The organism is Gordonibacter sp. An230, assembly GCF_002159915.1.
GTDB lineage: Bacteria > Actinomycetota > Coriobacteriia > Coriobacteriales > Eggerthellaceae > Rubneribacter.
The window spans coordinates 1-56847 of the sequence record NZ_NFJP01000022.1 but is presented as its reverse complement, the minus strand read 5'-3'; the positions used below and the strand labels follow the sequence as shown (position 1 = coordinate 56847).

General features: G+C 61.6%; 55 protein-coding genes and 2 pseudogenes (1 of these 57 only partly in view). 38 read left to right on the top strand and 19 right to left on the bottom strand.

What is annotated here, in order from left to right:
* From B5F40_RS11435 to B5F40_RS11335, 21 genes are all read left to right on the top strand, one after another.
* On the top strand, window positions 1–395 hold the 3' portion of the coding sequence (locus B5F40_RS11435; RefSeq protein WP_013978977.1) for an MptD family putative ECF transporter S component. 187 nt of this gene lie to the left of the window's left edge; the window shows 395 of its 582 coding nt (coding positions 188–582); its start codon lies off the left edge, out of view; it ends in the stop codon at window positions 393–395.
* The gene (locus B5F40_RS11430; RefSeq protein ID WP_087190379.1) at window positions 395–1090 is read left to right on the top strand and encodes an energy-coupling factor transporter transmembrane component T family protein; all 696 of its coding nucleotides are present in this window, start codon (window positions 395–397) and stop codon (window positions 1088–1090) included. The genes B5F40_RS11435 and B5F40_RS11430 overlap by 1 nt, the downstream gene beginning before the upstream one ends.
* A gap of 59 nt (window positions 1091–1149) precedes the next feature.
* The gene (locus tag B5F40_RS11425; RefSeq protein ID WP_239443030.1) at window positions 1150–2529 is read left to right on the top strand and encodes an ABC transporter ATP-binding protein; all 1380 of its coding nucleotides are present in this window, start codon (window positions 1150–1152) and stop codon (window positions 2527–2529) included.
* Between the two features lie 266 nt (window positions 2530–2795).
* Window positions 2796–3212: a metal-dependent transcriptional regulator gene (locus B5F40_RS11420; protein ID WP_087190381.1), complete on the top strand. Its 417-nt coding sequence runs from the start codon at window positions 2796–2798 to the stop codon at window positions 3210–3212.
* Between the two features lie 446 nt (window positions 3213–3658).
* Window positions 3659–3883 carry a helix-turn-helix domain-containing protein gene (locus B5F40_RS11415; protein ID WP_013978973.1) on the top strand — a complete coding sequence of 75 codons (225 nt, stop codon included), beginning with the start codon at window positions 3659–3661 and terminating at the stop codon, window positions 3881–3883.
* A 63-nt stretch (window positions 3884–3946) separates the two neighbouring features.
* The gene (locus tag B5F40_RS11410; protein ID WP_015760595.1) at window positions 3947–4180 is read left to right on the top strand and encodes a helix-turn-helix domain-containing protein; all 234 of its coding nucleotides are present in this window, start codon (window positions 3947–3949) and stop codon (window positions 4178–4180) included.
* Window positions 4181–4200: 20 nt separating this feature from the next.
* The gene (locus tag B5F40_RS11405) at window positions 4201–4662 is read left to right on the top strand and encodes a transcriptional regulator (protein WP_013978971.1); all 462 of its coding nucleotides are present in this window, start codon (window positions 4201–4203) and stop codon (window positions 4660–4662) included.
* Between the two features lie 167 nt (window positions 4663–4829).
* A complete protein-coding gene (locus B5F40_RS11400) occupies window positions 4830–5414 on the top strand; it encodes an ATP-binding protein (RefSeq protein WP_239443028.1) in 585 nt (194 codons plus the stop codon).
* 133 nt (window positions 5415–5547) lie between these two features.
* Complete coding sequence (locus B5F40_RS11395; RefSeq protein WP_015760597.1) at window positions 5548–6066, top strand: hypothetical protein; 519 nt, start codon at window positions 5548–5550, stop codon at window positions 6064–6066.
* A 91-nt stretch (window positions 6067–6157) separates the two neighbouring features.
* Window positions 6158–6706: a hypothetical protein gene (locus B5F40_RS11390; RefSeq protein ID WP_087190383.1), complete on the top strand. Its 549-nt coding sequence runs from the start codon at window positions 6158–6160 to the stop codon at window positions 6704–6706.
* Entirely contained in the window at window positions 6703–8535 is a 1833-nt protein-coding gene (locus B5F40_RS11385; RefSeq protein ID WP_087190384.1) for a VirD4-like conjugal transfer protein, CD1115 family, read from the top strand. The genes B5F40_RS11390 and B5F40_RS11385 overlap by 4 nt, the downstream gene beginning before the upstream one ends.
* 192 nt (window positions 8536–8727) lie before the next feature.
* The gene (locus B5F40_RS11380) at window positions 8728–8943 is read left to right on the top strand and encodes a hypothetical protein (RefSeq protein ID WP_013978966.1); all 216 of its coding nucleotides are present in this window, start codon (window positions 8728–8730) and stop codon (window positions 8941–8943) included.
* A gap of 18 nt (window positions 8944–8961) precedes the next feature.
* Window positions 8962–9369 carry a PrgI family protein gene (locus B5F40_RS11375; RefSeq protein ID WP_013978965.1) on the top strand — a complete coding sequence of 136 codons (408 nt, stop codon included), beginning with the start codon at window positions 8962–8964 and terminating at the stop codon, window positions 9367–9369.
* The gene (locus tag B5F40_RS11370) at window positions 9353–11863 is read left to right on the top strand and encodes a VirB4-like conjugal transfer ATPase, CD1110 family (protein ID WP_087190385.1); all 2511 of its coding nucleotides are present in this window, start codon (window positions 9353–9355) and stop codon (window positions 11861–11863) included. Before B5F40_RS11375 ends, B5F40_RS11370 begins: the two co-directional genes overlap by 17 nt.
* Window positions 11856–13430 carry a C40 family peptidase gene (locus B5F40_RS11365; RefSeq protein ID WP_087190386.1) on the top strand — a complete coding sequence of 525 codons (1575 nt, stop codon included), beginning with the start codon at window positions 11856–11858 and terminating at the stop codon, window positions 13428–13430. Before B5F40_RS11370 ends, B5F40_RS11365 begins: the two co-directional genes overlap by 8 nt.
* Window positions 13431–13445: 15 nt before the next feature.
* Window positions 13446–14153 (top strand): hypothetical protein, encoded by a 708-nt coding sequence (locus tag B5F40_RS11360; RefSeq protein ID WP_087190387.1) that lies wholly within the window; start codon window positions 13446–13448, stop codon window positions 14151–14153.
* Window positions 14150–15154 (top strand): conjugal transfer protein TrbL, encoded by a 1005-nt coding sequence (locus B5F40_RS11355; RefSeq protein WP_446718596.1) that lies wholly within the window; start codon window positions 14150–14152, stop codon window positions 15152–15154. The genes B5F40_RS11360 and B5F40_RS11355 overlap by 4 nt, the downstream gene beginning before the upstream one ends.
* 125 nt (window positions 15155–15279) lie before the next feature.
* Window positions 15280–15756, top strand: coding sequence for a DNA gyrase (locus B5F40_RS11350; protein ID WP_087190389.1), 477 nt, complete (start codon window positions 15280–15282; stop codon window positions 15754–15756).
* Between the two features lie 31 nt (window positions 15757–15787).
* Window positions 15788–18841: a VaFE repeat-containing surface-anchored protein gene (locus tag B5F40_RS11345; RefSeq protein WP_239441041.1), complete on the top strand. Its 3054-nt coding sequence runs from the start codon at window positions 15788–15790 to the stop codon at window positions 18839–18841.
* A gap of 69 nt (window positions 18842–18910) precedes the next feature.
* The gene (locus B5F40_RS11340) at window positions 18911–19651 is read left to right on the top strand and encodes a class B sortase (protein ID WP_087190391.1); all 741 of its coding nucleotides are present in this window, start codon (window positions 18911–18913) and stop codon (window positions 19649–19651) included.
* The gene (locus tag B5F40_RS11335) at window positions 19648–19809 is read left to right on the top strand and encodes a DNA-binding protein (protein ID WP_224768096.1); all 162 of its coding nucleotides are present in this window, start codon (window positions 19648–19650) and stop codon (window positions 19807–19809) included. The genes B5F40_RS11340 and B5F40_RS11335 overlap by 4 nt, the downstream gene beginning before the upstream one ends.
* A gap of 215 nt (window positions 19810–20024) precedes the next feature.
* Here the strand turns inward: B5F40_RS11335 and B5F40_RS11330 are convergent, their stop codons facing one another.
* From B5F40_RS11330 to B5F40_RS11265, 14 genes are all read right to left on the bottom strand, one after another.
* Window positions 20025–20660: a hypothetical protein gene (locus B5F40_RS11330; protein WP_087190392.1), complete on the bottom strand. Its 636-nt coding sequence runs from the start codon at window positions 20658–20660 to the stop codon at window positions 20025–20027.
* Window positions 20657–21730, bottom strand: coding sequence for a hypothetical protein (locus tag B5F40_RS11325; protein WP_087190393.1), 1074 nt, complete (start codon window positions 21728–21730; stop codon window positions 20657–20659). Before B5F40_RS11325 ends, B5F40_RS11330 begins: the two co-directional genes overlap by 4 nt.
* Window positions 21731–21745: 15 nt before the next feature.
* A complete protein-coding gene (locus tag B5F40_RS11320; RefSeq protein WP_013979916.1) occupies window positions 21746–22204 on the bottom strand; it encodes a hypothetical protein in 459 nt (152 codons plus the stop codon).
* 1 nt (window position 22205) lies between these two features.
* Complete coding sequence (locus B5F40_RS11315; RefSeq protein WP_013979915.1) at window positions 22206–22517, bottom strand: type II toxin-antitoxin system RelE/ParE family toxin; 312 nt, start codon at window positions 22515–22517, stop codon at window positions 22206–22208.
* Window positions 22507–22776, bottom strand: coding sequence for a polyribonucleotide nucleotidyltransferase (locus B5F40_RS11310; RefSeq protein ID WP_087190394.1), 270 nt, complete (start codon window positions 22774–22776; stop codon window positions 22507–22509). The genes B5F40_RS11315 and B5F40_RS11310 overlap by 11 nt, the downstream gene beginning before the upstream one ends.
* Window positions 22777–22933: 157 nt before the next feature.
* Window positions 22934–23506 (bottom strand): hypothetical protein, encoded by a 573-nt coding sequence (locus B5F40_RS11305; protein ID WP_087190395.1) that lies wholly within the window; start codon window positions 23504–23506, stop codon window positions 22934–22936.
* Window positions 23503–24753: a relaxase/mobilization nuclease domain-containing protein gene (locus tag B5F40_RS11300; protein WP_087190396.1), complete on the bottom strand. Its 1251-nt coding sequence runs from the start codon at window positions 24751–24753 to the stop codon at window positions 23503–23505. The genes B5F40_RS11305 and B5F40_RS11300 overlap by 4 nt, the downstream gene beginning before the upstream one ends.
* A 2-nt stretch (window positions 24754–24755) precedes the next feature.
* The gene (locus tag B5F40_RS11295) at window positions 24756–25175 is read right to left on the bottom strand and encodes a DNA-binding protein (protein WP_087190397.1); all 420 of its coding nucleotides are present in this window, start codon (window positions 25173–25175) and stop codon (window positions 24756–24758) included.
* 274 nt (window positions 25176–25449) lie between these two features.
* On the bottom strand, window positions 25450–26364 hold the full coding sequence (locus B5F40_RS11290) for a ParB/RepB/Spo0J family partition protein (protein WP_087194421.1): 915 nt from the start codon (window positions 26362–26364) through the stop codon (window positions 25450–25452).
* Window positions 26357–27118 carry a ParA family protein gene (locus tag B5F40_RS11285; protein WP_087190399.1) on the bottom strand — a complete coding sequence of 254 codons (762 nt, stop codon included), beginning with the start codon at window positions 27116–27118 and terminating at the stop codon, window positions 26357–26359. Before B5F40_RS11285 ends, B5F40_RS11290 begins: the two co-directional genes overlap by 8 nt.
* Before the next feature lie 190 nt (window positions 27119–27308).
* On the bottom strand, window positions 27309–27680 hold the full coding sequence (locus B5F40_RS11280) for a YraN family protein (RefSeq protein WP_087190400.1): 372 nt from the start codon (window positions 27678–27680) through the stop codon (window positions 27309–27311).
* Between the two features lie 384 nt (window positions 27681–28064).
* On the bottom strand, window positions 28065–28451 hold the full coding sequence (locus tag B5F40_RS11275) for a plasmid mobilization protein (RefSeq protein WP_087190401.1): 387 nt from the start codon (window positions 28449–28451) through the stop codon (window positions 28065–28067).
* Entirely contained in the window at window positions 28451–29524 is a 1074-nt protein-coding gene (locus B5F40_RS11270; RefSeq protein ID WP_087190402.1) for a site-specific integrase, read from the bottom strand. Before B5F40_RS11270 ends, B5F40_RS11275 begins: the two co-directional genes overlap by 1 nt.
* On the bottom strand, window positions 29524–29736 hold the full coding sequence (locus tag B5F40_RS11265; RefSeq protein WP_087190403.1) for a hypothetical protein: 213 nt from the start codon (window positions 29734–29736) through the stop codon (window positions 29524–29526). Before B5F40_RS11265 ends, B5F40_RS11270 begins: the two co-directional genes overlap by 1 nt.
* Before the next feature lie 142 nt (window positions 29737–29878).
* Here B5F40_RS11265 and B5F40_RS11260 point away from each other — a divergent pair, with 142 nt between their 5' ends.
* Entirely contained in the window at window positions 29879–30313 is a 435-nt protein-coding gene (locus B5F40_RS11260) for a helix-turn-helix domain-containing protein (protein ID WP_087190404.1), read from the top strand.
* A 121-nt stretch (window positions 30314–30434) separates the two neighbouring features.
* On the top strand, window positions 30435–31625 hold the full coding sequence (locus B5F40_RS11255) for a hypothetical protein (protein WP_140396495.1): 1191 nt from the start codon (window positions 30435–30437) through the stop codon (window positions 31623–31625).
* 1100 nt (window positions 31626–32725) lie between these two features.
* Here the strand turns inward: B5F40_RS11255 and B5F40_RS11250 are convergent.
* Window positions 32726–33607, bottom strand: a complete 882-nt coding sequence (locus B5F40_RS11250; RefSeq protein WP_087190336.1) for an acyl-CoA thioester hydrolase/BAAT C-terminal domain-containing protein — start codon at window positions 33605–33607, stop codon at window positions 32726–32728.
* Window positions 33608–33625: 18 nt separating this feature from the next.
* A complete protein-coding gene (locus B5F40_RS11245) occupies window positions 33626–34258 on the bottom strand; it encodes a DUF6796 family protein (protein WP_087190337.1) in 633 nt (210 codons plus the stop codon).
* 235 nt (window positions 34259–34493) lie between these two features.
* On the opposite strand from B5F40_RS11245, the gene B5F40_RS11240 reads away from it, so the two are divergent.
* The 4 genes from B5F40_RS11240 (at window position 34494) to B5F40_RS11225 (ending at window position 38553) form a co-directional block, all read left to right on the top strand.
* Complete coding sequence (locus B5F40_RS11240) at window positions 34494–35090, top strand: VaFE repeat-containing surface-anchored protein (protein WP_162610967.1); 597 nt, start codon at window positions 34494–34496, stop codon at window positions 35088–35090.
* A 101-nt stretch (window positions 35091–35191) separates the two neighbouring features.
* Entirely contained in the window at window positions 35192–35878 is a 687-nt protein-coding gene (locus B5F40_RS11235; RefSeq protein ID WP_087190339.1) for a class B sortase, read from the top strand.
* Window positions 35879–35950: 72 nt separating this feature from the next.
* The gene (locus B5F40_RS11230; protein WP_087194420.1) at window positions 35951–37099 is read left to right on the top strand and encodes a hypothetical protein; all 1149 of its coding nucleotides are present in this window, start codon (window positions 35951–35953) and stop codon (window positions 37097–37099) included.
* The gene (locus tag B5F40_RS11225; RefSeq protein ID WP_087190341.1) at window positions 37099–38553 is read left to right on the top strand and encodes a hypothetical protein; all 1455 of its coding nucleotides are present in this window, start codon (window positions 37099–37101) and stop codon (window positions 38551–38553) included. Before B5F40_RS11230 ends, B5F40_RS11225 begins: the two co-directional genes overlap by 1 nt.
* Before the next feature lie 59 nt (window positions 38554–38612).
* Here the strand turns inward: B5F40_RS11225 and B5F40_RS11220 are convergent, their stop codons facing one another.
* Window positions 38613–39440, bottom strand: coding sequence for an EbhA (locus tag B5F40_RS11220; RefSeq protein WP_204217388.1), 828 nt, complete (start codon window positions 39438–39440; stop codon window positions 38613–38615).
* Between the two features lie 306 nt (window positions 39441–39746).
* Between B5F40_RS11220 and B5F40_RS11215 the strand changes: the two genes are divergently transcribed.
* The 10 genes from B5F40_RS11215 to B5F40_RS11170 all read left to right on the top strand — a co-directional run bounded on the left by B5F40_RS11215 (window position 39747) and on the right by B5F40_RS11170 (window position 55053).
* The gene (locus B5F40_RS11215; protein ID WP_204217386.1) at window positions 39747–40169 is read left to right on the top strand and encodes a hypothetical protein; all 423 of its coding nucleotides are present in this window, start codon (window positions 39747–39749) and stop codon (window positions 40167–40169) included.
* A gap of 573 nt (window positions 40170–40742) precedes the next feature.
* Window positions 40743–41165: a BREX-3 system P-loop-containing protein BrxF gene (gene brxF / locus B5F40_RS11210; RefSeq protein ID WP_087187057.1), complete on the top strand. Its 423-nt coding sequence runs from the start codon at window positions 40743–40745 to the stop codon at window positions 41163–41165.
* A gap of 13 nt (window positions 41166–41178) precedes the next feature.
* A complete protein-coding gene (locus B5F40_RS11205; RefSeq protein WP_087190343.1) occupies window positions 41179–44856 on the top strand; it encodes a DUF6079 family protein in 3678 nt (1225 codons plus the stop codon).
* A gap of 17 nt (window positions 44857–44873) precedes the next feature.
* Window positions 44874–47408 (top strand): DNA methyltransferase, encoded by a 2535-nt coding sequence (locus B5F40_RS11200; protein WP_087194419.1) that lies wholly within the window; start codon window positions 44874–44876, stop codon window positions 47406–47408.
* Window positions 47409–47418: 10 nt separating this feature from the next.
* Window positions 47419–50091 (top strand): DEAD/DEAH box helicase, encoded by a 2673-nt coding sequence (locus B5F40_RS11195; protein ID WP_087190345.1) that lies wholly within the window; start codon window positions 47419–47421, stop codon window positions 50089–50091.
* The gene (locus B5F40_RS11190) at window positions 50091–51551 is read left to right on the top strand and encodes a PglZ domain-containing protein (RefSeq protein ID WP_087190346.1); all 1461 of its coding nucleotides are present in this window, start codon (window positions 50091–50093) and stop codon (window positions 51549–51551) included. The genes B5F40_RS11195 and B5F40_RS11190 overlap by 1 nt, the downstream gene beginning before the upstream one ends.
* Complete coding sequence (locus B5F40_RS11185) at window positions 51544–52254, top strand: hypothetical protein (protein ID WP_140396494.1); 711 nt, start codon at window positions 51544–51546, stop codon at window positions 52252–52254. The genes B5F40_RS11190 and B5F40_RS11185 overlap by 8 nt, the downstream gene beginning before the upstream one ends.
* Window positions 52255–52281: 27 nt before the next feature.
* A complete protein-coding gene (locus B5F40_RS11180) occupies window positions 52282–53979 on the top strand; it encodes a DUF262 domain-containing protein (protein ID WP_087190348.1) in 1698 nt (565 codons plus the stop codon).
* Window positions 53980–54105: 126 nt separating this feature from the next.
* Window positions 54106–54603, top strand: coding sequence for a hypothetical protein (locus tag B5F40_RS11175; RefSeq protein ID WP_087190349.1), 498 nt, complete (start codon window positions 54106–54108; stop codon window positions 54601–54603).
* A gap of 12 nt (window positions 54604–54615) precedes the next feature.
* Window positions 54616–55053, top strand: coding sequence for a hypothetical protein (locus B5F40_RS11170; RefSeq protein WP_087190350.1), 438 nt, complete (start codon window positions 54616–54618; stop codon window positions 55051–55053).
* 6 nt (window positions 55054–55059) lie between these two features.
* Here B5F40_RS11170 and B5F40_RS11165 read toward each other — a convergent pair whose 3' ends face one another.
* Both B5F40_RS11165 and B5F40_RS16700 read right to left on the bottom strand, forming a co-directional pair.
* Window positions 55060–56127, bottom strand: coding sequence for an IS3 family transposase (locus B5F40_RS11165; RefSeq protein WP_239441046.1), 1068 nt, complete (start codon window positions 56125–56127; stop codon window positions 55060–55062).
* Window positions 56028–56255 (bottom strand): annotated as a pseudogene (locus B5F40_RS16700) (transposase); the annotation flags it as partial. The pseudogene B5F40_RS16700 and the gene B5F40_RS11165, both read right to left, overlap by 100 nt.
* Window positions 56256–56342: 87 nt before the next feature.
* Between B5F40_RS16700 and B5F40_RS11155 the strand changes: the two are divergent.
* Window positions 56343–56708 (top strand): annotated as a pseudogene (locus B5F40_RS11155) (ATP-binding cassette domain-containing protein); the annotation flags it as partial.
* Between the last annotated feature and the right edge of the window lie 139 nt (window positions 56709–56847).

Below are 56847 nucleotides of genomic sequence, written 5' to 3'. Positions count from 1 at the left end.
CCTTCTGCTTCTGGTTGATCTACGGCGTGCTCTACGCGATCATGGGCTTCGCCGTCGCGACGCCCCTGTGCCTGATCGCGGGCATCGTCGCAGAGATCATCGCCGGCGACTACGGAAACAAGAAGAGGGTGTGGCTGTCGTTTTCGGCATCGATGTTCATCTACTCGATGCACATGATAGTGTTCGTGCTCGTTCTGGGATCCGATGGGCTGGCGACTTTCGTCGAGAGCATCTCGCTTGAACAGGCGCAGCAGATGGTGGCGATGTACACGGTCGATATGATGGTCATCTGCGTGCTGATCAATATTGTGACCGAGCTTCTGGCCGGGCGTTTCGGAATGTTCATTAACGACAAGTTCTTCGAAAAGGGCGCGAAGGAAAGCAGGCTGGGTTGATGGGGCGAACGGGTCTGCTCGACAGCGGGCGCGAGGGGCATCTGCACCCGCTGACGCTCTTCGCGCTGACGCTTCTGGCGCTCATCCAAGCGTTTCTCGCCAATCAGCTGGTATATGCCCTCGTTCTGGCGCTGTCGTTTCTCGTCCTTTTGGACGTCTCGCCGGCATCCTTCTTGAGGCAGCTCGCGCTCTTTGCGGTGGCATGCGGGGTCGTGCAGCTGATCCTGCATGTCGACATCGGCTATGTCACGAGCATCTTCCTGGGCGTGGCGGTTTTGGTGGTGAGGGTCTTCCCCGTCGTCAACATCGGTTGTGCCCTCATGATGACGAGCTCCTCGAAGCTTCTGGCGAGCATGCGCAAGCTGCACGTTCCGAACAGAGCCGCAGTCGGCGCAGTCATAGGGTTGCGCTTCCTCGACGAGATGGGCGGCCGCGTGAAGGAGATAAAGCGCGGGATGCGGGTTCGCGGGCTGCGCCCGAGCCCGCTTCGTCCCGTGCACGCCTTCGAGCTCTACTTCGTTCCCCTTGTGTACAAGTGCCTGCACGTGAGCGAGACGCTCGTCTCCTCCGTGATTTCGAAAGGAATCGAAGCGAATTGCGAAAAGACGAGCTACCGAAGTCTCTCCTTCGGTCTGCTTGACGGAGCCGCCTTGGGCGTCGGAGTCGTTCTTTTGGGGGTCGCGGTATGGATGTGATTGACGTCGACATTCGGTCTTTCTCATACAAGGGAGAAGGTCTCGCGGCATTGAAGAACGTGCGGTTTTCGGTGGAGCGCGGCGAGCTCGTCGTACTCACCGGCAACTCCGGGTGCGGGAAGACCACTCTCATGCGCGCCATGAACGGCTTGATTCCCGATCAGTACGAAGGCGAGCTCGATGGGAGAATCGAGCTTCTCGGGAAAAGCCTGGGAGAGTTCTCCTCCGGCGAGCTCGCCCGCACGATCGGCAACGTGTTCCAGAATCCGACCGACCAGTTCTTCACCCGCAAGGCGGCCGACGAGGTGGCCCTCGTCGGCGAGAATCTGGGCATGCCTCGCGAGGAGCTGATCGAAAGGGTCGAGTCGGCTTTCGAGAGCATGAAAATCGCGCATCTGGCGGGCAAGGACCTCATAGGCCTCTCGGGAGGAGAGAAGCAGCGCGTCGCCATAGCCTCGACGCTCGTCTACGACACCCAGGTGATTTTCTTCGACGAGCCGTCCGCTAGCCTCGACCACGAAGGGATAGAGGACTTTCGCCGAATCCTCGCCGATTTGAAGGCTCTCGGCAAGACCGTCGTCATCGCCGAGCACAGGCTTTACTTTCTGGCGGATCTCTACGACAGGCTCCACGTCATGGCGGGCGGCCAAATCGTCGATTCGTTCGCAGCGGGTCGGCTTCGTGCTGAGGATTGCGCGCGCTATGGGCTTCGTGCACTTGATTTGCACGGCTTGAATCCGGAAAACCACCGTCAGCTTGGGGCAGAGACTGCCTCAATGAAGGGCGTTTCGGTCTCCGCAGGCGGGCGAGCCCTGATCGGGCCCTTGACGCTCTCTTTGCGAGAGGGCGAGGTTATGGGCGTCCTTGGGGCAAACGGAGTCGGAAAGAGTACGCTCGCCCGGGCGATGTGCGGCCTTGCCGGCGGTCGACAGGCCTTCTCGTGGGGAGTTCGGCCTCGGCAGAGGCTTCGCCGCTCGTACTACATGATGCAAGACGTCGATTACCAGTTGTTCTTCGACACGGTGGAAAACGAAATCCTGACCGACCAGAAGAACATCGACAACGGCCGTCTCGATGAGGTGGCGCGTATCGTCAGGGCCATCGACCTATGGGACAAGAGGACCGAGCATCCGCAAAACCTATCAGGGGGCCAGAAGCAGCGTTTGGCGCTGGCTTGCGCCTTTCTGAGCAGCAAGGAGATCGTCGTTCTGGATGAGCCGACATCGGGCCTCGACTTCATGCACATGGCGAGGATTGCCGGGCTCATCGAGGAGCTTGCCGAAGGCCGTCCCGTAGCTGTTATCACCCATGACCTTGAGTTCTTGTTCAAGGTCTGTACTTCGGCTCTGATGGTGGGGCGAGACGGCTGCGAGAAGGTCGACCTGCGGGCGCCCGGATCCAGCAAAAGCGTCCTTAGGTTCATGGGGTGCGTTCGTTAGTTGTCTTCACTCGACGTAGCGGAAGCCGATTCCACGTCCCTTCCCGGATGGCAGAAGAGGCGTGCCGCATGGAGCAGTGCATCTACGGATTCTTTCGAGAACCCCTCCTCCTGCCTGGAGCGGATCGAGGATTCTCTTCGATGAGGGATCGGCATCGCCAATCGGCCGGCCCCATCGTCTTAGCCGATGCGGGGTCGGCTCGTGCGGCGGACTGTTCGCGAAGCCGTGTCGCCTGCAGGGACTAGGCGAACGAGAGGATGATTTGAATGAGGGATGAAGCCGATGCGAGCTGCGGCTCACGGAGCAGGGCGACAACCAAGTCGTCCGAAGACTACCTCGAGGCCATCCTCGTGATCCGCCGCCTGCGCGGGTCGTGCCGCAACGTGGACATCGCCGAGCGCCTGGGCTTCTCGAAGGCGAGCGTCACCAAGGCGCTCGGCAACCTGGCTCGTAAGGGCCGTGTCGAGGTGGTCGATCACGACGTTCGCTTGACCGCAGCTGGAAAGCACCTTGCCGAGGAGACGCTATCTAAACACCGCTTCTTCGAGCGTCTGCTCGCCAACGCCGGGGTGAATGCGGAAGTTGCCTCCAAAGAGGCATGCCGCATGGAGCACTGCATCTCCACGGATTCTTTCGAGAAGCTCTCCTCCCACCTAGGGCGGATTCAGGATTCCCTTCGATAAGGGATCAGCATCACCAAGCGACCGGCCTCATCGCCTTTGACAATGCTGTGCCGGCTCATATTCCAAAATAGCCACGATTCGTCTGGCGAGTTCCCCTACCAGCAAAGCGGCCCTCCGAATTGGACGGGGCCGCTTTGCTATGCCGTTCTCTTCTTCCTTGTCAGGTCCCCACCTCATCATCTCGATTATCTGCGGCCAAGGCCTTCAAGTTGCAGGACGCATCCCGAAAATCAAGGCACATAAAGCAAAACTACTACCTGGGTGGCGCTTGCGGCGGATTGCGCAGATTTCGTCAACGAATGACATGCAGGGACTTAGCGGGACAAGCCCGCTTTTACCGTTTTGACCCCATTCGACTCCGGCTCGAACATGACCGAAAGGACTTTATTGGAGCTATCGGTGCTCGAAACGCTTTAAGAGCGCCTTGTGGAGACGAAAGGAAACCCATGGACGTATCGGAAGACGGCATCAGAGGCCTTCGGCGATTCGGAGGATCGAGCCGATCGCTGTCCGACCTCGTTGATGCGGAGGAAGTGTCCCGGCATCTCGGAATAACGCCCAGAAGGGTGCTGTCGATGGCCCGCAAGGGCTCGATTCCCTGCGTGAGGCTCAGCGCGAAGACCATTCGCTTCGATATCGAAGCTGTCGACCGGGCCCTTGGAAGGCGGTAGGCATGCTGACGGCGCTCTTGCGCGCGCTGCCGCGTTCCGCCGCCTTCGGAAGGAGCACTCGACATGATTTCTGATAGAAAAACATCTGGCGTCTTCGTCAAGACGCCCGTCCTTGTCCAGGACACGTATTCGGTCGAGGAGATTGCAATTCTGTTCCGCGTAAGCCGAAACAGCGTCTACGAGTGGCACAAGCGCGAGGACGACCCCCTGCCTTTGAGGCGCATGAACGGCAAGAAGCGCGGGTTCTTCGCCTATCGCGACGAGCTCCTCGAGTGGAGCAAGCGCAATGCGGTCTAGGGACGCGGGGAACGACCGGCATGGCGGAGCGTAGCGACGAGGCTTTCATCATCGTAAGGGAGTTCATGACGAGGGGGCTCGGCCTCACAGGCCTCCCCCTCCTTGTGTACGCCCGGATCTACGGCTTCTGCGAAAGCGGATCCCCCTACTTCGAGAGCAAGGCGCATCTGGGCAAGATTCTCGGAGTCGACACGCGAAGCGTTGTCCGAGCGGTGAGGAAGCTCGAGGAGGCGGGCCTTGTGTTCGAGGTAGGCCGCCAAGAGCTTTCCAAAGGGAGGGAGACGAAGGTCTACCGCATAGACTTCGAGGCGGCCCGAAGGGCGAAGGGGGCAATCGAGGGGGCCGGCCAGTCGACGCATGGCGAAATGCCATCGGATGACCGCGGGCCGCGCCCGTGCCGCCTTCTGCATGACCAGACGCCATGCCGACCCCTGACGCCTTGCCAGCTAATAACAAAGACGGAAAACAAAGATTACAGATAGGACGTGCCATGGGCGAATCGAAGCCGACGCATTCGGAGGCTTGCTGCGAATACTGCGGTCGCCCCCTCGCTCCATGCGTGGTCGAGTTCGGCGCCAGGCGGATCGTCGCGGGGTTCCGCGAATGCGACTGCGAGGGCGCACGCGGGCAAAGGGCGCGAGCCGAGAGGATGGAAGCCGCGAAGAGGGAAGCGCGCCTGGCCGAGCGCCGCAAGCGCGCGGGGATCCCGAAGCGGTTCCTCGGCGCGACCGTCCAGCACCAGGACCTCATCGACTACCTCGAGTCGTTCGAAGGCAGCGCAGGGCGAGGCCTCTACATATACGGCTCGGTCGGAAGGGGGAAAAGCTATTCAGCCGCAGCCTTGGCGAACGCCTTCGTGGACGCCGGCTACCGCACGGTGTTCACAACGGCATCGGCGATGCTCGAGAGGATCAAGGCGAGCTTCTCGGGGAACGGGGAGACTGATTCGGTCATTTCCAGATACGCTGCATGCGACGTCCTCGTCCTCGACGACCTCGGCAAAGAGGATGCCAAGGAGTGGTCCTCGAACATGATGTTCCTTGTGATAAACGCCCGATACGAAAACATGAGGCCGACCATCTTCACCTCGAACTACTCGCCCCAGGCGCTATCGAAAAGGCTTGGAAGGAAGGGAGAGACGGAGACCGCCGAGGCTATCGCGAGCCGGCTCTCGGAGACCACCATCCCCATCCACCTCACGGGGCCGGATATGAGGATTGCGTCAAGGATGTGACCGACGGGACTTGCCGGGACGACGGCGCCTTCTCCCGCCGACGCCATCGGCGAGTCTGTGAGTAAATCGCGACAAGAATCGAGGGCAGTCGGCGTGCGGATGGCAGCCGACTCCGGAAGGCGATGGAGGAACGATGACGGGCAGGTTGAAGGAAGCCGACGAGAGAACCAAGCGGGAGCTCGCCGACAAATGCCAGGAGAACGGCTGGCTCAGGCGGGGCGGATACCCCTGGCAAGACGACCCCTACCTCGAGGAATACCCCTACGAGTTCGCGAAGGCCGGCAGCGTGGAAGAGCTGCGCGGCTTCTTCGCGCACGGAAACTGGGCGCTGCGCCAGGGGATCGTGTACGAGGATCTCGCCTTCGTGCAGCAGGTCGACGGCGGCGACGAGTGGTGGACGCTGAAGCGCACCGACTCCGGCTGGCTCGCCTTCGAGAGTTGGTCCTTCGGCCGCATCGTGCAGGAGCCCGAGAGGTTCTCACATGCGATAGAGTGCATGCATCGCGCAACTCCAGAGCAGTGCAAGCGCCTCGAGTACATGGAGGCGGTTCCGAGCATCGAGGATGCCGCCAGACGCGCACGCGATTCCATCCAGCAACTGAACAAAACGGCGATGACGCCCACGCGCGGCGCGCGGGCGGAGCTTCGCTGAACACACTTACGAAGGCGGGTTCACCCCGCCTTCTCTGTTTTCGGAAAGCGACTGGGACAGTCTGTCCCACCAAGAGGAAGGGACAAGAAGCATGACAAACGACTTCGGCGACGACTCCGGCGAGAAGCTCGTCGACTGGATGATCCGCATAGGCCAGGATGCCGGCGAGGCGGCCATGATGGCCAGCGGCGAGCGGCTCGCATCGGCGTTCAGGCGCGCCCGCAGCGAAGACGCAATCGAAGGCGGGGCCGAACCTGGCCGCAGCGTGGCCGAGTGGGCAAAGCTCGACCTGTCCGAATTCACAGCGCTTCCCGAGTACGAGACCATCCGCCAGGTCATCGACAAGAAACTCTCGCGCGAGGGCATCCGACACGAGTTCGCGCCCATGCCGGAGGGCGAGCATCTCGTCTTCATGGTCGAGGACGCGCCTGCGGTCAACGACGCCTTCAAGGACCTCGAGAAGACCACGCGCGCATCCGCCCAGCGCGCGGGAAAGGAACTCTCGCAGATGCGCGAGCGTATCAAGGGCGAACCCATCGCGGAGAAGGCGGCGCGCGCCAGGGAGGCGTCATCCCGACTGGAGGCCGCCAAGGGAAAGTCGCGCGAGATGTCGCGCGGCGTCGAGACGAGGGCGAAATGAGGCCGCTTGCGCAGGCGCTCGCGGCGGGTGCCGCAAGCGCCGCCTGCTTCTGCGCCGGAGACGCGCTCGCGGCTGCGGCCGCCGCGTCGGGGTTCCCCGCATGCGACGCCCCAGTCCTGCTGTCGGCGATTCCCGAAACGGGGCTCGCGGCGGAGCCCATGGCGCTTGCCGTGGGCCTCATGGCCGCATGCATACCCTGGGCGGTCTGGGCGCGCAGCCTCGTGCGCGCGGGCACGTACCGCCAGGGCGAGGAGCACGGCTCCGCCCGCTGGGGAACCCTCAAGGAGGGACGAGCGTTCATGGACAGGAAAGACAAGGCGAACAACATCCTGCTCTCGAGGGACTTCGCGCTCGCGCTCAAGCCGAAGCGCTTCGACCTCAAGCACGACCGCAACCGCAACGTCTGCGTGCTCGGCGGCCCCGGATCGGGCAAGACGCGCTACTACGTCAAGCCCAACCTCATGCAGGCAAACGCCGACTTCCTCGTCACCGATCCCAAGGGAACCCTCCTCGGCGATGTCGGCTGGATGCTCGAGGACGCCGGATACGACATACGCACCTTCGACACGACCGACTTCTCCCGCTCGATGCACTACAACCCGCTTTCATACGTGAAGGACCAGGCCGACATCCTCGTCTTCGTGGAGTGCCTGATCAAGAACACCACGCCCGACGACCGCAAGGGGTCGGATCCCTTCTGGGAGAACTCCGAGCGCCTGCTCTACACGGCGCTGGTGGCCTACCTCGTCTACCACGCGCGACCCGAGGAGAGGGACCTCAACTCCCTCATGCTGCTACTGAGCCTCGCGGAGGCGCGCGAGGAGGACGAGTCCTACATGAGCCCGCTCGACCTCATATTCGAGGAGCTCGAGACGGGCATGCGCTTCATGGAGCGCGGGCGCGGGCGCGAGGCGCGGGAAGAGCGCCCCTTCGACGACGGGGGCGACTGGGGCTGGGTCCGCATCGCCGAGCCCCGCGACCCGGAGGAGGACTTCGCGCTGTCGAACTACCGCGCCTTCAAGGTGGCGGCCGGGAAGACCCTGAAGTCGATCATCATTAGCTGCAACGTGCGCTTGAAGCCCCTTTCGGTCGATGCGGTCTCCGATCTCGTCGCATACGACGAGATGGCGCTCGACTCTCTCGGCTCGGGAGAGGGCAGCCACGCCATCTTCGCGAGCATGTCGGACTCGGACTCGACCTTCGACTTCCTCTTCGCGCTCCTCATGTGGCAGGCGACGAGCGTCCTGTACAAGACGGCTCTCGCTCGCTTCGGGGGCTCGCTCAAGCGCCCCGTGCACTTCCTGCTCGACGAGTTCGGCAACATCGGCACGGTGCCCGATTTCGAGAGGGTCATCGCCACGGCCCGCTCGCGCAACGTGGGCTTCAGCATCATCCTGCAGTCGGCCAGCCAGCTCGAGCGCGCCTACAAGAAGGAGGGCGCGAAGACCATCCTGGACTGCTGCGACACCGTGGTGTTTCTCGGCGGCAAGTCGACCGAGACCAACGAGATGATCTCCAAGATGGTCGGCAAGCAGACCGTGAAGGTGCTCACGGAAAGCGACTCGAGGGGCGCGAACCGCTCCACCACCCAGAACTACAACGTGATCGAACGCGACCTCATGACGCCCGACGAGGTGGGAAGGCTCCCGCGCGACGAGTCGATCGTGCTCATCAGCGGGACCTACCCCCTGAAGGGCGCGAAGTACCGCATCGAGGAGCATCCCTCCTATCCCGAGGTGGACCCCGGGCATGCGGGCGCGAGGCACGAGGAGCGTTTCGACTTCAAGGAGTACCGGGAAAGGAGAGGCGGTGATGCGCCCATGAGATGAGAGATGGGACGGCGGGAGCCGACACTCCCTTGACAAGCGCGGCGCGGCCAGCTTCCACACAAGCCCGCCGCGCGCCGTCCCGGATGCAAAGGGGCGCGAGATGCGCTCCGCAACCAATTGTACCAACTGGGGCGGCCGCCTCAAACCCAACCGTTGCGGCCGCCCACAAGCAAGACATGCAAAGGAGCCAAGATGCTCTCAAACATCATCGGACTCGTCTCCGGCTGCGTCACGTTCCTCGGCGGCTTCCTGGTCGTCTGGGGCGCGGTCTCTCTCGGGCTCGCCATCCGAGAGCAGCAGGGAGGCGCCCAGATCGCCAGCGCGATCTCGACCATCGCTGGCGGGGCGATCATCATCGCCGCCGCCATCTACTTCGGCCAGCTCGACACGTCCTGGCTCCCCGCCTAAGGGAAGGAGGATGTGCAAATGCTATCCGTAAGGGTCCAGAAGGACATCGGCGAGTACACCGAGAAGATCGTGGGCAAGCTCTCCGCGCGCACGCTCGCGTGCCTCGCAGGCGGACTCGCCTCCGCCGTCGGAGCCGCGGCGCTCTGCCAGTTCGCCCTCGGCATCGAGGTGCGCGACGCCGCCCTGCCGGTCATGTGCGCGTCGCTGCCGTTCTGGCTCGCGGGGTTCTGGCGGCCCCATCACATGAAATTCGAGAAGTTCGTCCCGCTCTGGCTCGACTTCAAGCTCGAGGACCAGAGGATCCTCTACCGCTCCACCCCCGTGCTCGAGGGCGCGCAGACCTCTCCCGTGCCGGGACGCCCTTCGCGAAAGGCCAAGCGCAAGGCGAAGAGGAAGGGGGCGGAGGCGAATGCTGCTGTTCGATAAGACCAATAAGAAACCCAAGGAAAAGGAGGCGGCGGCACGCAAGGGCAGGCTGCCCGTGTGCGGCGCGCATGCCCGCACGACGGGGCTCGAGGAAGAGGAGAAGAAAGTCGAGCAGGCGGCGCGCCGCAAGAGGCGCGCGCGAGCCGAGGCCAAAGACGTCCTTTCCGCAATCGGCTACGACGCCATGTACGCCGACGGGACCGCGCAGGTCGAGGAGGGCCTCTTCAGCCAGACCATCGAGTTCGGGGACATCAGCTACCAGTCCGCGCGCGAGGAGAACCAGCAGTCGGTGTTCGCGGCGATGAGCGAGCTCTACGACTACTTCGGCTCGGAGACCTCCGTGCAGCTCACCATAACCAACACTCCCATACCCGAGCGCGAGATCGGGCGCAAGCGCTTCTTCGAGAAGAGCGACCCGCGCGTCGACGAGTACGTCGAGGAGTACAACCGCATCCTCAACGACAAGATGCGCGAGGGGGTCTCCAACCTCGTGCGCCACCGCTATCTCACCTTCCTCGTGGGGGCAGACGACCTCGACGCCGCCGCGCCCAGGCTCGCCCGAGCCCGCGGCGACTGCATGCAGACGCTCGCCCGCATCCGCTGCGAGGCGCGCATGCTCGACGGGGCAGAGCGCCTCGAGCTCGTCCAGTCACAGCTGCGGCCGAAAGCGGAGTTCACCTTCTCGTGGGACAAACTGTCCCAGCTAAGCGGGCTTCGCACCAAGGACCTCATCGCGCCCTCGGTGCTCGACTTCAAGCCGGACGGGCGCGCCGACTGCTACCGGGCGGACGGCACCTGGTGCCGCGTGCTGGTCTTCCGCGGATTCGGCAGCGATCTCGAGGACGACTGCATCGCCAACGTCGTAGACCTGCCGATGCCGCTCAACGTCACGCTCCACATCCATCCCATGGGCAAGGCCGCCGCGGTGGCCTACGTGAAGAAGCGCATCGCCTGGATGGACAAGGAGGTCATCGACGAGCAGATGAGCGCGGTCAAGAAGGGCTACGACTTCTCCATCCTGCCTCCCGAGCTCTCGCACTCCAAGGAGGAGGCCGAAGAGCTCCTCGACCAGCTCCAGAACAAGAACCAGCGACTGTTCACCTACACGGGGCTCGTGTTCACCTACGCGGACACGGCAGAGGCCCTCGACCACCAGACCCGCCAGATTATGGCGGCGGCGCGCCAGCGCTCCATCGAGGTGGAGCCGCTTTCGTACCGCCAGCGCCAGGGCATGAACTCGATCCTGCCTTTGGGGCTCAACCACGTGGAGGTTTCGCGCTACATGACGACCGCGCAGATCGCCATACAGATGCCCTTCGCCTCCCAGGAGCTCAACCAGGAAGGCGGCGGCTACTACGGCCAGTCCAAGCAGTCGGGCAACCTCGTCATCTGCAACCGCAAGAAGCTCGCGAGCCCCATGGGGTTCGTCTGCGGCAAGCCGGGCTCGGGCAAGAGCTTCAGCGTCAAGCGCGAGATCATGAACACTATCCTGGCCTATCCCGACGACGAGGTAATCGTCTTCGACCCGGCGGGCGAGTACGCGCCGGTCGTGGAGCCCGCGGGCGGCACCTGCATACGCTTCTCGCCGGACACCGACACGTTCATGAACCCCTTCGACCTCTCCGACGTCGCCGACAAGGCCAACCAGGCGCAGCTCGCCTTCAAGATCGACGCGATACTGGCGCTCTCGAGCGCGACCATGGCAGAGGGGCGCGAGGGGCTGCCCGAGGCAGACAAGTCGATCATCAGCCGCTGCGTGGAGCTTGCCTACATGCGCTGCGAGGACAAGGGCCGCCTGCCGATCCTCGGCGACTTCTACGAGCTGCTGCTCGACCAGGAAGAGCCCGAGGCGCGCGACATCGCGCTGCGCTACGAGCGCTACGTGAAGGGCGCGCTGTCGTTCTTCAACCACCAGAGCAACGTCGGCTTCGAGAACCGCATCACCAACGTCGACTTCAAGGACCTCTCGCAGAACATGAGGGTCTTCGGCATGCTCACGGCGCTGGAGGCGGTGCGCAACCGCATGTACGCGAACTTCGAGCGCGGCGTGACCACCTGGCTCTACATCGACGAGGTGCAGAGCCTCTTCGGGCACCCTGCGATCATCAGCTACTTCTCTAAGTTCTGGGCGGAGGGCCGCAAGTTCAACCTCATCTGCACGGGCATCACGCAGAACTCGACCTACATGCTCGAGCACGAGGACGCCCGCAACATGGTGCTCAACTCGGACTTCGTGCTGCTCCACAAGCAAAGCCATCTGGATCGGAAAAGCTGGGTGGACCTGCTGGCCCTCTCGGCGCAGGAGGAGGGATACATCGACGACTCCATCAAGGCAGGCGAGGGGCTTCTGGTGGCGGGAGGCGTGCGCGTGCCCCTCAAGGACGACTTCCCGAAGGGCGCGCTCTACGACCTGTTCAACACCAAGCCCGAGGAGATCGCCCAGATAAAGCGCGCCCAGGCGTTCGCGCGGGCCCGGGAGGGCGGCGATGCCTGAGAGCGTTGCGAAATACTCGACCGACTCCGAACGCCTCGAGGCGACAAGCCGCGAGCAGGCGCGTGCGCTCGGGATGGACGACCGGCCAGACGCCATCTCGGCAGGGATCGTGAAAGGATCGACCGAGCGCGCGGGCGAGGCGCTCTCATCGAGGGGCAAATCTCCGGGGCGGGGCAGGGCGGACCTCGCCGAACCCTCCCCTGCCGGTGCGGGCAGGCCGAAGGCGAAATCCCGCCTCGCCGCCCAGGCCAGGGGGAACCTCAAGCGCGCGATCGCCGATGCCGCCGCGTCCGAGGCAGACGACTCCGAGGAGCTCTCCGGCATCGGACAGGCGAGCAGCACCTTCCGCGGCGCACGCTCCGTCATCGCACGGCATTCCGCCTCCAAGAAGGCCACTGCCGCCTCGAAGCCTAAAGGCCCGCTGAAAGGGGCCGCAAAGCATGCCAAGGCGGGGGCCTTCGGTCAAGGCGCTGCCGCGAAGGCCCGGCATGCGGCCGTCAGCCAGGCATCTGCCGGGGCCGCGAAGGCGGCTGCATCCGCCGGCGGCAAGGGCGCGGTCGTGAGCGCGGTCTCGTCGGTCGCCGTCCCCGTGGCAGGCGTGCTCGCAGCGGTCGTGGCGTTCCTGCTCGCCGTGCTCGCAATCTCCCAGATCGTGAGCGCCCTCTTCGGCTTCTGGGAAAACGAGGCGTCCAAAGCCTCCCTCGAGGGGCTGCCGCCCTACATCACCTACGAGATGGTCGAGGAGGCGCTCGCGTGCCAGGAGGAGTACGGGCACCCCGCAGGATGCACGATCGCGCAGATCATCGTCGAGTCGGGGCAGGGCGACCACCTCTCGGGGCTCGCCACGCAGGACCACAACCTGTTCGGCATGAAGTGGTCGAGCGCCTACGCGCTGTGCGAGGAGGTCGCGGGGAAGAGCTCGTGGAGGACCGGCGAGGAGTACGGCGGCGAGCAGGTCACCGTCACGGCGGATTTCATCAGCTTCGTCGGCGACGCGGAGTGCATCCGCTTCCGCAGCCGCGTCTTCCTGCAGGCCGATCGCTACGCGTCAAACGCGCTCATACGCGAGGCGATTGCGAACCACGACTCGGACAAGATGGCCGAAGGGCTCAAGGATGCGGGATGGGCGACGAGCTCGAGCTACGTCGAGAGCCTGAAATCCGCCATGGAGACCTACGGCCTCTACCGTTTCGACGGCATGAGCCTGGAGGACTTCAGGTCCGGGGCGGTCTCGGCAGACGCGATCGTCTCCGCCGCCTACAGCCAGCTCGGTGTCCCCTACGTGTGGGGCGGGACGACCCCGGGCGTCGGCCTGGACTGCAGCGGCCTCACCCAGTATTGCTACAAGCAGGCCGGCATCTCGATACCGCGCAACACCGAGGCCCAGTACGCGCAGGGAAAGAAGATCGCGCTCTCGGAGGCGCAGCCCGGCGACATCCTCTACCGCATGGGGCATGTCGGCATCTACATAGGGGGCGACCGCTACATCCACGCGCCCCATCGGGGCGAGGTCGTGAAGATCGCGAGCGGGATCTCGAGCTTCACCTGCGCCCTGTCGTATCGATAGACAAGGAGCAAGAAGATGGACAAGAAGACGAAACTGATGGCCATATGCGCCGCAGGCGCTGCGGCGATCCTTATAGGGGCAGGGCTCGCGCGCTGTGCGATCGCGCCCAGCGATCCCGATCCCGTCGTTCCCGTGGAGGAGCAAAGCCGACAGGCAGAGCAGGCGGGCGAATCCCTTGCCGGCTATGCGGGCACCACCTGGGAGAGCGAGGACGGTACGTGCACGCTCACGCTCTCCGATTCGACGATCGTGGAGTCTGGAGAGGCGGGAGTCCAGGTGATGTACTACGAGGTGCTCTCCGAGGAACCCGACGATGATGGCCTCTCGGCGCAGATCTCCTTCACGCGATCTGCCGGCGAGGCCGCCTCCCAGACGCTGCTCTCCATAAGCGACGCGGGAGGCTGGAAGAGCATCTCGTGCGACGCGTTCGCGCTGTCGAAGAGCTACCTCATCGCCGAGGGCTCCGAGGCCGGGATCGAGCTCTCCGCCCACTCGCCGGAGCTCAACGAGCTCCTCGATGCCGAAGACGCCGAGATCGCCTCCGCCATAGCGCAGAAGGCATCCTCGGCGTCCCCGACGGCAACGCTCGCCACCTGGGACGGCGAGGTCTACATCGACTGCAACGAGGACGTCCTCACGACCTCCTTCCACCTGAACGACGCGGCCTCGACTATCGTGCAGCTCTCCCTCGACCGCGGATCCGGGGAGATGAGCGCGCTATGAGGCGGGCGGCGTCGATGATCTCAGGCAGGCGCTTTCTCCTCGCGTTCGCCTCCACCTTGCTCTTCGCGACGCTCATGCTCGTCCCGGCGTCTCCCGCCTACGCGAGCATCGCCGACGACGTGAACGCATGGCTCGCCGGGCTTCTGAGGGACGCGTGCAACTGGATGTTCACCAACCAGGTGGCGGTTCTCTCGAGCATCGGCTACGAGGGCATCATCGGCGCGGACTTCTCGCAGATGCTCACGACCGCAGGAGATGTCTCCATGTACGACATCGCGCGAGGGGTCTGGGACGCCGCGGTGCTTCCCATCGGATGCGGGGTGCTCGGGCTGGTGTTCACGGTGAAGCTCATCCAGATAAGCCAGCGCATGGACGGCAACGCCTCCTTCCCCGGCGTGAAGGAGGTCGTCTTCCTGCTGGTCTTCTTCGCCGTGTTCCTGTTCCTCATACAGAACAGCTTCGAGCTCATGGAGGCCATCTACGCGGTCGTGGGACTCGCCATCGACCGCACGATGTCGCTGTTCGGCTCGGGCGGCGCGATCGACCTTACCGCCGTGAACGTGGTGACCGAAGACGACGACGTCCCGGCGCTCATAGCGCTCCTCTTGGTATCGGTCATCAGCTGGGTCGTGGTGCTCGGAGCCTACATCGTGGCGCTCGTGGTCTGCTGGGCGCGCGCCATCCAGCTCTACATCATGGCCGCGTTCAGCCCGATCCCGCTCTCCCTCATGGCGTTAGACGACACCCGCCAGATAGGAATCGGATACCTGAAGAACTTCACGGCGGTGTGCCTGGCGGGGCTGATCATCCTGATTCTGCTCATAGCCTTTCCGCTCATCTTGGGAGGCCTCACCGGGGCGAGCACCTCGACGGGCACCCCCATCGACGGCATAGCGACGGGGCTCACCTACGCGCTGCAGTACCTGGCGATGTGCGTGCTGCTCATCCTCTCGCTCGTCAAGAGCGGCGCATGGGCGCGCGACATCGTCTCGGGAATCTGATCTGGGAACTGACGTTTTGAAAGGGGGTGGTCGCCTTGGATGGCTGACCGAAACCGAAGGCAAGGCAATCAGGCGGGGCTTCCACAACTACGCCCGCCTAAAGGATGCAAAGAAAGGGGCATGAAATGCCTGAGAAGAAGAACACCTATCTCACGCTCCACAAGAACTTCGTGCGCACCGACATCGAGTACACCGACCGCGTGACGGGAGAGGTGCGCACGTTCAACTCGGTGACGCTGCCCAAGGGGACGGTGATCGACGGGGTGGACGTGAGCTACTACCAGTTCAGCCCGATGTTCGTCAACGAATCCCGCTACCGCGGCGAGAACTACCGCGACATCCCTCTTCTGACGGACCGGGAGGTGTGGCTGAAGAAGAGCGTGCTCGACGAGAACGGCCAGCCGGTGCTCAACGGGGACGGCAAGCCGGCCAAGGACGTCGTGCGCGTCATGCCGGCTCAGATAAAGGAGGCGCTCGACCGCAGCCGCAGCGAGTACCTGCAGAGCCTCTCCGAGAAGGCCCGCGGCGCGCGCGAGGGATCCGAGCGCCTGGGAAACGGCGATTCACGCGCCGCGCATAGCCGCGAGAACCTGGCGATGTAAGGGAGGTCGGGAGAAGATGAAAGAGAAAGCGATGGAGAGGATAACCTCCTCGAAAATCGTGCGGGTCGCCATGGCGATGGCGCTCGCGCTGTCCGTCGCCATCGTCCCGACCAAGGCATATGCCTCCGGGAACGTGAACGTCTCGATCGGCAAGAGCATCCCCTATGCCGGATACGAGACGACCCAGATGAGCGCCAACGGCAACGACGCCTACTGCATCGAGCCGTCGCGCTCCACGCCCGATGCGGGAACCTATCCGACGAGCGAGGCGGGAGATCTGGCGGCGGCCATGTGGTTCTCCTACGGCGCACCCGGCTTCGACGCGTCCATGTGGCCTGGCTCCTGGTACGACGGAAGCGGCATGGACGAGGACAAGTACCGCGTGGCGAGCCACATCCTGCTCTCGTACGCCAACCTGGGATCTGCCGCCGAGGCGACCTACGGCACGAGCGCCGAGTTCGCCTCCTGGGCGGAGCGCGAGATCGCGGGCGACGTGTGGAGCCAGGTCAACGCGCGCGCGAACGAGGTCTCCACGGGATTCTCGGCCATCAGGATCCATGCGGGATCAGACGCCCAGACGCTCGCCAGCTTCACGTGGGAGCGCGGCGGCGTGAAGATCGCCAAGGTCGATGCGCAAGCCGGCGCAGGCGAGCAGGGCGACGCCTCGCTCGAGGGCGCCGAGTTCGCCATCGTCAACGCATCGGGGACGAACTCATTCGTGAACGGCCACAGCTACGCAGACGGCGAGACGGTCATGACCATCTCCACCTCCTGGGACGGCTCGGCCTACACCGCGCAGACCGCGAGCGACGCGCTGCCGTGCGGCACCTACCGCATCGTTGAGGCGAACGCTCCGGAAGGCTACCTTCCCTGGGAAGGCGAGCTCGGGTTCGCCATCGAGGGCGACGGCCAGGTCGTCGACCTTTCCGGCGACCCCGTGCATGACGACGCGATACGCGGCGGCGTGCAGGTGACCAAGGCCGACGCGGAGCTCGACGAGTCCGAGGCGGTCGGCGGGAACGGGCATGCAGCAGAAGGCGTCGGCACGACGCTCTCCGGCATCGAGTTCGCCATAACGAACGCCTCCGAGAACAAGGTCCTCGTAGGCGACGTCTGGTACGAGCCGGGCGAAGTCGTCGCTACCGTCGAGACCGCATGGGACGAGGAAATCGGCTCCTACATCGCCAAGACCGCGCCCGAGGCGCTACCCTACGGCACCTACACCATCCAGGAGACCGCGACCAACGACTCCTACCTGCTCACCGACGGCGAGCCGAAGACCTTCGAGATCCGGACCGACGGCCTTGTCGTGACGGCGGACGCGGAAGGCGGCGAGCTCACCTTCTACAACCAGGTCGTCCGCAACGACCTCAAGCTCTCCAAGAAGGCCGAGGACACCAACGCGAGCCTGCAGGTCCCCTTCGCCATCTCCAACGTGGCGACCGGCGAGACGCACGTGCTGGTCACCGACCGCAACGGCCAGGCCTCGACCGAGGCGGGCTGGAACAAGCACACCCACAACACCAATGCCAACGACCACCTGCTCGAGGCCGAGGCCATCGCCTCCGACATGATGGACCCTGAGGCGGGCATCTGGTTCGGGCTGGGCGAGGACGGCTCGTCCGCTCCTGCCGATGACGCCCTCGGCGCGCTGCCGTACGGCCAGTACACCTTGGAGGAGCTTCCCTGCGAGGCCAATGAGGGCTACGAGCTCATCACCAAGGCCTTCTGGATCGAGCGCGACTCCGGCGTGGCGGAGGCCGTCTGGATGACGCTCGACGACCAGGAGGGGCCGAGGATCGGAACGCGGGCAACCGAAGTGGCCGACGGTGACCAGATCGCCCAGGCAAACGAGCAGACGACGATTGTGGATACCGTCTACTACGAGAACCTCGAGTTCGGCGGCACCTATACCCTCACCGGCACGCTCATGGTCAAGTCCACCGGCGAGCCGCTGCTCGACGCCGAGGGCAATCCCGTGACCGCCACCAAGGAGTTCACGGCGAACAACACGAACGGGTCGGTGGACATCGAGTTCACCTTCGACGCGAGCCTGCTCGCGGGCGAGGACGTCGTGGCCTTCGAGAGCCTCGTGAAGGATAGCATCGAGGTAGCAGTCCACGCAGATATCGAGGACGAGGGCCAGACGGTCCATTTCGTCGACATCGGCACCACGGCGGCCGACGCCGCCGACGGCGACAAGCTCGTGACGGGCTCCGAGGTCGTCATCGCCGACGAGGTGGCCTTCGAGGGTCTGACCCCTGGAGGCTCTTATACGCTCGAGGCGACGCTGATGGACGCCGAGACGGGCGAGCCGCTGAAAAGCGGCGAGGGGCTTCTCGCGACTGACGTGGCCGCGACCGTCGAGTTCACGCCCGATGCCGCTGAGGGCACCCAGACGGTAGAGCTCTCATTCGATTCCTCCGGCCTCGGCGGTCACCGCCTGGTGGTGTTCGAGAAGCTGCTCGACGCCGAAGGCACCGTCCTCGCGGTGCACGAGGATATCGAGGACGAGGGCCAGTCCGTCACGGTCGTCGAGATCGGCACCACGCTCGTCGACGCCGCCGACGGCGACCACATGGTCGAGAACGGGACGGTCAGCGTCGTGGACACCGTCGAGTATGAGGGGTTCGTCGCTGGCGAGACCTATACCGCCCACGGCACCATCATGGACAAGAGCACCGGCCTTGCCCTCGAGGACTCCGAGGGCAACCCTGTGACCTCTACCGCCGAGTTCGTGGCAGAAGGCTCGAATGGAACCGTCGAGGTGACCTTCGAGTTCGATGCTTCCCAGCTCGAGGAGGGCGCCTCCCTCGTGGCGTTCGAGGAGGTGCTCGACGTGAACGGGAACGTCATCGCGGTACATCAGGACCTCGAGGACGAGGGGCAGACCGTGGTCGTCGACAACCCCGAGACTCTCGGCACCCCCTACGACAAGACGGGAGGCGACCTGCTTCCCGTATGGGTTCTGATCAGCGCCTTGATCCTCTGCGGCGGCGCTGCGGGCGCATACGCGCTTCGCGGCCGCATCCGTCGAAACGCATCAGTTGGCGAGGGATCCACTGACGAGGGTCCCGAGAAGTAGCCGGGTCCCGGTCGATCGAAGAGGGCGGGGCGGCGATGAGCCTCCCCGCCCGTCTTCCTGGAGGTTCAAGTGAGCACAAATATCAAGCAGCGATTCGCGATCATGGTGGCGGTGACGGCGCTGGTCGGTGCTGCGGCGCTGGGGCTGTGGCTCTTCAGCGTCCATGACAGGGCGGCGGATGTAGACCCCTCTCCTATCTCGGCAGATGCTTCGGGAAGCGATGCGGCATCCGATGGCGTCCCGACGGTCGACTGGGACTACTGGCTGTCCGTGAATCCCGACATCGTGGCCTGGGTGAGCGTCCCGGGAACCGAGATCGACTATCCGGTGGTGCAGGCGAGCGCAGATGACCCGACCTTCTACCTCGACCACGACGTCTACCGCGGCTGGAACCCCTACGGATGCCCCTATCTCGACGCCGCCTGCGCGGGACGGGGGATCGACAGCCCGCTCGCGCTCATGTTCGCCCACCACATGAACGACGGCAGCATGTTCTCCGCGTTCGCAAGCTATTCAGATGCCGGATTCGCCGCCGAGCATGACGAGATCCTCCTGCAGACGCCCGAAGGAAACGCGCGCCTGCGCGTCGTCGCGGTAGACGTCGTCGACTCGAACGTCGAGCACAAGCGGCTCGACTTCGCCACAGATGAAGAGCTCTCGTCTTGGCTCGATGAGCTGCTCGGCAGGGCGGACGTAGCCCTCGTCGACGGTGCCCGGACAGATAGCGTCAAGGCGTTCTGCACCTGCAGCTACGGCAGGTGGAACGGGCATGAGAGGACGATAGTGTACGCGCAAGAGGAGGTGGGATGATGTTGTCGACCGCATGCTTCTTCATCGGCATGGCCATGGCGGCTTGCGCGATGGCGGGATACTGCTGCATTCATGCTGGGGCAATGAGCGAGCATGAGGAGATGCAAGCCAACGACAACAGAAAAGCTATCGATGGCCAACGTGTTCGACGAAAGTGACCAGAGTATCTTTCGTACGTGCGACTTCAGCTTCTCGACGAAACTGAAGTCGCAGCTTATGCCGCTGGCTAATGAACCCTCTGCTGTTGCAGGCTAGAATCGATTCCAGACGGGGCAGGGTGTGCGGCCAGCTGGACTACCTGCTCTGCTGCTGATTTATGTGTCTGAGGTAGAGGCGTAGAGGCGTAGAGGCGAAGCCATAGCGGGAATTGGCGCTACTTGTCCGGGTGCTCTTCTTCGGACTCTTTTTTCCATGGGAGCGGAATCTCGACCTTTGGAATCTCGAATTTCGGAAGGTCGATTTGCGGAAGATGGAAAAAGCGCTCCTTCTTCCCGTCTTCGAAATTGCGTATCCTCTCGATGGGCTCAGATGCGTCGCAAGGCGTCATCGCCTCAATCTGCGCGCTGTGCGTTGCTTCGACGTATGATTTGACGCTCTCCATTTGGTCGGCGTCCAGTTCCTTTCCATCCAGCATTTTCGAGAAGGCGGCGTAGAACGCTGTCTCGGCCTCGTTGAAGTCCCGTCCGGTCTCCAGGCGGTCCACCATAAGGGAGAAATAGTCGTTCATCGCGTATTGGAAGACGAGGCTTTCCTCGATCTGCTTGCGCAGGTCGTGCTTCTGGATGACCTGCCAGACCTGCAGAGCCCGATAACGCGTGATGAGGGCGGATATCTCGTCGTTTTGCTTCCGGACGGTCTCCTTGAGCTCGTCGGCTTTCTTCTGGAGTTTAGCGACCTGCCGGTGCAGCTCGTTTATCTCGGGTTGCCGGATGATGAGACCCACGCCTATGCCGAAGCATCCTGCTAACACACCGACGATGGGGGCCAATAGCTGCTGTGGTATTTTCATCTTCCCTCCAGATATCCGATGAGGCTGCTTATCGATGCGGAGGCTTCATCGTCGGAAACGGGGGTCTGGACGATTGCTGCGACTTCTTCGGAAATCCGGTCGTGCCTCATGATCTGTCTGTCCGCGGCGGTGCAGAGCCTTTCCGTCCTCTCTTCAAGGCGCTTCGTGCGCTTCGCGCTTGCAGCAAGAAGGCCGCCGTAGGCCTTCACGAGCTGAGGCGCCATCGCATTGTTGATGTAAGGGACGCCTTTCTGGCGCACTGCGCCGAGCGCCGCCTGGCCGAAAAAGGCGACGCCCGTGCCGACCAGCTCTATCTGCGCCTTGCGAACGGGATCCTCTATCGCGCGGGACTTGGCATAGCATCCGACAAGGAAGGCGACGAGGCCGCCTGCAGCGATGTCCTGGGCTCGGATCGTGAACATGTGGGAGTAGATCTCCTGGGTCATCTTCTTGTCGCCGCCCGCCTCGATGGAAAGCCCTTGAACCCAGTCGATGATCCGGTTCCAAGGCCTGCCGCCTTCCCGCTCGGTGTCGAGGTACGAGCTTCCAGGCACGGGCAACCCTTGCTTGGACATCGTGTCGGCGAGCAGGTGACGGACTGCTTGCACGATGCCTATGAGGCCTTTCTGCTGGTACATCAGCTCGAAGGGGTTGTAGGGCATGAGCCCCCTGCCCGTCGCAAGCACATCGTGGCCGAACAGCAGCCTATGGAACATCACGTATGCCCTTTCGCCGTTGCGGGCGATGAAACCTTCTTCCGGTGCGTAGACGTCCAAGGCGTCCCCTTTGTGGAAAAGCAGGGAGCCGAGCATCTGCTGGACGACCCCGCAATCGCCGGGATTGCCCGACGCTGCATCATGGACTTTCTCGAGCCACTTCGCGACATCGTCGTTCGTCGCGACGAACACGCCGACCAATCCCGATGCCATCGAGAAGCAAACGTCGAGCATGTCCAGGTCGGCCTGGGGCAGTTCTGCCTCTACGTCGGCATCGGCGAAAACACTCTCGATCCTCGACTCCATGTTCGCGAGGTCTCGCTCGTATGTGGCGATTTCATCCATGTTGGTCATTTCTCCGGCATTCCATCAGCGGGGCAGAGCTTCCACGACCCCGCTGGTTATTCCGCTGCATGTAGCCTTCCAGAACTCCAAGAAGTCTTTCTTCGATCTGGATTCGATTGCGTCCAATCCAAGTTGGGAGATTGCGTATCCCGTGTTCCATTTTCCGTCGCAGGGGGTGCTCGACATGATGATGAACCCCTTGTCCAGCAGATCGTTTGCCAGATCCACGAAGTCCGCCTTCTGGCAGAGGAGCACCTTCTCGTCGACGTAACGCCGCTCTTTCAACGCCTTGAGCAGATCCCATCGGTTGTCGTCTTGTGTGCGGTTCTTTTTCTTCCTCGGCTCGTATCTCGCCCTCGCGTCTTCTGGGATGTCCCAAATGCCGCCGCACTTTTCGGCGCCTTCCATGAGCCCCCTTTTCAGCCAGCCTCTCAGTGTGCTCTCTGCGATGCCGTATCTGGCGCAGTATTGTGCGGGGCTCATGTCACTCTCCGTTCAAGACGATGCTCGCGTAGTCTTGGCTCTGATGGAAGAGGTGGGCGATGACGACGTCTTCCCCCTCCTTGAAGTAGAGGGCTATGTAGCCTTTCACTAGGACGGTGTGATAACCAAGCTTCGCGAGCGGCTCGAAACGCGAGAGGCGGTGCTCCACCGATCCGTCCTTCAAGCACTCGATGACGTTCTCCCATTCGTCCAGGAACGCCGACGCGGTGTTGGGCCCGAAGCCGAGCAGGTACTCGACCGTGCCCTCGAGTTCGCGAAGCGCGGTTGGCTGTATCCGCACCCTACAGGCCATGCTTCTCCCTCAAGGATTTGGTCGCCTCGAAAGCGTCGACGCTCTTTCCTTCGGCGCGCTCGCGCTCGGAGACCATGATGCGCTCGAGCAAACGGGCACGTGCCTCCGCCTGCTCCCATCGGCTGAAATCCGAGCTCTTCACGCACACGAAGCGGTCGTAGCCGTTCTTTGTCACGATGACCGGGGTGGGGCTCGTCGAGACCATCTCGTCGAATGCGGCTGTATCGCGGAGGTCTTTGATGGGTACGCACAACGACATTGGTTCTCCTTCCTATTGCATCTTAATGTACATTATTATGTCACATTTCATATTTTGTTTCCAGTGGTTGGCGGGAGCGCGATCGCAAGCTCACATGAAGCGGAACACGGCTTTGAACAGCCAGCGCACGAATGATCCGATTCCCCTGAATATCGCTCTAATCATCTCCGTATCCTTCCATCCAGTCGCTCTCGTCGTCGTCCGCGGGCTCCATCTGGGCGGCCTCGGCTGCTATGGCGCACTCGAGCACGTCGGGTGCGACGCCTATCGCCTCCGCCATGAGGACGGAGCTCGCCGCGAGCCTCTCGTCCGCGTTCGAGAGGTAATCGTTCAGCCGCGCTATGCGGCTTGCGACCGAGCCTCCGGGTCCGGCGAAGAGGGCAGAGGCGCGGTCGAGCTTCATCACGTCTACTAATTCGCCGAACATTCTCGCGAGCACCGTCTCGCCGTCCATCGTGACGCTCTCGAGCTCGCCGGCCTCTTTGGGGCTTGCCAGCTGGAACCTCCAGCCCTTCTCGCGCCGTGCCTCGGGAACATCCTCGCCGTCGGTTCGGTAGCCTTCGTTCGCGGCGTAGCAGTGGGCCGTGAGCCAGAGGCCGTTCTTCTCGGCAGCCTCGTATTCGAGCGTGAAGTCGGCGAGCATGCTCCTTCCCGAGAACGGCTGCGCCTCGGTGAAACGGTCGGTGTCGAACACCTCGACGCGCCGCTCGTAGGCGATCTCCACCCTCATCGCTCCTCCCTCCTATCTCGCTGCCAGGTCTGCCGCGCCGGAGTTTCCCGGCTCCGACGCTCCTCGCCCTTGCGCTTCACGGGTGTCTCGCCGGACTTCTCCTCCTTCGGGCGCCTCGTTTGGACCGTCTTGGGCAGGAGCCTGTTCTGCGCCACGTACTCGCGCACCTCGCGCAAGGAGCTCGCGCGCTCGCGGGAATCGCCCTCGCCATGGCTCTCGAGCCTCGCGATCCTCCTGTCCAAATCCGCGATGCTGTGGGCGTTCACCGCCATGCACGTCTCGATGGCGGCGGACAGCCGCCCTAGCTCCGCGAGATCGTTGAGGCCGATCGCCTCGGCTGCATGGGAGAGGACCTCGCGCGAGGCGGCCGGGGTGGGGCGCCATGCGGCAATCCTCCCGAAGCGCCGCCTGAGCGCCTCCTGTCCGAACGAGAGGCCGAGCTTCTCGCCCCCTATGCGCCAGGTGGGGTGGTCGGCGAGCGAGTAGATCCAGTCTCGCCTCCATGACTTCTCGGAGTTCTGCGAGACGTCCACCTCGAGCGTCGCGAGCACCGCCATGAACTCGTCCTCGTTGCGGGCGAGCGCCTTTGCCACCGTCACGCGGTTGCGTATGTCGGCGACCCAGGAGTACCCGCCCTCTTTCGCGATCTCCCTCTCGGCGCGGCGCTCATACACGCGCTGCATCGTCGACGGGGTCGCTTTCCGAGCCGGTCCTTCGTCGGATTCCCTCACGACCTCGTCGCGCATGAAGCGGTACCCGCGCTCCTCGGCCAGCTCCTGGAGGCTGCGGTTGAGCTCCAGCGGGTCGGGGGTCTGCAGGCGCCGCTCGGTGACGAGGTCGGTGTTGTTGACCACGATGTGGGCGTGGGGGATCCTGCCCTCGTTGTCGTCATGCAGGACTATCGCCACCTCGAAGTCCGCGAAATGTCTCTTCGCCCATGCCTGCGCGAGCTCGGCCACCTGCTCCGTCGAGAGGCCGTCATGCGGGTCGGGGGACATGACGAAGTGCTTGAAGGTGCGGGCCGGCTTGCCGCGGTACGTCGTGTCGTTCCCGCACGCGTGCCGCGTCGCGTCCATAGCGGCGGCCCAGTCGAAGCCCTCGGGTGCCTCCGAGACCGCCTCGAAGGTGTGCTCCTCCTGCCAGGCGAAGTTCATAACGTGCACGCCCAGTGCGCGGCCTCCCTTCTCGAGGTACCGCTTTATCCCGGCGCACCCGGTGTGCCCGGCGATGGGCTTCAGCAGCGGCATCGTCAGTCGCCCCCGACTATCGCGTGCTGCGCGAGCCCCGAGATCTTCCGGGAGAGCTCGCCGCGCCCGTCCTCGACCTGTGCGAGCAGCAGCGCGCATTCGTCGAGCTTGCCGGACACCCATTCCAGGTCGCCTCGTCCGTGGTCGAGCGCGAACTTGATGGAGTTCAGCGCGTGGACGCCCTGGTTGTAGTGGTGACCCCATTTGACGAGCTCGCGCGAGAGCTTGCGCATGGAGAGGCCGTCGAGCAGCACCCCGCCGCGCTTCGCGTTCTCGGGATCGTCGGCGACCATGCGCACGACGTAGCGCAGATATTCCGAGCGCGTGAGCCCTTCGTCGTCCGCGCGCTCGCATACCGCGCGGAAGTCCGCGTCGCTCACGCGGGCGGCGAGGACGTTGTCGTATTTCAAGACCTTCGTCATCGTCTCTTCCTTCGCATCCTTCGCCGCCTCGATGTGTGGAAGCTTCGGCGGCGTTTCTGTGTTGGAGGGGCGCGGGGCATCCCCCGCATGGCGGCGTCCGGCGCGGTCTCGTGCCGAGATGCGCCCGGCGGCACCGCCCCTCCCCTTGTGCTTGCGGCGGCGGGGCGGGGCAACGGGACGCCGGAAGGCGCCCCGGCCGCCATCTATCTCGTGTATACGAGATAGGCTACTTGCTGGAAACGGTGCAGGAGCCCCGTCGGGGCACCTGCATGGCCTATCTGCCCCCGAGGAGCCTCCCGGCCGCCTCGGCGATTTCTTCCAGCGCCCGCTTGTCCGGTTCGCTCGGCGGGTTCTTCGCCTTGGACTCGTAGCGCCCGAGCGCTCGCAGTGCGCTCGCGAGCGGGGCAGATGGCCTCGGGGTGGGGTCTTTCGGCGTTTGCCTCGTCTCGGGTCTGCCGGTCTCCCTCTTCAGGAACTCGGTCGTCTCCCTCTTGCCCAGCGCCCGCTTCTCCCATGCGACGTAGAGGCGCTCCTGCTCTTCGGGACCCTGCTTCGCCAGGGCGTCCACGGCGTCCGCCGACAGAGCGTCGGACAGAGCCGCCTCGCGCCATTCGGGCACGAGCCTCTCCTCGATCTTGCGGGCCAGGGACTCCTGTCGCTGGATGGTCTTTCCCGACACCTTGCGCCCCGTCTGCTCCGAGATGATCGCCGCCTTGATGTCCTCGGTGCGCACGCCCGCAAGCTCCGGGTTCTCTGCCCTCATGCGTTCGACCTCCACGCCCAGAGCGCGGCTTGCCGCTGCGCGCTCTGATACGGTGAGGCTGCGAACGAAGTAGTTGGCGGCGTGCAGCAGCATGACCGACTGCTCGTCGGTGATGTCTCGGATGACGCGGCAGGGTATCTGGGAGTACCTCTCGTCCTCTTTGGCGAGCAGGGCGTAGGCCGCCTTGCGGCGGTGCCCGCTCACCATCTGCCAGCTCCCGTCGCCGAGCTTGCGCACGAGCGGCAGGTCGGTGAGCCCCTCCTCCTTTATGCTCCTTGCCAGCTGGGCTATGCCCGCGTCGTCCATCGAGTAGGCGGCGTTGGCGGGGTGGTCGGCTATCTCCTCGACGGGGTAGTCGTTGCGGGTCGACGCGTTCCTGTCGAGCAGGCCCGAGATGGTGAAGCCGGGTGCGACCGATTTAGCCATGGAGCGCCTCCTCGGCCAGCTTCTCGTAGTCCTTCGCGGGGCGGCTGTCGGGCTTGAAGGTCGCCACGGGCTGCCACTGCCAGCTTCCCTCGCACACCTTGGAGCTCGCGTGTATGACGGTCTCGAACTGGTTGTCGGGGAAGTAGGAGTCCAGCACCTCGGCTCCCGTCGCCTCGGCGTTGGTCATGAGGCCGGGCACGCAGGTGCGTAGGATGCGCCATGCGGGCGTGGGCACGCGCAGCGCGTCCGATATGGACTCGATGGCGCTGACCGTGAGGGCGGTGCCTCGCATGACGGTGGAGTCGAGCTTCACCGGCACGACGACCATTCCGTCTCCCGCCGCGGCCAGGTAGGCATTGAAGGCGAGGCGCTTCATGGTCGGGCTGCAGTCGACGATGCAGATGTCGTAGCCTCCCGCGCAGTCGTCGAGCGCGAAACGCAGGCGCTGCTCTCTGAGCAGCAGCTCGTTCTGGTCGACGAGCTCTATGGTCGAGGGCACGACGGAGAGCCCCTCCGTCTCGGTTTCGAACGCCACCTCTTCGACGGGCGCATTTCCGTAGAGGAGCTCGACGGCCCCCCGATGCTCGGCCGCCGCGCGCTCGTAGAGCCCGAAGAAGTCGGTGGTGGATGCCTGCGGGTCCAGGTCGACCAGCAGGGTCCTCAGCCCCCGCCTGGCGTAGATGGCCGCGAGGTTGACCGCGGTCGTGGTCTTGCCGACCCCGCCCTTGTAGTTCGATATGGCGAGAGTCCTCATGTTTCCTTCGTCCTTTCTGCCTGTCGCCGGAGATGGCGCATACTGCGAGTATACAGAACGAAAACGTTCTGTTAAGGCCGACCGTTTGCCACGGGATGGCGTCTCGCCATGGGGCGGGCGGATCGCGGCGACCCTTCGGCTGGCGGCCCCCTCCGTCCGGAGGGGGCCTGCCCGAGCGGGCCCGGAGGTCCTAGGCCTCGCCGAAGGCGTTGATGTGGTGTCTGAGCAGCGCTCGGTCCTCGCCGACGACGACCAGGCCGATCTTGTCGAACCTCACGCCGACCGACTCCCCGAATCCGCTCTCGGCGAGCCAGGAGACGGCGAGCGCCTCCATCGACTTGCGGTCGTTCCTCCAGCCGCCGAACCCCTCGCCGGGATGCTTGCGCGCGGCGACGTCGACGAACACGAGCTCGTCCGATTCGGGGTCGCGGGCGACCAGATCGATGGCTCCTTTCGCCTCGTGCGGCCTCCATTCGGTCGCGAGCATCTCGTAGCCCCTGATCCGAAGGAAGCGTGCCGCCGCCTCGACCGCCTTTTCCTGAAGAGTGAGCTTGCCGTCCATGGTGACCTCCGTTCGTCGGGGCGGAGCCCCTTGCCCCGCCTTGTGGCATCGGAGCCGCACCGCCGCCTGCGCCCCGCAAGGGAGGAAGCGAAGGCCCCCTCTTCTCCGTATCGGGCCGGTGGTTTTCCGAAGCCCGGAGGGCGCTTTGTTTTGCCGCTTTCGCCTTTTCTCTCGGGCGGCAAAAGAAATCGGAAAAGCATCGCGGCCCTTGCGGGAGTGTCGGGCGGCTGTGCGAGTCTTCGACGCCCAAGGAGGAGGCGAGGCGATCCGCTCAGGCGGAGCGGCTCCTGGCGCGAAAGCTCGCCCGAAGGCTGTCGGGGAGCGGGCTTTCGGGAGGGCGGCGTTGCGCGACGGCGGGCTCTCCGCGGGCCACGATCCGCGGTGCTATCCCCGCGCCATCCTAAACACCGCCGCGTCCTGCTGGGCTATATCGTCGTCGGCGGGCCCGAGCTCGTCGGCTCCGAGGTCGACGAACACGCGCGTCAACACCTGCATGAGCTCGATGAGCCGCTCGTCGATGTCGTCGGCGTTCCTCAGCCTCCTGAGCTCGACGTAGACGGATCTCATCTGGTCGCGCAGCATCTTGTAGACCCTCACGTTCGGCCTGACGGTTATGTCGCGGCGCTCGAGCCTGGAGACTATGTAGTCCTGCTTGGTCATCCCGCTCGCCGCCACGAGGGCGTTTATCACCTCGTCCTCCTCCGGCGAGACCCTGAACGCTATCGTCTTGCTGCGGCGGCGCCCCTTGTAGTCGACAATCGGCCTCGACATCAGCGCCGCCCCCCTCGGTCGAGCGCCGCCGCCATGTCCGACTGCCTGCTTGGGAAGAGGTGGGCGTAGCGAAACGTCATGTCCGCGGTCTCATGCCCCATGCGGTCCGCGATCGCCACGGCGCTGAAGCCCATGTCTATGAGGAGCGACACGTGGCTGTGCCGCAGGTCGTGGACCCTGATGGGCTCGAGCCCGCACGCGGCGCACCTCCTCCTCATCTCGTGGCGCAGGTGGTTTTTTGTGAAGGGGAAGATCCTCTGCCCGCGCCTCTCCTTCGGGATGGATGCGAGGAAATCGGCGAGCTCGTCCGCGAGGAACTCCGGCATGGCCACGTCCCTCCTCGACTTCGGCGTCTTTGGGGACGTGATGACGTCCCTCCTCTTGATCCGCTGGTAGCTCTTGGTGACGTGGATGAGGCACCTCTCGAGGTCGATATCGTCGGGCTCGAGCGCGAGGAGCTCGCCGACCCTCAGGCCGCACCAGTACAGGATCTCGAACGCGTGGAAGGTGGCGGGCTTGTCCATGACCTCCTCGCTGAACATGAGATACTGTTCCTTCGTCCAGAACTTCATCTCCGAGCCCTTTCGCTCGCCGATCTTGATCGTCGGCGTGGCGGGGCTCCTTCCCAGGCCGTAGTATTTGACGGCGTGGTTGAAGATGGCGCTCAGCTGGTTGTTTATGGTTCTCAGGTAGGTGCCGCTGTACGGCTTCCCCTCGTCGTCGTACGACCCCAGCATCTTGTTCTGCCAGTCCACCACATCTTTGGGGGTGATGTCGCACATTCTCTTGGGTCCGAAGAATGGCACTATCTTCGTGCGTATGATGTGCTCTTTGGTGAGCCAGGTGTTGAGCTTGAGCCTGGGCCTCACGTCTGCGGAGTACCTCTTCACGAACGCCTCGAAGGGCATCGACATCGACCCGTCGGCAGAGGCCAGGAACTCCGCCTCCCACGTCAGTGCCTCGTCTCTGGTCGCGAACCCGCGCTTCACCTTGTGCCTGCGGTTGCCGCCGATGTCGTTGTAGTAGCACTGGACGTACCAGGCGCCCGTCTTCCCGTTCATGTAGGCGGGCATCAGAGCGCCTCCTGTCTGGGGGCGCCGTCGGCGCAGTGGAAGCGCTCGTAGAAGTACTTCCGGCTCACCTTCCCTTTGATCGTCGTGTACCCCTTCTGTTCCATCTCGGAGTTCAGCATCCTGATGATGCGGTAGGCGTACGGCCTGCTGATGCTCAGAGCCCGCATGACCTCCTCGACTCCCATGATCACCGGCTGTGCGTTCTGCTCCATGGCTTCCTCCTGTCGTTCGGTGAAGAGAACGAAAACGTTCTGTACTTCGCGACATTAACAGAACGGAAATGTTCGGTCAATACAAATTGAGAACGATTTTGTTCTCTAGTATCATGAGGAGAAAACGATCGGAGGAGGAGAGATGACGACGGGAAGCCGTATACGGGCGCTCCGAAGGTCCCGGGGGATGACGCAGCGGCAGCTCGCCGAAGCGGCCGGCTGCACCGACGCCGCCATCAGGAACTACGAGGCGGACAGGAGGGTGCTCAAAGGCTCCGCCCTGGATGCAATCGCAAGTGCCCTCGAGGTAGCCCCCGAAGCCCTCATGCCCGTTCGCGTCGAATCCGCAAGGGACGCCCTCGAGCTCCTCTTCAGAATCGAGGAGGAGTTTGGGCTCAGGCCCATCGGTGACGGCAGGCTCGCCGTCGCGCCCGGCGCGCAGAAGGCGCCGAAGCTCGCCGGCGCCATCAAGGCCTGGGAATCCCAGGTCGATGCGCTCGATCGCGGCGAGATAACCCCCGAGGAGTACGAGTCCTGGAAGATGGGGATTGGCAGGAGCCCGAGTCCTTCCGCATGAATGCGGCTTTGATAAACACCGGGCTTCCGTGGATATGGCGGTTCCAGATGGATTCGTTGGCCATTCGGAGCAATTGCCGTCGGTGTGTCTGATTCGAAACGAATGAACGCTAGGGGTCCGATTGACAATGCAGTTGTCATATCTCGCTCAGGGAGAGAAAACCAAGGAGACTATCAGCGGGAAGAACCTGCCGGAAGGAATTGCCCTCGATTCGGTAGAGAAGTACGATGCCAAAGGGGGCCAGCTCTACTTCATCACGTTCTCTACAAAGTCTGACACGCTCTCGAGCGCAAGGGCTTTGTCTCGCCTCAGAGATTCTCTGCCCGCCAAAAAACACGTGCGAATTTTACGAGATGACGCCTCTGCTAAATTTGCAAAGGCCCTATATCCCAAGCTGGCAGACTATGAGCGTGCTCTTCGGCGAGTGCTCACTCTCTCGATGTGTGCCGAACATGACAATTTCGAAGACAAACTGGTAAAGAACCTAGATGAGTCGACTCTCAGCGAGCTTGGTTCGAAGCTGTTTTATAGCGACGTCTTCAAAGAAGAGGTTTTCGATCTAGTGAACTCGAAGGGCCCCATCTCCAAATCAGATTTTTTGGCAAGAATAGAGGGGATTGAAGAGCGAACCGTCTGGAATGACCTGTTCGGCGACGGCGAGTTGAAGGGCGTACGGGAGAATTTCAGGGCAATTAACAAGATAAGAAACAAAGTCATGCACCACAGGACGATTTCTGCCAAGGAATATGACGAGGCGAAGGAGTTGCTGGCTGAATCGACTGGCGAGCTCGAAACTTACGCCAACCATATACACGAAGACCCCAGCTATCCGAAACGCCATTCCGCCAATGCCCTTAGCGCTGCGCGCCTCTTGGGGGGCAACTACGCGTCGGAGGTTGCCGGCGCCCAGGTCTTCCTGGATAAAATCGCTCCTCTTCTATCTTCGCAGAGTTTTGCGGATTATTACGCTCTATCCGATTCGGTATCTGCCGCAGCTAAAGTCCTTTCGCAATCAGTCGCCACGATCGACCCGTCCAGGCTTTCCGCGGTCTCGAGCCTAGCCGAAGCACTAAGCGAAAGCATCACGAAGATTCAAGGGCCAGCCCTGCAAGCAGCGATTAGCCAATTGACGCAGAATGCCATTCCGTCCGGTTTGACGACGAGCTTGCTTGCTTCAGCTGCTTTAGCTCGCGAGCAATCCAATCCTCTCGAAGACGATGACGAGGAGAAAGGCCAAGGCGAATCGCATGATAGAGACTCTTCCGAAAGCGAAGAAAGCTCAGAAGAGGAACGAAAGGAAGGGTTCGATTAGCGCATAGATCTTGCGGCTGCGACCCTGCAGCGCATACGCTGTCGGCGCTATGGCTTTGCGAAATCGTCGAGGGCTAATTTGAGTCGCAAGCCTTTCGCTGCTACTCGGGAGGAGTAGTAGCGAAATCCGACCGTCTTCGTGAGTTTGCCAGAATGACGCGCGCAGGCTCCCCACCAGGGGGCTCTATCATTCTTGAGTTTCGTTTTTCCGGGTGAGTTTCATTTGAGTTTCGTCGATTATCGACGGCACCCGCAAGCCACTTGGCATCACTGCCTTTTTCTGGCTTGCAGATTGTTCGGTTCGCTTCGGCTCCTTTCGGCTCCGTTTGCGCTGTTTCGGGTCTGTTCGAAGCATGCCCATTTGCCTTGGGATGACATTTGACCATGCGTCGACCTGCGAAAACGAGAAGGCTCCTCGATTCTTTCGAGGAGCCTTGTGAGTTTCTATCTGATTTCGGAATCATGCGGTTTGCAGGTGCGGGCGTTCTGAAATGTCGCCATCGGTCGTCATCGGAACCGCTAGAAACCGTATGAAAAACACGAACAAATGTTCTATTACTATTCCCACTCGATAAAACAATAGTGTTCCATTTTTACGATTTCGTCCTTGTTTTATCCGCAGTTTCTTCTCGTTGTCAGCTGTATTCGGTTAGCTCCTCCAAGAGAAAACTCATCCCAAACTCGGCTCTTCTGAATTCTACCACTGCATGAGTTTTCTGCATGAGTTTTGACTGGCGATGGATTTGCCGCGCGACCTGCTGGGACCCGTCATTCCAAGTTAAGCTGGGCGCTCATGCCGAACAGGCATTTTCCAGAAGGAGCGCCCACTGGGCGGCTCGCTGACCCATGCTGGCAATTAGAGCGTCGTTCTGGTCGAAACTCAAAAAATGCATCCCGGCAGTTCGGATGATGCTTTCTATTATTCCCGCTTGAACTCGCGATGCGTTCAGGGATGGTCGGGCTTCGGCCGGCAATGCGCGTCGAGCCCTCTCCGATTTCAAGGCGAAGGTCGACCTCCGGCTCGAATGGGCGGTTCCCGTCGAGACCCCATCGCCATCGAATCCTTCGGAGGCTTCATCGAAACGATTCTCGCCATCCGTTCTACCACCTCTCGAGGAATGCGAGCGTTCTCTTGAACGCGTCCAAGCGGCTTGCGGCGCACTCTCGTGGATGCTCGCGCTCCTCGCGGAAGAGCTTGAGCGCGCCAGTTTCCAGAGGCACCATGATGTGGCTCGCATGCTTGTAGGCTAGGCGCTCCACCTCCCACGGGTGGCCGTGCGCGCGCAGGCGCTCCTCGATGCGGCGGGCGGCATCGTCGCTGGGCCACATGGCGTCGCGCTCGGGGCACACCAGCATTACGGGGCCGCCGATGCGCTCCACCTTGATGGCGGAGCCCTCCGTCGCGCCCTCGAGCATGCGCTCGTAGAAGAAGCGCATGTCCAACTGGCGCTCGGCGAGCAGGCGGCGGACGATGCCCGCGTACGGCATCCGCGTCCCGCCGGGCACGCAGGGGAGCGGGTTGCCGCGCCAGGTCCAGCTCGAGCGCCCGGACACTCCCTTCGAGGCGAGCCCGCCGTTGCCCGTGATGCCGGGCATGACGTAATCGAGCGGTGAGAGGGCGACCGCGCACGAGACGGCGGGGATGAGCGACGCGGCGAGCAGCGCGAGCTCGCCGCCCTTGGAGATGCCGTAGACGCCGACCTTCCCGAAGCCGCGCGACCGGAGTCGCCCCACCGCGCGCTCGACGCTTTCGACGGGCACCTCCACGAGCTCGCGCGGCAGTCCGGGCGCGTTCCAGTAGCAGATCCCCAGCGCGGCGAGGCCCTCCTCGGCGAAGCGCGCCCCCAGGTTGCGCGGGATGTTCTCGTTGCCCTCGCTCCCTCCCAGCACGACGATCGCCTTGCCGGCGAAACGCTCGGCGCCGCTTGCCGGCTCGTGGAGGAAGCCGCAGAACCCATCGCGTCCGACTGAGAAGCGCTCCATGTCCGTCACCGCCTTCGGCTACGCCGTCGCGAACGCCAGCATCATGGCGAACATGATCGTGAACACGAGGTTGCTCCAACCCCCGAAGAGCACGCATCGGGCGGGCTGGGGCACGCGCAGCCATAGGAAACCGAGAAACGACGTCACGAGGGGCGTGAGGACGACCGACCACGGCGGGAGCGCCGTCTGCCCTGCGACGACGGCAATGCCGAAGAGAACGAATGCCGCGTACATCGGGACGGTCGCGAGTCGTTGGAGCGCCATGATGTTGCCGGCGACCTGCTCGACGAGGGAGTCGTCTTCCGTGCGTGCCGCGATGGCGAGGTAGGGGTACTGGGTGTGGTAGGCGCCGCCGCAGATGAGGGCGAAGGAGAGCAGTCCCGCCGTCAGCCAGGCCAGCCAGGCGAGGTCGCCTTCCGCGAGCAGCGGCAGCCCCGCGAACCCGACGACGTAGAGGAACGCGGCGACGGGCCCGAGGACGCCTCCCGCCCGCACGCGCCCCTCGGGCAGGTCGCGCATAATCCTTGCATAGGGGCGAAGGGTTCCGTCCATGTCGTAGGCCCCGGGCGTGAAGTACAGCAGCATGTCGCCGGCGAACATAACGAGCGAGCCGACGAGACCGATCGCAAAGAGCGGGATTGCAGAATCCATGAGACCCTCCTTAGTCGCTAAAAGTTAGCTAATACTAACATGTATTGCTTCTGATAATGCAAGAATTGCGGGACGACCAAATCCTCACTGCTCGAAGTTGGCATCACTTGGGGATACGCGATCGAGCGCAAACATCAAGCAACCCTGCAATCGAAGACGATGCGCGTTCTGCGTTCTCAGAAAAAGCCGGTAATGCGGCTGTGCCCTTCACGACTCCAAGACAAAGACCAATCTTCTGCCCAAATGGAACAATTCTGGCTATTTCGACATCTCGACCCAGGCGCGCGACGCCGCCACGGGCACCCACGAGGGCACGATCGGCGAGAGCGTGAAGCTCATCGACACGGTGGCCTACACCGGGCTCACCCCCGGCAACACGTACCGCATGTTCACGACGCTCATGGACAAGTTCACGGGAAGTGCCATCAGCGGCCCCGACGGGCTCCCGCTCGTCGGCACCACCGAGTTCACGCCCGATGAGCCCGACGGCACCATCGACGTGGAGATGACCATCGACACGCGCGAGCTTGAGGGCCACGACATCGTGTTTTTCGAGAAGCTCGCCGACATCGACGAGAACGTGGTGGCAACGCATGAGGACATCAACGACGAGGACCAGACGGTGAGCTTCCCCGATGCGCCCGTGCCCGGCAAGGGCTACCCGAAGACGGGCGGACTTGCCGACATGGACCCCATGAAGGCCAGCGTCATGGTCGTCGCGCTCTGCGCCATCGGCGGTGCCTACTACGCCTACATCCGACGCTCGCGCCGCCAGATCGCAGAGATTGACGCGATTGAGCAGAAGATGATGGAAGAGGAGCTGAAAGATTAGCTATCAGATAAGAAACATACTCTGAACTGGGCATATTAGCCAGCAGCTAAGGGTGGGGGCGAGCCATCCGGCTCGCCCCTTCTCTATGGGAAGGAACTGAAATGAAGAAGACCAAAAAGGCCTTGGCCGTAGCCGCGATCATATGCGCGGCGATTGCGACATCAATCCTCGCGACTTGGCTCTCCGCGATCGTCGAGGAGGAGCCGCCGGGCATCGAGGCCTACGCGCCAGCGAATACGGACGACCCGGCAGGCAGGCAGATCGACTGGGATGCGCTGCCACCAGAAATCGTCGCTTGGGTGGAGGTCCCAGGGACGAGCATCGACGAGCCCGTCGCCCAGGCAACGCCCGACGCCCCCAACGCCTACCTGCACGCAGATGCGATTGGGCAGGGCGCTTACGGCACGCCGTACATCGACTGCGAGGGCTCGGTTGACTCCCGCTACGTCATGGTCTTCGAACACCACATGTCAGACGGATCGGCGTTCGCGGACTTCGCGAGCTTCATCGACGAGGGCTACGCGCGCGAGCATGCGAAGATCATCGTGTACCGGCGCAAGGGTGAGACGCTCAATTTGCGTCCTGTGGCCGTGGACGTGGTGAACGCGAGCCGGGAGCGGCTCGTCATCGACCAGGAGGCGGGTTTCGGGAAGATCGTCGAGGGCTCTGATTTGATCCTCGAAGAACCAGTCGAGGATGGGCAGCTATTCGCCTTCACCACCTGCTCGTATCAGACGCGAAACTCTAAGACTACGGTATTTGCTGTTTGGGGGTACAACGCCCATTGATGTCCATGCATGGGACAGGACCCCGCAAAGCAAGCTGTAAAATAACATCACAACAGTATGTGGGAGGACTATATGGCAGATCTTGGGAAAATCATAAAGCAGGGCTTAGATGATGCTGGAAGAGAGATAGGCAAGGCAGCCGAGGGCTTCGGGGCGAAGGCCGGTGAGGCGGTAGAGTTCGTTGGAGACAAGGCCGGAGAAGCCGCAGGGTTTGTCGGGAGCAAAGCCGGAGAAGCCGCCGGATTCGTTGGCGAGCATCTCGTCGACCTGAGGGATAAGTCCGGAGAGGCCATCAAGGGCGCAGGAGAAGGCATCGCGGGAATCATCGGCGGCATAGTCAACCACGATAAATGCGATGAAGAGGGCTCTGACGACAACAACGGGAAGAAGGCCGAGGAGTACGACGAGTACGAGGTCGCTATCGTCGATTACAACCAGGCGTACACGGACATGAGCGATGCCGGGGTCATGCTCCATCAAGAAAGGGAGCGGTCAGGCGACCTTCTCGCCTTTGTCGAGACCCTCGTAAACAGCATCGCGAATACCCCGAAGGACTTTCAGCAGACCTTCGAGGAAATCCGCATCGAGCGCGAGAACTTTACTGCCGCAGAGCAGTACGCCAAAGAGGAGCTTGCAGCCGCAAGGCAGTCAGCGATGAGCTCTGCTGGCGGTATAGCGGCCGGAGCAGCCGTCGCAAGCATGGCCCCAACGGCTGCGATGTGGATCGCAACAACTTTCGGGACCGCGTCCACGGGGGCGGCCATATCGACCCTCTCGGGAGCGGCGGCCTCCCAGGCAGCGCTGGCATGGCTCGGCGGCGGAGCGCTCGCGGCAGGAGGAAGCGGCGTGGCCGGTGGAAGCGCGCTTCTCGCGCTCGCAGGACCGGTTGGCTGGGGGCTAGCGGGTGCCACACTGCTGACGTCCATCATTCTCTTCGCCAGAAAAAGCTTCATGCTCAAGCAGCAAAAGCACGAGGAGTTGATGGATATCAAGCAGAATACCGCGAAGGTCCAGGGTCTCTGCGCCTCGATAACCTCCGTCCTCGACAAAACGCGCGAGCTTAGGGAAAACCTGCAATCCCAGCTTCAGGGATCGCTTCGCTTCTACGGCTGCGATTACACGACGCTAAACGAGAGCGACAAGGGCGAGCTTGCCGCTCTCGTGAACAACTCGAAGTCCCTCGGCAAGCTCATGACCGAAGAGATTGGCCAGGCTGAGTAATGGTCGATGTTGGCAAAATCGCTAAGACCAGCCAAGAGCAGGCCATCGCCGCATGGGTCGACTACCTGAACCAGGTTCGCATCACTGATCTTATCGCCAGCCTTAACCAGCAGGACGGAAACCTCCAAGACGCTCTCGATTCGCTTAGGAGTACCGTTGAGACGCTCCAGTCGAACGTGATCGAAATAGGCCGTGGCGGTCAGCGTGGCATGCACGGCTTCATAGCGGAGGTCGCAGAAGTCGGAATAGGAAACGCGCGAAAGGCCGTGCAGGGCCAAGAGCGAATCTACGACTGGGTGAACAACAACGGGCCGGACGATATCCGGATAGGCGACGTCCTCTGCCAGATGAAGTTCGTGCAAGGAGGGGGCAGTTTCTCCCTCGACGCCGTCGCCAAGCACCTCGAATCCTACCCGGACTACTTGGAGGCCGGACACAAGTACATAATCCCCAAGGACTTCTACGAGAAAGTCAAGACGCTCATGGATATGGACGCAGATACAGCGTCCAGACTCACCAGAGATGACAACCTCTCGTTAAAGGACTGGAAGCGCGTCCATGAGTTCTTCAACAGCCACGACGTTACGCTTGATGACATTGAACCTTCCCAGCTGGAATACGACCAGGTTCAGCGCGGCACGATAGCCGAGACCATGAGGTCTGAGGAGGCCTCGATCCGAAGCGAGGACGAGAAGATCCGCGCCAAGGCCTACGAGGAGAGTAAACCGAGCCTGGGACAGGCGGCTCAAGTCACATTGGCATCTGCCGTCATCGAAGGTGCAGGCACGTTCGTCACACTGACCGCGCAGAAGATGCGCGAGGGAAAGTCGATCCGTGAGTTCACGCAAGAGGACTGGCAGGATATTGCCAAAGGAACGGGCGGTGGCTTCGCGAAGGGCGGTGTCAGAGGAGCGACGATATATGCCCTGACGAATTACACCGCGACACCTGGAGCCGTCGCAAGCTCCCTCTGCACCGCCGCCTTCGGCGTCGCTGATCAGGCGCACCGTTTCCGAAACCAAGAGATCGGAGAGGTGGAGTTCATCCAAAGCGCGGAAATCGTCTGCCTTGATGCTGCCGTGAGCGCCCTCTCTTCCGCCATAGGACAAGCCGTCATACCTATTCCAGTCCTCGGAGCCGTGATTGGCAACACGGTAGGCTCTATCATCTACCAGACTGCCAAAGACGGACTCTCCGCAAAAGAGCAGGAGATAATGGAAAAGCGCGCAGAGGAGCTCCAGGCGCTTGATCGAGAGCTGAGCCAGCAATACCGAGAGCTGCTCGTATCGCTCCGCGAGGATATGTCCCAATACCTCGTTCTGCTGGAGGCCGCCTTCCATCCCGACCCATTGAAGGCCATGGAGGGATCGGCCGCACTTGCGATAGAGCTCGGCATCCCCCAGTCAGAAGTTCTCGATTCGATAGAGAAGACTGACGCCTTCTTCTTGGACTAGGCAAAACAAACGGGCGACCTGCTATGCTGTCGCCCGTTGCATTCAGTTGTTCGATGTGATTAGGAGAGCCTTGTCAGCGCTTCGATAATCGCCGCCTCAAGCTCCTTCTGCTGGCTAGCGGTCAGCTTGTCGGAGGTGCGCACCAGAACCGTCCCCACTACCTCGTGCGATCCGGAGGAGAGGATGCCTCCGTCGAATGCGGAGAGGTAGTCCTTACGCTTGTTAGCATCATCCACGTTGGCATACACCTCGATAGCGCCGCCACCTTCAGTACCCTTTTCTATAACGGTGCTCCCGATAACATCGGACTGATCCACAAGAGGGCTCGTAAAATAGACGGTTGCAGTGTAGCCTCCGGACTTGCCGAGCTGGCCGTTAGGATCGTTGTCCTCGGTCACAGCAGAAATGTCACCTATTCCCTCGATACCCTGAAGCCTCTCAATCACGAATGCCTCAGAAGGGTTTGTGACCTGCTTCATCTGCGCAATGCTGTCATTTACTACCTGCTCGGCATCCTTAAGCGTCTGGATGTCTGCGGTGTAGTCGATTGCTTTCAGATTGTCGATCTCGGCGTTGATCTCATCGAGTCCGGACGGCGTATCAGGGGCCGTGAACTCGATCGTCTTCGCTTGCGAGATCGCGCTCTCAAGTGACGGGATAACGGTCTCGTCAAGCGGAGCGTCCTCGGTCTGCGCCAGCGCCTCCGCAGTTTCAATTTCTGACTGAAGGTCCGCCATCTGGGACTCGACTCGCTCGATCTCCGTATTCAGGTTCTCTTTTGCGCTCTTGACCTCGTCGGATTCGCAACCTGCCAAAAGTGCTACAGATGCGAGAAGCGCGACGCACAACGCAACGAGCTTCAAGGGCATGTGTTTGGTTATCGACACTGTTTATCCTTTCATCTTCTTGCTGCCTCGCGGTTTGCGGGACAGCCCCTCCGGCACTTCTGCCAAGAATATAGTAGACCTTCCTCCTGCCGAGGGTGACCCATGGGGGCACATCCCTTGTACTGGCGTTCGGTAAAATGTGCTTAAGGTCTTGAAAAGACCGGGGACAAGGTCATCTCCATTCCTTTTGGCAGACAGGACTGTACCGTCTTTCGCAAGGTCATGTCGACCGAGGACACCATTCAGGAGTTCGCGCCCGCGCTGCGCACAAGCTCGCAGTAAGAGGCTTTCCGTATCGCCCTGCAGATGCTCGGGGATCTTTGCGGCTTCGGGCTGGGCTATTTCGACTTCGACGAATCACGTGGGTATGTTCGCACGGCCACCGAGGTGTCCTCGGGCAACTCTGCACTTATGCGGAACATCCGCAGGCATGAGAACGCGCTTGAAGGGGCCATTACGGGCATCGCAAGGGCTGTCATGGGCGTCTCGCGTGGGTTCGGCGAGAGCATTCCCGATGATTGCTGCATGCGCGTGCAGTACGACGATTCCATCGTGCAGGATACGGCTGTCGAGAAGGACCAGGACATGCGCGAGGTCGGGGTCACCATGGCTGCCTGGGAGTACCGCGTCAAGTGGTATGGCGAGGAGGAGTCGGTTGCCCGCGCTCGGGCGTCTGAGATTGGTACGGGTGCCGTCAAACGGGAAGCGGTCATGAGCGGGACTGCCTGAGGCGGTCTCGGCATAGGTGACGCGCTCTTTTGTACGTGGGAGTCTCGGCTGGTAGCGGGCTTCAGGTGAGGCTGCCTGAAGCCCACTTTCGCTTGCTGGTTGAGCAAGTGAGGTTGGGTTGCGGGCTTGCCTGTTGCGGCTCTGGGGCGGCTTCTGGTGAGCTCTGCCGGGTGCCGGTCGCTAGTGGAGCGGTCGGGAGGCGCTGGCTGATGGCGTGTAGTGGCGGCCAGGGATGGCGGCAAAACAAATTCGACAACGTGAGGCGCACTGGGCTGCGATGACAAGCTTACACGGACGACTCGCAGTTCTTATCTTCTTTCGCCGCGCCTCTCCACTCAGATGCTATGACCTTCTCGTCATAATCAGCTGATAACGCCCTTTCGCGCCTTTATCAAATGCAGACATCCTGTGTGGGCTCGGGAATTGTGAAGGAATCGTGGAATAGTGCGATATACTTCTAAAGTCTGTCATCAGAGCTTGTAAAGGACCGATTTGGACTATGTTTTCCGCAGCTGTCTTATTCCCGTCGAGGCGGCCTTCTGAGGCTGTACTCATATCCCGAAAGGGACTGTGATGGGAAGGGCTATCTCGGGAAGACGGTACCTTCGACGCAGGCAAGCGAGCTATCCCCGGCCGCTTTTCTTCTGCTGCGAGCTGGATGGCATAACTGACGACGCAATCTCGATGAACGTGGCCATAGCCCGGCGTTTGGCGGACATCTCGCCGACTCTACGGAGCATTCGGCTTGAGTCGTGCTTTGTATCGGCGCTGACGGATTTGCCCGAGGGCGTGGTCATCCGCGACATCGACGTACTTTTCAACCCGGCGTACAAGGTGGACGTTGTGGCGCTTCTCTGCAGCGCATACCGCAAGCACCATTTCGACCTTGTTTGGCCCGGTCGTTTCGAGGACAGCCAGCTTCTGTACGCAGTGGAAGGCTGTCAGGATTACAAGGCGTTCGATATCGACCGCTACGACATCACCTGCATCTACTAGAGGAGTCCGCACCATGAAGTACTCAGAGCTCATCAGCTTCAAGCCAATAGAATCGACCATTCAGCTGCTTGACGCGAACCAGGAACTGAAGGCGCGTGAGCTCGTCGAGACCTACGTAATGTCGGACACGATGGCAGACCAGCTGAAGACGCGCCTCATCGACCAGCTACAGATGGATGAGGTCATCGACAACAAGGGCGTCCTCGTGGTGGGCAACTACGGAACCGGTAAGTCGCACCTGATGTCGGTCATCTCCGCCGTGGCGAACGACGATGCGAACCTTCCGTACCTGCAGAACCAGGGCTTCGCAAAGGCGATAGAGCCCATCGCGGGCAAGTTCGAAGTGCTGCGCGTGGAGATCGGCGGCGTGACCATGCCGCTGCGCGACATTCTCTGCGGCTACATTCAGGACGACTTCGACCGTCGTGGCATCAACTTCAAGATGCCGGACTTCTCGACGGTGATGGACAACAAGCAGCTCATCCGCGACATCATGAAGGCGTTCGCCTCCAAGTACGGCGACCGTGGCTATCTCATTGTTGTGGACGAGTTCTTCTCGTATCTGAGCTCGCGCGACGAGCGGCAGATCGTGCTCGACCTGGAGTTCCTCCGCGCACTCGGCGAAATGTGCTCGAAGAGCCGCATGCGCGTCATCTTCGGCGTTCAGGAGAAGATCTTCGACAACCCGCGCTTCAGCTTCGTCTCCGAGTCGCTGCGGCGCGTGGGCGACCGCTTCTCGCAGGTCATCATCACCAAGGAGGCCACGTCGTACGTCGTCTCGGAGCGCATCTTGAAGAAGACGGCTGAGCAGAAGGCGCTCATCCGCGAGCATCTGGAGAAGTTCAGCAGCCTATACGGCGGCATGTCGTCGCGCATGGAGGAGTTCGTGGGCATGTTCCCGATCCACCCTGCCTACATTGATGTGCTGAACAAGGCGTACCTCATCGAGAATCGCCACATCCTGAAGAACATATCGGTGTGCATCCGCGGCATCTTCGACCAGGAGGTGCCGACCGACGCACCGGGCATCAAGTCGTTCGACGACTACTGGCCCGTCATCAAGGCGGACGGCATGCTGCGCAGCGACCCGACCGTGAGCCGAGTGCTGCAGGCAAGCGGACAGCTTGAGGACATCATCAAGCGTGCCTTCCCCAAGCCCGCCTACAAGCCGGTGGCGATGCAGATCATATATGCGCTGAGCGTACATCGCCTGACCACGAGCGGCCTGGACGTGCAGACGGGCCTCACCGCCGAAGGGTTGAAGGACGACCTCTGCCTGTACCTGCCGCTCCCCGAGCAGGACAGCGACTTTTTGCTGGGCATCGTGAACACGATATTGCGCGACATCATGACCACGGTATCGGGCCAGTTCATCATCCATAACGACGCCAACAACCAGTACTACATCGACGTGAACAAGGTCGTTGACTACGACGAGAAGATCAAGCAGAAGGCCGACGTGGTGGCGCAGGGCGACCTGAACCGCTACTTCTATGGCATCGTGTACGGTTGTCTTGAATGGACGGCCAAGCAGTACGTGACGAATTTCGAGATCTACGAGTACGACCTGAACTGGGACAGCCACAGCATGTTCCGCGAGGGCTACCTGTTCATGGGGCTGCCGAAGGAGCGCAGCACGGCTCAGCCTGAGCGCGACTTCTATCTGCACATCATGCCGCCGTACGGAAGCGACGGCGGTGCCCAGAACCTCAAGGACGAGGTCTACTTCTACTTCAAGCCAAACGACGAGTTCACCGAGGAGCTGCGCTTCTACGCGGCTGCCAGCGAGCTCGCCGCCATCAGCGAGGGCAAAGAGCGCGACGCCTACGCCGGGAAGGCCCAGCAGACGAAGGCAAAGCTCATCCGCACACTGAGCGCAGGCGTGAGTACCATGTTCGACGTGGGCTACAAGGGCACGCGCAAGAAGCTCGTCGAGACACTCAGCGGGCGCTACAACCGCGACGCCACCTTCAAGGACGTCATCGACCTCGCTGCTGCCATCTGCCTCGACGGCTACTTCTGCGACAAGTACCCGGCGTTCCCGCGCATGCGAGTTAAGATAACGCGTCAGAATATGGCCGACAGCCTGGAAAAGGCATACGCCCAGATTGTCGGGCGCAACACGCAGCTGGGCCGCAACATGCTCGCGAGCTTCGACCTACTCGATGCAAGCGGAAAGCTGAAGCCCGAGCAGTCGCAGTACGCGCAGCACTACGTCGACCTGCTCAACAAGCTTCCTCAGCAGGGCGTAATCAACTACGGCGACCTGTTCGACGACATACCCGGGCGCGGGAGCTTCGACAAGAGGTTCGGCTACAACAACGCGTTCGCCGTCATCGTCCTGCTATCGTTGGTGTACAGCGGGCATGCCGTGATGCGCACCGACAAGCAGACGATCACGGCGTCGAACCTTGACGTAGTCCCCAAGACCAGCACGTACGAGCTCATGCACTTTAAGACCATCTCGAAACCGGCCGACCTGCCGTTGGCAGAGCTTCGCCGCTTGTTCGAGGTGCTGGAACTGAACCCCGGCCTGCTCAACAGCCCTGGGACGCGCGAGAAGGCCGTGGCCGACCTGCTCGCCAAGGCGAAGGAGCTGAGCCAGAGCGCCGCCTTCTCTGAGCGGAAACTGACCGACGGCTTCATGTTGTGGGATGAGCCCCTCGCGAACGCGCAGGAGGCCAAGACTTTGCGAGACGCCTGCGCGGCAATAAAGGACGAGTTCAGCAACTACGCCGCGAAGTTCAATACGCCCGCCAAGCTCAACAACTTCAAGCACACGATGGACGAGATTGACGAGCTGGAAGAGCAGCTTGACCGCGCCTTCATCGTGTCTGAGTACCTCGCGTTCCAGCAGGAATGCTCGCAGATTGTCACGTACCTGCAGGGTATCGAATACGCAGCCATCGGACAGTCGCTTCGGGCCGCGCTCGACGACGCGAAGAACGTCTTCCGCCGCGAACGCGACAGCATCTACGACGGTGCATCCGGCGAGGCTGCGGCCCAGACCGCCATCGCGGCGCTCAGCAAGGTGAAGAGCGACTACATCGACCACTACCTGGCGGCGCACAAGAAGAAGCGCCTGGGCGTCAACGAGGCCAAGCGGAGGCAGGCGCTCCAGGAGAGCGGAGAGGTCGCCAACCTGCGAAAGCTCGCCAAGCTCAGCATCCTCTCGAAGGCTAAGTTCGACGCCATCGACACGGCGCTCGCTGGCCTCACCGTATGTTACGACCTCACTCCGACCGAACTAAAGACGACTTCGACTTGCCCGCACTGCCACTATCGTCTGGACGATGTAGCCCAGAATGTGGATGGTCTACTCGACGACATTGAAGAGCAAATCGAAGCCCTCGTTAACGAGTGGACCACCACGCTACTCAACACCATTGACGACCCCATCGTGCTTGGCGAGAAGCGGTTCCTCGATGAGGCGCAGCAACGTAAAATCGACGCCTTCGTCGAGAGCGGAAAGCTGCCCGTCCGCGTGGACGACAAGTTCATCGAGGCAATCGAGGCACTGCTCAAGGGCTTCGAACCCGTCTACATCGAGGGTGGTGAGCTGGTGCAGGAACTGGCGAAGCTCGGCCCCAGCACCGCCGCCGACTTCAAGAAGAAGCTCGACGGCATCATCGCCAGCTACGTAGCCGGCAAGGACCCCGAGAACCTGCGCATCATCGTTAGGTCTGAGTAAAGGACGGCGGATAAACCATGGAGCAAAGGAAGCTTACCAGCGCGGACATCGACAGAGTCCGCGATATCGAGGGATTCCCCATCGCAACTGACGAGGCCATCATCGAACTCTCGGACGCGCCTTACTACACGGCGTGTCCGAATCCGTTCATCGAGGAATTCATTACTGAGAACGGAACACCCTATGAAGAAGTCGGCGATACCTATCAACGTGAACCATTTACTGCTGATGTTAGCGAAGGGAAACACGACCCACTTTATATGGCGCACAGTTATCACACTAAAGTCCCCTATAAAGCGATAATGCGATATCTGCTTCACTACACAAAGCCGGGCGACATCGTTCTCGATGGTTTTTGCGGAACGGGCATGACAGGCGCGGCAGCTCTTATGTGTGCCGACTTGCCAACGTGTCTAGGAATTGGCGAAACGGACGTCAACAATATTGGCGCTAGACACGCGATACTCACTGACCTTTCGCCTGAGGCAACATTCATTGCAAAAAATTACAATAGTGAAGTCGATATCTCTGCATTTGAACAGGCTGCCAACGATGTTCTTCGCGTTTTGCATGATTCGTGCGACTGGGTATACAGCACGGACGTGCCCGGATCAAATGCCAAGGCGACCATTAATTACACAATATGGTCCGAGCAGTATATTTGCCCCGCTTGCAGTAGAGAATTCTCTTACTGGGATGCCGCTGTTGAGCAAGGCGAAGAGAAAATGAAGCAGAAGCCACGCTGTCCACATTGTGGAGCTGATTTGAAGAAAGGCGAATGCGAAAAGGCCCTTGAATCTCAGTATGATGAGCAATCCGATGAACATAGTTTGCAGGCAAAAGTGAGCCCTGTTCGAATTAGCTATCATTATGCGGGAAAGCTTTACGCCAAAGAACCTGACACTTCTGATCTTGCCATCATACAGAAGATACGGGACATGAATATTGGAGTCTGGTATCCATCAGATTTGATGATGCATAAAGGCAAACAGTGGGGAGATTACTGGCGAGCCGGTTATCATGTTGGCATCACGCGTGTAAACCATTTCTACACGAAGCGCAATCTGTTTGTTCTCGCAACTTGCAGAGACCTAATTATGCGTCAATCTGACAAAAGGGTTAAATCACTACTTTTGTTTTGGCTGTCGTCAATTTATTCACGCTCACATAAACTAAACCGGTATATGCCCAGTCACCATCGTCATGTGGGACCATTGTCGGGAACGCTTTACATTCCTGCATTCCAGGCAGAGATAAACATAATTTCTTTACTCGAAGACAAGCTAAAGTCAATAATGACAGTCGGCCAAATTCTTGGCCACTCTTTGGTAAGCACCCAATCTGCGACCGACCTAAGAAACGTGCCGTCCTCATGCATCGATTACATATTTGTTGACCCGCCGTTCGGTGACAACCTCCACTATTCGGAATTGAACTTTATTCAAGAATCTTGGCTGAGGTGTTTCACCAACAATGCTACTGAGGCAATTGTTAATGTGTCGCAGGATAAAGGAATATCCGAGTACCAAGAGCTCTTAAGCAAAAGCTTCTGCGAGTATTATCGCGTCTTAAAACCCGGTAGATGGCTAACCGTTGAGTTCCATAACTCTAAGAATGCTATTTGGAACTCAATACAAGAAGCCATCCAGCGAGCAGGTTTTGTAATAGCTGATGTAAGAACACTAGATAAACAAAAGGGAACGACCAAGCAGCTTAGCTACACCATGGCGGTGAAACAAGACTTAGTTATATCGGCCTACAAGCCTTCGATGGAGCTAAGTGTGATTCTCGATCAATATGAATCAAACGAAGAGAGTGCATGGGCATTCACCCGGCAGCATCTCGAAAAGCTGCCGATAGTCGTACAGCGAAACAATATGATCGAGCCGATTTCGGAAAGACAAGCATTCCTACTGTTCGACCGTATGGTTGCCTATCACGTCATGCACGGAATTCCAGTACCGCTAGATGCGACCGATTACTACCAGGGACTTGACGCAAGGTATTTGAAGCGCGATGGCATGTACTTCCTGGCCGATCAAGTAAATGAGTACGATACGGCACGTATCAAGCTCAACCTTGAGTCTGTTGAATTTGCCTTACACGTAACAAATGAAAAGACAGCAATCGGCTGGCTTTACAGACTTCTCGAAGAAGAGCCCAGAACATACTCAGTTATACAACCCATGTTTATGCAAGAAGTGAAGTCAGTTGACCGCTACGAGGCGATGCCCGAACTTGCCGTCCTTCTAGAAGAGAACTTCTTGCAGGACGAGAAAGGACGTTGGTACGTCCCCGACACCAAGAAGGAAGGCGACATCGCCAAGCTGCGCGAGAAGTCGCTGCTGCGCGAGTTCGACGGTTATCTCAAGAGCAAGGGCAAGCTGAAGCTATTCCGCTCCGAGGCCATCCGCGTGGGCTTTTCCCATCTATGGAAGGAAAAGAACTACCAGGCAATCGTCGATCTTGCCAACAGGCTCCCGGCGGCGACCATCCAAGAAGACCCCAACCTGCTCATGTACTACGACATCAGCCTGAGCCGCGTGGGTTAGGCGCAATACCATGTTGGAAGTCGGAGACCTTGCATACGACACATCTACGCAGGAGACGGTGCGCATCATCGAGCATGCGGTGCTGTGGGGCATCCACTCGTATCGCGTGCTGAACCCTGCCACCGGCGAAACGTACCGCGCCTCGGAGGGAGTCCTGCGCCCAGTGGCAAACACCGTCACCTATGACGAGGATTACCTGCGTTTCGTGATGGAGCTCGCGCGCATCAAGAACGAAGTGGCCGAGGGCGTTCTGACGCCGCTTTCGCGCAACCTCATACCGCTGCCGCATCAGCTTCACGCGCTCAACCGCGCCTTGGCCAACAACAACGTTCGCTACCTGCTGGCCGACGAGGTGGGTCTGGGAAAGACCATCGAGGCCGGGCTCATCCTGGAGGAGCTCAAGACGCGCGGACTCGTGCGCCGAACGCTCGTGGTGTGCCCCACTGGCCTCGCCACGCAGTGGGTGGCCGAGATGCAGGAGAAGTTCAACGAGAAGTTCCACCTGCTTTTGCCCTCTGACTTCGACGCCATCCGCAAGGTCACCGAGGGCGAGAACGTGTACCGCGAGTTCGAGCAGGTGGTCACGCCCATGGACTCCATCAAGCCGCTGGAGCAGCGGTTCGGGTGGAGCGAGGAGCGCATTCAGAAATACAACGACGAGCGAATCAACGCCGTCGTGAATGGCAACTGGGATCTCGTGATCATCGACGAGGCGCACCGCGTGGCGGGCTCGACCGGAGACGTCGCCCGGCACCGACTGGGGCGTCTGCTGGCGCAGGCGAGCCCATACCTGCTTCTGCTGACCGCGACGCCGCACAACGGCAAGTCCGAACCGTTCCTGCGCCTGGTGAGATTGCTCGATCGGGACGCGTTCCCAAACGAGAAGTCGGTCGTGCGTTCGCAGGTGGCACCGTACCTCATCCGCACGGAGAAACGCGAAGCTATAGACAACAAGGGCGACCTGCTCTTCAAGAACCGCGCGACGCATCTGGTGCGCATCGGCTGGGACGCTCGACACACGCTGCAAGAGGAGTTGTACCGGCGCGTCTCGGACTACGTTTCCCACACCTACAACCAGGCCATGCGGCAGAAGAGCCGCAACATGTGCCTGATCTTCCTGCTCATCATCATGCAGAGGATGGTGACGAGCAGCACGGCGGCCGTAAGACAGTCGCTCGAGCGGAGGCTTGCCATGCTCGAGGGCGGCGGTACGCAACAGCGGCACATGAACGAGACCGACATCGGCGAGACGGACATCGAGGACGGCGACGAGGCCGCATTCGAGGCACCGTCGCTTAACGACAGGTCCGAGATTGCCGAGCTGCAAGACCTCGTGAACCTTGCGCAAAGGGCGGAGCTGCAGTACCAGGATGCTAAGGTAGAGGCTCTCTTCGACACGCTCGACGCGGTGCTCGCCGAGGGCAGCAGGAAGGTCATTATCTTCACCGAGTTCATGGCTACGCAGGACTACCTAAAACGCCTGCTTGAGCGCCGGGGCTTCACCGTATCCATCCTGAACGGCAGCATGAGCATCGATGAGCGCAACGCCGTGACCGAGGAGTTCCGCACCAAGACCGACGTGTTTGTCTCCACGGACGCCGGCGGCGAGGGCCTGAACCTGCAGTTCGCGAGCGTGGTCATCAACTACGACATGCCCTGGAACCCCATGCGCATCGAGCAGCGGTGCGGCCGTGTGGACCGCATCGGGCAGACGCGCGACGTCGAGGTGTACAACTTCATGATCGACGACACGGTGGAGAGCCGCGTGCACGAGGTCATCGAGGAGAAGCTCTCGGTCATCCTTGACGAGCTTGGCATCGACAAATACTCGGACGTGTTGGACAGCGAGGCGTGCGACCTGGACTTCACGAACGCCTACATGGGCAGCATCGGCAAACCACAAGCCGTGGAGAGGTCCGTTGGGCGCATCGAGAAGGAGCTGCGCGAGCAGGTGTCCAACGTTGCCTCATACCAGGAGATAATCCGCGAGGACAAGGACCTTGGCGATCTCGTGGGCGTTGAGTCGGACTACGACGTGACCGCTGCACTGGGACGGGCCTTCGCCCACTACAGCGCGTGGCGCGGCGGCAAGGCCGCGCTGCCGCTTGGACTCGCACTCGACAGCCCAGATGCCGAGAAGCTGCTGCATGCGAGCGTCGTGCAGGACAGGAGTGCCGACGTGCTGAGCGTGGAGATTGAGGACTTCCCCAACGAGGATGGCTGGTTCATGCTGTGGGAGCTCTCCATCGCCGACGACCGACGCTCGACGCGCGTGGTGCCCGTGTTCGTGAACGACAGGCTGGTGCTGCGGCCCATCGCGGGCAAGCGCATCATGGATGCCTTGCTTCGGCCCGGCGTGAGGCTTACCGTGGGGACTGCTTCGAACGCCGATGCCGAGACGTGGGCCCGGTTGGAGGAGCTGAGCCAGGACTTCGCCTACAACGACTTCAAGGACCTCTCCGAGCGCCACGAGAGGGCGACCAAGGAGAACCACGACAAGTACGCCTACGCGCTTGAGCTGCGGCATGAGGCCGCGCGGCGCGTTGGCATCGAGAACATACGCGCCGCCAAGCTCGCGAGGATCGAGGCGGAGCGAGCCGAGATGGAGGCGTCCTACGCCAAGGAGCGGCAGGTTCTGCCAGAGTTCAGGTGCATGCTGCTCGTGAGGCTGGTGGAGTCGTGATGCTCGGCGAGTACTTGTTCAACGAGTCCAGCGCGATGTACTGCACTTCGGTTCTGCTGGTAGACCACGGCGTGGAGTCGCGGGCCGAGTACGCCTATGCCTTCGAGCGGCGCGGTTTCACCGTGGTGCGCTGGGAGGACGACCTGGCATTCCGCATCGGGTGGGAGGATGCGCTTAAGGCTGGCGAGAAGCTTGCCGTGATCGCGTCGGACGATGCGTATGTGCCGTACGACCTAGCGCAGCTGATGCAGCGGTACGACGTGTCGCTGGGTGGGCTGTTCCCTAAGCTTGATACCGCAACGTTGAGGGCCGCTGATGGGCTGGACTTGGACTTCCTTGCCGTCGCCTACGAGCGCGACTATGTGTACCCCTCGGATGCAAAGGCCACGAGGGCATACCTTGAGACACGCGTGAACGTGCAAGAGACGGCAGAGCGCGTCTGCGACGAGCTGGAGGGCGAGCTCGTGCGGTTGACGAGCGTTGCTGCAGGCTATCGTGGCTGGATCGCGGTGGCGCAGCTGAAGGCACGCATCGACGTGACGAGGGCGCGCTACGGAATCGAACGGAGCACGAACGAGCTCACCGACGGCGCATTCAGGGACTTCGTGGTGTCGAAGTTCGGGCAGCTCACCATGGAGTATGCCGAAGAGACTCCCGTACTCGTGAGCTCTGCCATGGAGTACATGCGCACGCGCAGCGACCGGTTCGCCATCGTGGTGATGGACGGCATGTCGGAATTCGACTGGCGCGTGCTTCGCGAGTCTTTTGCGGGAATCCCCTACGAGGAGTCCGCCGCCTTCGCCATGGTGCCCACCGTGACATCGCTGTCGCGGCAGAGCCTGCTCTCGGGCAAGTACCCTCGCGACCTTGCGAGCCCTTGGACAACGGACAAGGAGAAGAGCGAGTTCGTCGGGCGCGTGAGAAGCTGGGGCATCGGTGACGAGCGGATGGCCTACCTGCGTGGCTACGACGCCGAGTTGCCCTACGGCTGCGAGTGCGCAGCGTTCGTGATACTGGACGTGGACGAGCGCGTGCACGGGCAGTACGGCGGGCGTGCTGGGATGCTGAAGGATATCGAACTCCTGCGGGATAGCGGGAAGCTTGCCGGGCTGGTGCGACGGCTTTCTGCGGCCGGAATGGACGTGTACATCAGTGCCGACCACGGGAACACGCCGTGCGTGGGTCGCGGGCGCGTTACCGGCACCGGCGTGGAGACCGAGACGAAGAGCCGCAGGATGCTCGTGGTGAACGACCTCGCGGACGTCTCGGACAAGCAGGAAAAATACGGGCTGGTACAATGCCCCAGCGGCTTCCTGCCGCAGGGCTTGAGGTACTACGTGTGCCCGTCGGGCGTGTCGTTCGACAACCCGGGAGAGAACGTGATGAGCCATGGCGGCATGAGCATCGACGAGGTGGTCGTGCCGTTCATAACAGTGAGAGCAGGTGCATGCAATGGCTAGGATGGTTGGATTCACGAGGATAATCAGGTTGCCCTGGCTGAACAAGACCATCGAGCTTGCCGGCGAGGGGCTCGAACCGACGCAGATGCGCGAGGAGCTTGAGGAGTACCTGAAGTTCGAGATTTCGAGCGACACCAACCGGCGCAAGACGCGCGAGATCCTGCTGCTGCCGTGGGTGGCGGAGGACGCGGCCCTTGAGGCGTTGCGGCCGAAGGCTCTGGAGTTGGCGTTAAGTCATCCTTACGAGCTGCTGGCGGTCCACTGGGGGATGCTCGTGGTGGCGTTCCCGATGTTCGGTGACCTTGTGCGACTCATCGGAAAGATGTGCGAGTACCAGGATGAGTTCACGGCGGCGCAGCTGAAGCTCAAGATCCTGGACGAGTGGGGCGAGCGTTCCACCGTGGTGAAGGGCTCGGAGAAGATGCTGGCCTCGCTGAACGCAATCGGGGTCATCCAGCGCGTGAAGCAGGGACGCTACGTGCTCGCACCGCGCGTGGATGCGGACGAGGAGCTGTCGCTGTTCCTGCTGCACGCGGACATGCTGGCGTACCAGTCTGGGTACCGGTCGTATACGGAGCTGCAGGCGTTGCCGGAGCTGTTCCCGTTCGTGCTGCATGCGAGCAAGGAGCGGCTGGTGGAGGATGCGCGGTTCTCGATTGGGAACTTTGGGCGAGAGTTTACGGTGTCGCTCAACCAATGCTAACGGCATCAGGAAGATTCGGAGAATTCAATGAGCAAGATGATTACAGGCGCTGAGTACCCACTTGGTAAGGTGTTCAGCGATGACTTCGAATACCACATTCCCCAGTACCAGCGACCATATGCTTGGACTACCGAAGAGACCGGCGTGCTCTTCTCAGACTTGAGAGACTTCTTCATGGAAGAAGACGAGGAGAACTACTTTCTGGGCAGCACCGTCCTGATTAAGCAAGACGGTGAGAGAAGGGCCGAGGTTATTGATGGCCAACAACGCCTGACCACGCTAACCATTCTCCTTGCCACGATAGCGAGCAAGCTCAGCGGCGTGCAGAGAGACAACTGCGTCATACGCATAAAGTCTCAGGGCGATATCTTCATGCATATTGAGGAACAACCAAGGCTCTTTCTTCGACAACGCGACCAGCCCTTCTTCTCCAAGTACATCCAGGGCATAGATATCGACGGATTACTTGCGCTCGACCCAACGCAAATGGAGGACGAAGCGCAGCGCAACATCCAGGAGAACTGCAGGACCCTCAACAAAGCCATTGATGAGGAGTTCGGAGACGATCTTCAGAAGCTCGTTGACTTCACCTCCTTCCTCTTGACCAGATGCTACATGGTTGCCGTATCGACGCCCAGCCAGTCCTCTGCATACCGAGTCTTCGCTGTTATGAACAGTCGCGGCCTCGACTTGCTGCCCATGGACATCATCAAGGCAAACGTAATCGCTGAGATCCCCGAAACCACGAGAGCTGATTATGCGGACAAATGGGAGGAGCTTGAGGTCCAAGCGAGCCGATCTGGATTCGACGACGTTTTCTCATGCATCCGCATGGTGTACGCAAAGAAGAAGGCAAAGAAATCGCTCAACGAGGAATTCACTGAGTTTGTGGTGAAGCATGATGGCATGACTCCAGAAGCCCTCATCGACGACCTGCTGGAGCCCTACACGGAAGCTTATTTGGACGTAAAGGGCTGCGCATATTCCGCCACGACCGGCTCGGAGGTCGTAAATGACCGACTCGGTTGGCTCAACCGCATCGACAACTCGGACTGGGTTCCCGTCGCGCTCAAATTCCTTGCCACCAGGAGAGGCAATTCGGATTACGTGCAGTGGTTCTTCATTGCCCTGGAAAGACTCGCGTCCTTCATGCACGTTACCTCGAAGGACATCAACCAGCGCATCAATCGATATGTACAGATACTCGACGAAATGGATGAGCGTCCGGAACATGGCCAAGATGACTCCCCGAGATTGGAAACGGTCCTTCTCACAGAGGAGGAGCGCGATCAGTTCATAGCTGCGCTGAAGGGCGATATCTACCTGAAGACACCGCGCAAGAGGAACTACGTGATATTGAGGCTCGACAGCTTTGTGGCAGACGGAGCCGCCACGTACGACTCACGGATTCTGACGATAGAGCACGTGCTGCCGCAAACAGTACGCGATGGCAGCGAATGGGCTACCGTATGGCCCGATGTCGCACAACGTGAGAACTGGTTGAACAAGATTGCAAACCTCGTCCCATTGACTAGGTATAAGAACTCGGAAGCTCAGAACTTCGACTTTGCCAAGAAGAAGGCAAAATACTTCACTGGGCGCAAGGGCACATCGTCCTACGCACTGACCACGCAGGTCCTCAACGAGTCTGAGTGGACGCCAGAGGTAGTGGAGCAGCGCCAAAAGAACTTGATGGAGGTCTTCAAGAAGGGCTGGGGTCTGTAGATGCCCTTCAGCGAGAGATTGCGCTGACAATCAAACCTCACTTCACTTTGTGACGGCCTTCTAACCTGTTCGCAGTGTTAGAGGGCCGATTTGTATGTGTCGGCCATGACCGAAAGGCAGGCCGATATGGCAGATGATGCACATGGCGATAAGACGCAGGAAGAGCCGCAAGCCCAGGAAGACCTCGGGCAGCAGCAGGCGACGCAAGACCAGCCGCAGGTGAGCGGCACCGACTGGGAGAAGGCCGTCGCCGAGCGCGACGAGAAGATCGCGGCGCTCGAGGCGCAGGTTGCCAAGGCCGCCAAGAACGCAGAGACGGCCGAGCAGCTGCGCAGCGAGATCGCGGAGCTCAAGGCCCAGGGTGAGTCCGACCGTATCGACTTCAGGCTGCAGCTCGCGGGCGTGCGCAACGTGAAGGCGGCGCGTGCGATGCTCGGCGACTACGACGGCGAAGTGGACGCGCTCAAGGCCGCAGAGCCGTGGCTTTTCGCTGATGCGCGCACCACCAAGCCCCAGGGCGGCAAGACCGGACTTCCTAACGCGGGCACAAGCTCCGACGAGGGCAAGACGATGAAACGCTGGCGCAGGCTCGCCGGCCTAGACGATTCCGACGATAACGCATAGGAGGGCTGAGACATGCCAAACAGCATCGAATTCGCTAAGAAGTACACTGGTATCCTGGACGAGGTCTACCAGAGGGCTGCGGTGTCAAACTGCCTGAACAGCGGCGGCAACATGGTACGCGCCGGTCGCAACGCAAAGGAAATCCTCATTCCGAAGATAGAGGTCACGGGCCTTGGAGACTACACGCGTAACGTGGGCTACAAGACGGGCAGCATCACCTGGACCTACGAGACACACACCTTCGCCTACGACCGGGCCATCAGACTCTTCGCCGATGTCATAGATGTCGAGGAGGCCGGAATCATCGACTGCTTCGTCCAGGCTGGCGCCGAGCTACAGCGCACGCAAGTGGCACCTGAGGGCGACGCCTGCACGTTCAGCGAGATCGCGTCCACCGAGGGAGTGACCACGAAGACCGAGGTGAATCTGAATTTACCCCGATTTCGTTGACACCCTCTACGCCGCCGAAGCGGCCTCCTGAGCATGCCTCGCCTCGAACTCCTCGGGGCTGAGGTTGCCGAGCGCGGAGTGGATCCGCACCCTGTTGTAGAAGCACTCGATGTAGTCGAATATCTCCAATGCCGCCTGATCCCGCGTCTCGAACGTGCGGGCGTGCACGCACTCCGCCTTGACGAGCCCCATGAGCGACTTCATCGCCGCGTTGTCCCACGGGCTCGCGATCGAGCCCATCGACGGCCTGATGCCGGCCTCGCGCATCGTCTTGCCGATCAGGAGCGAGACGTACTGGCTCCCGTGGTCGCTATGGTGGATGCAGCCTCCGGGCGGCCTGCGCCTCACGATCGCCATCCTCAGCGCGTCGTCGGCGAGCTCGGCCGTCATGCGGGCCGACATCGACCAGCCGACGATCTTCCTGGACCAGATGTCCATCACGACCGCCAGGCAGGGCCACCCCTGGTGCGTGCGCACGTAGGTGATGTCGGCGAACCAGGCCCTGTCCGGGCCGTCCGCGCTGAAGTCTCGCCGCACGAGGTCGGGCGCCGAGTTGGCCTGCGGCGCTGCCTGCCTGGCCTCGCCCTTGGGGCGCTTGGCGCAGCCGCGCGTCGTGCCGGCCCAGCCGTTCTCGCGCATGATGTGCGCCGCGCGCTTGCGCGACGTGCGCTCTCCGCGCCGGCGCAGCTCCGCGAAGACCTTCGGGGCGCCGTAGATGCGGCGGCTCGCCTCGTAGACCTCGGAGATCTCGCCGGCGAGCTCGGCGTCGCGCAGGTCGCACCCGCTCGGCCCGCGCGAGCGCCACGCGTGGTAGCCCTGCCTGGTGACGCCGAGCGCCGAGCACATCTCCGACACGCTCCAGCGCCCCTCGCTGAGCAGGGTGAAAGCGAACCTCGCCTCCTTCGCCTCGGCGCCTACAGCTGCCTGCCGGCGAAGAAGGCGCTCGCTTTCAAAAGCATCTCGTTCTCCCTTTTGAGCCGCTCGTTCTCGCGCCTGAGCCGCCGCAGGTCCTCGGCCATCTGGAAGGGGCTCGCCTCGGCGTCGGGCGCCGCGGCCGAGGCCCTTCTGACCCAGTCGGCGAGGCTCGACGGGTCGACGCCGATCTCGCGCGCGACCTCCGCGTAGGTGGTTCCCCTCTCGTTGTACAGCTGCACGGCGCGCCGCTTGAACTCCGCCGTGTACTTCGGGCACGGTTTTCCCATGGTCCGCCTCCGTTCCCCCGCAACGGCAATGGTGCCGAAACGGGACTCGACCTGTCAACGGATTCGGGGCAGATTCAAATTCACAGCGAGAACGGCGCCGCTCTGTCCGGAGGGGAGCGCCAGCGCCTCTCCATCGCGCGCGCCCTCTTGAAAGACGCCCCCGTGGTCCTCCTTGACGAAGCCACGGCTTCGCTCGACCCGGAGAACGAAACGCTCATCCAGAGAGCAGTCGGAGCCCTCTGCGCGGGCAAGACGGTGATCGTCATCGCACATCGCCTGAGGACCATCGCCAACGCGGACAAGATCGTCGTTCTCGACGGCGGGAACATCGTCGAAGAGGGGACCCACGACGACCTCGTTTCGAGAAACGGCCTCTACCAGCATCTTTGGGACCTCCAGCTGCAGAGCAGCAGCTGGGGCGCTGACGGGCGTATGTCAGCCGAGGGAGCATGATGGCACCCCGCGAATCCTCCGAGGACTACATCGAAGCAATCCCGGTGTTCCGTCGTCTGCGCGAGGCCTGCCGCATGGAGCACTGCCTGTCGGAGGAGTCGTTCAGGAAGCTCGCCGACCGCCTTGGCCGCGGGCGGTG

Bases quoted from the DNA above. Each gene is read 5' to 3' on its own strand.
- B5F40_RS11430 (WP_087190379.1), top strand. From the start codon at position 395: ATGGGGCGAACGGGTCTGCTCGACAGCGGGCGCGAGGGGCATCTGCAC.
- B5F40_RS11420 (WP_087190381.1), top strand. From the start codon at position 2,796: ATGAGGGATGAAGCCGATGCGAGCTGCGGCTCACGGAGCAGGGCGACA.
- B5F40_RS11415 (WP_013978973.1), top strand. From the start codon at position 3,659: ATGGACGTATCGGAAGACGGCATCAGAGGCCTTCGGCGATTCGGAGGA.
- B5F40_RS11410 (WP_015760595.1), top strand. From the start codon at position 3,947: ATGATTTCTGATAGAAAAACATCTGGCGTCTTCGTCAAGACGCCCGTC.
- B5F40_RS11405 (WP_013978971.1), top strand. From the start codon at position 4,201: ATGGCGGAGCGTAGCGACGAGGCTTTCATCATCGTAAGGGAGTTCATG.
- B5F40_RS11400 (WP_239443028.1), top strand. From the start codon at position 4,830: ATGGAAGCCGCGAAGAGGGAAGCGCGCCTGGCCGAGCGCCGCAAGCGC.
- B5F40_RS11395 (WP_015760597.1), top strand. From the start codon at position 5,548: ATGACGGGCAGGTTGAAGGAAGCCGACGAGAGAACCAAGCGGGAGCTC.
- B5F40_RS11390 (WP_087190383.1), top strand. From the start codon at position 6,158: ATGACAAACGACTTCGGCGACGACTCCGGCGAGAAGCTCGTCGACTGG.
- B5F40_RS11385 (WP_087190384.1), top strand. From the start codon at position 6,703: ATGAGGCCGCTTGCGCAGGCGCTCGCGGCGGGTGCCGCAAGCGCCGCC.
- B5F40_RS11380 (WP_013978966.1), top strand. From the start codon at position 8,728: ATGCTCTCAAACATCATCGGACTCGTCTCCGGCTGCGTCACGTTCCTC.
- B5F40_RS11375 (WP_013978965.1), top strand. From the start codon at position 8,962: ATGCTATCCGTAAGGGTCCAGAAGGACATCGGCGAGTACACCGAGAAG.
- B5F40_RS11370 (WP_087190385.1), top strand. From the start codon at position 9,353: ATGCTGCTGTTCGATAAGACCAATAAGAAACCCAAGGAAAAGGAGGCG.
- B5F40_RS11365 (WP_087190386.1), top strand. From the start codon at position 11,856: ATGCCTGAGAGCGTTGCGAAATACTCGACCGACTCCGAACGCCTCGAG.
- B5F40_RS11360 (WP_087190387.1), top strand. From the start codon at position 13,446: ATGGACAAGAAGACGAAACTGATGGCCATATGCGCCGCAGGCGCTGCG.
- B5F40_RS11355 (WP_446718596.1), top strand. From the start codon at position 14,150: ATGAGGCGGGCGGCGTCGATGATCTCAGGCAGGCGCTTTCTCCTCGCG.
- B5F40_RS11350 (WP_087190389.1), top strand. From the start codon at position 15,280: ATGCCTGAGAAGAAGAACACCTATCTCACGCTCCACAAGAACTTCGTG.
- B5F40_RS11345 (WP_239441041.1), top strand. From the start codon at position 15,788: ATGGAGAGGATAACCTCCTCGAAAATCGTGCGGGTCGCCATGGCGATG.
- B5F40_RS11335 (WP_224768096.1), top strand. From the start codon at position 19,648: ATGATGTTGTCGACCGCATGCTTCTTCATCGGCATGGCCATGGCGGCT.
- B5F40_RS11330 (WP_087190392.1), bottom strand. From the start codon at position 20,660: ATGAAAATACCACAGCAGCTATTGGCCCCCATCGTCGGTGTGTTAGCA.
- B5F40_RS11325 (WP_087190393.1), bottom strand. From the start codon at position 21,730: ATGACCAACATGGATGAAATCGCCACATACGAGCGAGACCTCGCGAAC.
- B5F40_RS11320 (WP_013979916.1), bottom strand. From the start codon at position 22,204: ATGAGCCCCGCACAATACTGCGCCAGATACGGCATCGCAGAGAGCACA.
- B5F40_RS11315 (WP_013979915.1), bottom strand. From the start codon at position 22,517: ATGGCCTGTAGGGTGCGGATACAGCCAACCGCGCTTCGCGAACTCGAG.
- B5F40_RS11310 (WP_087190394.1), bottom strand. From the start codon at position 22,776: ATGTCGTTGTGCGTACCCATCAAAGACCTCCGCGATACAGCCGCATTC.
- B5F40_RS11305 (WP_087190395.1), bottom strand. From the start codon at position 23,506: ATGAGGGTGGAGATCGCCTACGAGCGGCGCGTCGAGGTGTTCGACACC.
- B5F40_RS11300 (WP_087190396.1), bottom strand. From the start codon at position 24,753: ATGCCGCTGCTGAAGCCCATCGCCGGGCACACCGGGTGCGCCGGGATA.
- B5F40_RS11295 (WP_087190397.1), bottom strand. From the start codon at position 25,175: ATGACGAAGGTCTTGAAATACGACAACGTCCTCGCCGCCCGCGTGAGC.
- B5F40_RS11290 (WP_087194421.1), bottom strand. From the start codon at position 26,364: ATGGCTAAATCGGTCGCACCCGGCTTCACCATCTCGGGCCTGCTCGAC.
- B5F40_RS11285 (WP_087190399.1), bottom strand. From the start codon at position 27,118: ATGAGGACTCTCGCCATATCGAACTACAAGGGCGGGGTCGGCAAGACC.
- B5F40_RS11280 (WP_087190400.1), bottom strand. From the start codon at position 27,680: ATGGACGGCAAGCTCACTCTTCAGGAAAAGGCGGTCGAGGCGGCGGCA.
- B5F40_RS11275 (WP_087190401.1), bottom strand. From the start codon at position 28,451: ATGTCGAGGCCGATTGTCGACTACAAGGGGCGCCGCCGCAGCAAGACG.
- B5F40_RS11270 (WP_087190402.1), bottom strand. From the start codon at position 29,524: ATGCCCGCCTACATGAACGGGAAGACGGGCGCCTGGTACGTCCAGTGC.
- B5F40_RS11265 (WP_087190403.1), bottom strand. From the start codon at position 29,736: ATGGAGCAGAACGCACAGCCGGTGATCATGGGAGTCGAGGAGGTCATG.
- B5F40_RS11260 (WP_087190404.1), top strand. From the start codon at position 29,879: ATGACGACGGGAAGCCGTATACGGGCGCTCCGAAGGTCCCGGGGGATG.
- B5F40_RS11250 (WP_087190336.1), bottom strand. From the start codon at position 33,607: ATGGAGCGCTTCTCAGTCGGACGCGATGGGTTCTGCGGCTTCCTCCAC.
- B5F40_RS11245 (WP_087190337.1), bottom strand. From the start codon at position 34,258: ATGGATTCTGCAATCCCGCTCTTTGCGATCGGTCTCGTCGGCTCGCTC.
- B5F40_RS11235 (WP_087190339.1), top strand. From the start codon at position 35,192: ATGAAGAAGACCAAAAAGGCCTTGGCCGTAGCCGCGATCATATGCGCG.
- B5F40_RS11230 (WP_087194420.1), top strand. From the start codon at position 35,951: ATGGCAGATCTTGGGAAAATCATAAAGCAGGGCTTAGATGATGCTGGA.
- B5F40_RS11225 (WP_087190341.1), top strand. From the start codon at position 37,099: ATGGTCGATGTTGGCAAAATCGCTAAGACCAGCCAAGAGCAGGCCATC.
- B5F40_RS11215 (WP_204217386.1), top strand. From the start codon at position 39,747: ATGCTCGGGGATCTTTGCGGCTTCGGGCTGGGCTATTTCGACTTCGAC.
- brxF (WP_087187057.1), top strand. From the start codon at position 40,743: ATGGGAAGGGCTATCTCGGGAAGACGGTACCTTCGACGCAGGCAAGCG.
- B5F40_RS11205 (WP_087190343.1), top strand. From the start codon at position 41,179: ATGAAGTACTCAGAGCTCATCAGCTTCAAGCCAATAGAATCGACCATT.
- B5F40_RS11200 (WP_087194419.1), top strand. From the start codon at position 44,874: ATGGAGCAAAGGAAGCTTACCAGCGCGGACATCGACAGAGTCCGCGAT.
- B5F40_RS11195 (WP_087190345.1), top strand. From the start codon at position 47,419: ATGTTGGAAGTCGGAGACCTTGCATACGACACATCTACGCAGGAGACG.
- B5F40_RS11190 (WP_087190346.1), top strand. From the start codon at position 50,091: ATGCTCGGCGAGTACTTGTTCAACGAGTCCAGCGCGATGTACTGCACT.
- B5F40_RS11185 (WP_140396494.1), top strand. From the start codon at position 51,544: ATGGCTAGGATGGTTGGATTCACGAGGATAATCAGGTTGCCCTGGCTG.
- B5F40_RS11180 (WP_087190348.1), top strand. From the start codon at position 52,282: ATGAGCAAGATGATTACAGGCGCTGAGTACCCACTTGGTAAGGTGTTC.
- B5F40_RS11175 (WP_087190349.1), top strand. From the start codon at position 54,106: ATGGCAGATGATGCACATGGCGATAAGACGCAGGAAGAGCCGCAAGCC.
- B5F40_RS11170 (WP_087190350.1), top strand. From the start codon at position 54,616: ATGCCAAACAGCATCGAATTCGCTAAGAAGTACACTGGTATCCTGGAC.